This is a genomic window from Faecalimicrobium dakarense, from assembly GCF_000499525.1.
Lineage (GTDB): Bacteria > Bacillota > Clostridia > Peptostreptococcales > Peptostreptococcaceae > Faecalimicrobium > Faecalimicrobium dakarense.
The window spans coordinates 1-57,671 of sequence record NZ_HG529407.1; the positions used below are offsets into that span (position 1 = coordinate 1).

Here is a 57,671-nt window from a genome sequence, read left to right on the forward strand (position 1 = left end):
TTTTTTAATTTTATCCAATAGACCTATATAGGTTTTTTTTGATATAATTTATTTATTATATATTAAAATGGTAGGAGGATACTATTATGGCTAAAAAGAAAGTTGCTATAGTTTTTACTGGTGGTACTATATCTATGACTGTAGATGAAAAAGTGGGTGCTGCTATACCAACTCTATCTGGTGAGCAAATAATGTCTATGGTTACTAACATAGATAAAGTTGCAGATGTTGAAGTTCTTAATTTTGATGAAATACCTGGACCTCACATAACTCCAGAGAGAATGATGGAATTAAAAGATTATGTAAATAATTTACTTATAAGAGAAGATATATCTGGTGTAGTAATTACACATGGTACAGATAGTTTGGAAGAAACTGCTTACTTCCTAGACCTAACTATTACTAGTATAAAACCGGTTATAGTTACTGGTGCTATGAGAAGTAGTTCTGAACTTGGTTATGACGGTCCTAGTAACTTATCAGCTGCAGTTTGTACTGCTATATCTAAGGAAGCTGTTGGAAAAGGAGTTCTTATTGTTTTAAACAATGAAGTTATGCTTGCTTCTGAAGCTACTAAAACTAGCACTTTATCATTAAATACATTCCAATCTATTGGGTCTGGTCCTTTAGGTATAATCGATTGTAATGAGCTTGTTTTATATAAAAATGTATCTGATAGAACTATAATAGACACAGACAGTGTTGAATCTAAAGTTGCATTATTTAAATCTGGTGTAGGAATGGATGAAGAATTTATAAAATTTGCTACTGATAGTGGATATAAAGGAATTATAATCGAAGCTATGGGTAGAGGAAACATTCCTCCTAAAATGTACGAGGGCGTTAAATACGCTAGAGAAAATAACGTACCTGTTGTTATAGTATCTAGATGCCACTCTGGTAGAGTGTTTGATAGTTATGGATACTTAGGTTCTGGAAAAGACTTAAGAAATCTTGGATGCATATTCGGTGGAGATCTTCCAGGTCAAAAGGCTAGAATAAAGTTAATGTTAGCACTTGGAAAAACTAACGATTTAAATGAAATAAAAGACTTCTTCGAAAAAGGAATATATTACTAAAATTCAAAAGGCTTATCTTAAAATGTTTTTTAAGATAAGCCTTCTTCTATATTTTCCATATCATATTTTTAGTTAAGCATAGTTTGTAATCAAATGTTCTTTCTCCATCACTAAACTTTGCTTTAATAAGATTATTCTCTTTTTGTACTACCGTGCCTTCTTTAAATCTCTTGTGATAGATTTTATCTCCTATTGTTATATTATCCATCTCTTCTTTTGTTGGAGCCTTTATATCGTCAATAAATCTCGATTTTGATACTTTCTTTCCATACTTATTTACAGGTGAGCTTATATATAGATTTTCTTCTGCTCTTGTTATTGCTACATACATAAGTCTTCTCTCTTCTTCAATTTGCTCTGCTTTCTTTTTATCATCATCTAAGTCATACGATTTTTCATGAGGTATAGTTCCCTCATTAGCTCCTATTATATAAACATTTTTAAATTCTAGCCCTTTAGCACTATGCATCGTTGTAAATATAACACCATCCGTATTTTTATTATGCTTATTATCAACTAATTCACTTTTTACTCTTTCTATATGGTCTAGATATTCCTCTATAGTTTTAAAGTTTGTTGCAGAACTTTCTAATTCATTTAATATCTCTACTAATCCATTAGCTTTAATTTTCCTATTTGTACAGTAGTCTAATATATATCTATCATAATCTAAACTTGTCCTAATATAAGATATAGCATTTTTAGGATTTAAAGTTTTTAGATAGCTTAAATCAATTTCTAAATCATTTATCGTTTTTATTTGATTTGGCTTTAGTTCACATTTATTTATAAGTGAATTTATAAAGTCTTTCTCATCTTTTATCATATTTATACTGTCTCTTGATATATACCTAAATGGCTTGTTTATAATTCTAACCCAATCTTTATTAGAGTTAGGGTTTAGACCTATTCTTAAATAAGCTAGTATATCTTGAGATGCCCAGTGGTCATATATAGTGACTATTGCATCTTTTACAACAAAAGGTATTCTCATATCCATAAAAACATCTACCAATGCTCTTGATTGTATGTTAGTTCTATATATAACAGCAAAATCAGTATATTCAACATAATCTTTTTTTACTTCTTCTAATATATCTTTACCAATAAAAACAGCTTCTTCTTCTGAATCATCTGGCGAAATATAGTTTACTCTAGCTCCCAAACCTTGGTTGCATTTAATTACTTTTTCATATCTATTTTCATTTTTTTCTATAAGTCTATTAGCTACGTTTATAATTTCATCTTTTGATCTATAGTTTATATCTAAAAGTACCTTTTTTGTGTTTTTAAAATACTCTTCAAATTGTAGTAAGAAATCAGGTCTAGCTCCTCTAAATCCATATATACTTTGATCTTCATCCCCTACTACAAATATATTATCATTAGGATTTGATATTAATTTAAGTACTTCAAATTGAACTCTGTTTATGTCTTGAAACTCATCTACTAAAATATATCTATATACATTTCTTACCATATCTAGTGCAGATTTATTATTTTGTAGCAAATGATATGTTTTTATTAACATATCATCAAAATCTATTTTATTTATTTGATCTTTATGTTCTTCATATAAATTATAGGCTTTTATAAATTCATCACTACTTAGTAATTCTGATTTAAAATCTACTTTATCCATAAGTTCATTTTTTACATATGATATTTCATTTATAACTTGTCCTACAACTTCGTCATCTTCTCCATTTTCTACTTCTAAGCTTTTTAAAATTCCTTTTATAGCAAGCCTCTTCATTTTTTCATCAAGTATACTTTCAAGATTATATTTTTCAAAATATCTTAGTATCCTAAAAAATACTGAATGAAAAGTACCATATGTAACTTTATTCATTCTATAATCATTACTTAAGCTCAAAGCTCTATTTTTCATTTCTAAAGACGATGCCTTTGTAAAACTTATTGCCAATATACTTGTAGGCTTTATATTTTCATTTACAACCATATTAGCTATTCTATATGTTATTACTCTAGTCTTACCTGAGCCCGGTCCTGCAAGTACCATACAAGGCCCATCTATATGCTTAACAGCTTCTAGCTGATTTTCATTTAATTTATCTATACTAATCATATATTACCACCTTAAATTAGTTTCTTATCTTAGGTCACTAATTTATTATAATATATAAATCATAAAACTTATATAAAGTATCCTAAAATAAAAGCTCATATCTAATTGTAAACTAAAAAGTATACAGTGATACATAGGTATATAAGTTTTCCATAGATTTTAAAATCAACTACTATTTATCTTTATATAACTTACGTTCATATTCATCTACTAAATCTTCTAATTCCTTCAGTTCTCTTTCCATTTTCCTCTTATAGAAAAATGAACACCATGACCATGTCATATAAATTAGCGTTGGAATTGTCAATAGTGCAGTATATAGTAATTTTTCTGTCTCATTGTCTAGTATCCTTAAAACTAACCATCCTGCTGGTCCAATACATATAAGCGTTGTACATATAAGAACTATAATAGATAATTTCCTTTGTAATTTTATACTATCTTCAATAAGATTTTTGTTATATTCATCATTATGCAAAGACATCCCCCCCATTTCTCTACCTTTTTATATTTCTTTCTATTTCCAATTATTAACTAAATATAATTTTCTTAAATTTTCTATTCATATATATCATAAAAAGAGTATTAATTAAATATACAATGTATGAATGGTTAATTTTTTTGATTGAATGGTAAAAAAATAGCTAAAGATAATATTATCTTTAGCTATTTTTAGTTTTACTACTTCTAGATAGTTTTGATATATCTTCTAATACCTCTGATGATGCTGATTCATCTGTCATTACTACCATATAGTCACCAACATGTATTTTTGTATTACCTTTTGGCAGTATTTCTTTATTTCCTCTAGTAATAGATACGACTAGAGCATTTTTAGGCCAATTAATTTCTTTTATATATTTACCTTCTATAAAACTATCTAATTCTATTCCTATTTCTAATAGTGTTTTACTGCTTGTTGATATTTCTGTATTACCTTTCTCTTGCTTATGAAGTATTCTATCTAAAAGTTCTTCATATATTGGATTTGCATTTAATAAATCTGATGTTAACTGCGCTATTATTACTACCATAGCTAATGGTAATAAGTGTTCAAATGTTCCCGTCATTTCTGATATAAGTAATATTCCTGTTATTGGAGCCTTTACTGACGCTGCAAAATGACCTGCCATAGCAAGTACTACAAAGTTCATTAAGTATTCATTAGGAATTCCTAAGTAATTAACTCCAATTAATCCAACTATATTTCCTACTAACGCTCCTAATACTAGTAGTGGGAAAAATATACCTCCAGGAACTCCAGATCCAAAACTAATGAATGTAAAGATAAATTTTATAAATAAAAATATAAGCAATGTAGTTATAGTAAAATTCATTCCCTTTAAACTCATTATAAGTTCATGACCTCCACCTAATAAAATAGGTGATATAATTCCAATTAATCCTGCTAATAAAAATGGTATTATTATTTTATATTCTATTTTCATTTTACTATTTTTAAATATACTTTGAGTTTTTAAAATTCCTGTATTAAATATTACTCCACTTATACCTACCATAACCCCTAGAAAAATTAATACCCAATAATATTTTAGAGGCATGATAGCTAGTTTTGAAAATTCAAGAGATGGTATTATACCAAAAAATCCTTTTGATATAAAATCAGCGCTTAAAGATGCTACCATTGCAGAAAGTAAAACAAGCGGTGAAAAGTTCTTATGTGCTTCTTCTAATGCAAACATAACTCCTGATAATGGCGCGTTAAATGCTGCTGATAACCCTGCACTTGCTCCACTTGTTATTAAATATTTTTCCTCATAGTCAAGCTTATTTAGCTTACTAGATACGCCTTGACCTATACAAGCTCCCATTTGAACTGATGGACCTTCTCTACCTACAGATAGTCCTGCACCCAAACAAGCAACCCCACCAATAAATTTATATGTTAAAACTCTTAGCCAGTTCATATTCAATTTCCTAATAAGTGTTCCTTCAACTTGAGGAATACCACTACCACTTATCATTGGCTCTTTCTTTGATAACTTAGCTACAAAATATCCAAGTATCGCAAGTATTAAAAATACAAATGGTATACTGTATACATGAGATTTCGCAAATTTATATAAACTCATAAATAATTTCCCTAATTCACTTGCTAAAAATCTATTTAATACTATTACTAGTCCCACTAGTATTCCTACGATTAATGAATCTATAACTATTCTATATTTAAGATTTTTTACTTTATTTAGTATATTAAATGTACTATTTTTAATGTGTATCATTTTTAAATTCCCTCACTTGCTCTATAATTATATATATTTTTGCATGAAGAATTTGTTAAATTACAGAAAAAATATAGTTTTATTAATAAAAATCTATTTTTTATATAATTTAAATTTAACCTCTGAACAGAATACATATTATATAATTCCTATATATATTCTAATGGTATCTAATTCTTCTTATTGTTTGCTTACTCTTACCTCATTTAAATCCCTCCTAATATAATAATATGCTTATATTATACACTATATTAAAGATTAAATATATTGCTTACAAAAATGTTCGATATAGTCTCTTATAATTAAACCATTGTCACTGTTATAAATATTACGGATTTTTATTGAAATTTAATTCCAATCACATAAAAAAGACTATCCATAATAGATAGTCTTTACTGGCGGAGAAGGAGGGATTCGAACCCTCGCACCGGTTTAATCCAGCCTAATCCCTTAGCAGGGGATCCTCTTGAGCCGCTTGAGTACTTCTCCGTATTAACTTATAAATATATAATATAATATTTTTTTAATAAGGTCAACCTTATTTCATAAATTTGTATATTTTTATTTTATATATAAATTAAAACATAGAATATGATATAAGTTATTTATATCATATTCTATATTTAACATTACATATGTTTTTTTGCTTCTATTAACATCTCATTAGCTTTTTGCATATATTCTATAGCTTTTTCTATATGGCTAGCTGTTTCTTCTTTGCCTATTTCTCTAGCCTTTTCCACCCATTCTCTAAATCCTTCTTCATGAGTTTCATTATGGTTTACCCAGTGAAGTAATAGTATTTTTAAAGTTTTCTCATCTTTATTTTCAACCTCAGCTCCACGAGTATGAGTATGTTCATGGCAATGATCGTGATCATGGTCATGACCGTGGTGATATCTTACAACATCTTTACTAAACATTATTTTAATCCCCCATTATTTTATATTAAATTCCTTTTTTATAACCTTAACTGCATCTTTTATAAGTAAGGCTAATGGCTTATTTTCTAATCCTACTAATTCAATATTTTCAGGCATTATTGGAAGTAATATTTTTAAAGCTTCACTATCAACTATAGCTTCACTTATTTTACAAGTTACTTCTCCCATCATAGAATTTGGCATAGCCATAGATATTGGCGATACTACTATATTTGCCTTTTTTACAGATGTCACAATTGCATTTTCACCTGTTGCCCCTTTATTGGCATGAGCCTTCATCATTGCACTAGTTGCAATAGAATTTGTACCTAGTGCATATATATCTATATATGTAGGTAGTTCGTCTCTAAGATTGGATACTATCTGAGACCCTATTCCTCCACCCATTCCATCTATAACTGCTATTATCATATGTTTATCCCCTAATACCTCTTTTAGTTATTTTCTTTTATTATTATTTTATGGTCCATTAATCTTATTTCTTTTATTTCACCATCTATTATCTTTTGTTCCCCTAATAAATCTGTTAAATAAACTTTACCTTCATATGGATCTACACTTACTACATTATCCATTACTCTTTCTAACTTTTCATTTTTTAAAACATAAGCTGCTGATTCACACATATAAATCCCTCCCCAAAATGATTTCTTATTTAAACCAAAAAAGGTCTCTTCAGGTATTTCAATACACCGAAGAAACCTTCATGATTTCAAAATTTATATTATATTTTACTATATTTTACTATATTTTGAGTATAGCACTTTATTTTATATAAAGTCAATTAATTTTATCTCTTTTTATTGTGTTCATCTGATCTGTATTTTTCATACAACTTATCTGTTAAGCTGATTTCATATTCACTTAATTCTTCTTCTAAAAATTCTACATTTAAGTGAGTTCCCATAGCCTTTATTAAATTTTCTTCTAATTCGTTTATATCTACTTTTAATTTAGATTCATTTTCTATTCCACTAGCTTTTCTAGATGTAAATCTAATTAATCTCTCTTTTTTATCCTGATTTTCCATTTTTATTAATTCAAATAATTTATCTACATCAAAATCTAACACTATAGATCCATGTTGAAGTATTACACCATGTTTTCTACTTTGTGCACTTCCTACTACCTTTTTCTTATTCATTGTTATTTCGTAAGAAGCATGAGCATTAAAACATGCTGCTGATAAATTATCTCTTCCTATTCTTTCTCCCGTACTTAAATTATCAGTATGTATATTACATAGATTTAGACCTTTTACTAACCCTTCACTTATAAATTTATAAGATAAGTTTATACTTTTATCCATTAATGGATTGTCTTCACCCACAATAACACTATAAGTTAGTTCATCTTCATGAAGAACTGCTCTTCCACCAGTAATCCTTCTAACACAGTCTACATTTAATTTTTTACAAGCTTCTAAGTCTATTTCATCTTCAAGCTTTTGGAAATACCCTATAGTTAAACATGCTGGTTCCCAAGTATAAAATCTTAATGTAGGTTTTACTTTTCCCTCTTTATAAGCAATTGTAATAGCCTCATCAATTGCCATATTCATAGCACCATTATATGTTTTATTTCTTATTACTCTCCACTGATTCATAAAATTCTCCCCTAAGCTAAATTTAGTTCTTTTACAGCCAATTTTATCTCCTCTTCATTTAAACTTCTTGAGTAATTATAAATAGTACTTCCTGGTCTTTCATTATAATAAGGTCTATTGCAATTTTTACAACCTCTTATTTCAAAAGGATAGCCTTCGTTTATATCATCTTTTATAGCCTCATCTAATTCAATATGAGTTAAATATCCATTTTCAAACTTAAAACACTCATTACTATATCCTCTATCTATCATATAAGTCATAAGTTGAACCCTTCTGTAACTTTCAATATTTGGTTGGCTTATGCTTTCCATTTTAGTCCCTTTTACAGGTGTAAATGCAAATAAACTTACAGTTACTTTATTATCTCTTAAATATGTATATAGATCATGTATATCTTTATGAGTTTCACCTAATCCAACTATAATATGAGTGCTTATTTTGCCCTCATATTTTCTAGACATATTAGTTATCAATTCTAACTTTTCTTTATAGTTATTTCCTTTAATATTTTCATAAAGCTCTTTGTTACAAGCATCTATTGCTATTCCTATTTTATCTACTCCACATTTGAAGAACTTTTCTATATCTTTATCAGATTCAAGTTTTGCAGATAATGAGATTGGGAAGTTAATTTCATCTTTTATGAAAGATATAAATTCTTCAACTTCCATATGAGCTTCATCACTATACATTGACTGAATACATATCCTCTTTATATATTTTCCTTTATATGACTTTAAAGCACTTAGTATTTCTTCTTTTGAATACTCTGGCCAAATAACTCTTGATAATTTATCTTTTCTTGTACTACTTTCTGCCGATTGAGAACAAAATGCGCATTTATTACTGCACTTATCTCCAATCATTATATAAGCCGTTGTAGGAGGTATTAAACTAGCTTTATTCAATAATCCAAGCTCTATAGCACTACCTAAAGATAATCTAATCATAATACACAACACTCCTTACCCTCTAATATAGTCATATTAAGTTTAATTGCTTTATTTTTAGCCTCTCTTGATGGAAGAACTATTTTATTGACTCCACACATTAAGGCTAAGCTATCTAATTCTTTTCTATATATTCCTCTAGGTCTCATGCAACCTAAGTTTATCTGTGTATTTGGCATTTGAATTCTTGCCTCGCAAAGTACATCACAAACTTTATCTAAATTAGGAGGACTTACATTTTCATACTCTGTATTTTTTGTTGGTATTAAAACTATGAATGTTAATTTCTTTGGAGGGTTTTTAGCTAGATAATTTATGATTTCATATTCTCCTTTTACTATACCACCTTTTAATCCTATACATATATGTGGTGATACTTCAGCATTTTCTTTTATTATTTCATATGCATTTATATAATCTTTTTTATCTTTATCTATTTTATATACTTCTCTTATTGTATCTTTATCAAATACTAAGTCAAAAGAAACTACATCTAAGTATTTACATACATTTTCTATGCTTTCTTTGTCCATAAGGCCTAAATGGGCATTTAGTTTGTATCCTTCTTCTTTTAGCTTCTTTAATGTTTCTATATGATTATTTATAGGCACATCTCCTTCAAAGCTACATCCACCGCTTAATAAAAAGCTACTTACATTTTTACCTTTTAATTTAGTTTTATATTCATCTATAGGTGTCATATTCTTTAGATAATAACCATTGCAATGAGCACAACTTAGTTTACAGCTGTCATTAGTTGTACTAATAGCTAATGTTTCATTTGGATATGCAAATTCTATTTTATCTCCAAAGTTTTCTTTTTTTATATTAAATGCCTTATTCATTTTATCTGCTAAGTTCATAGTCTAATCCTCCAGTAATTTTTTAACTGTTGGGAATTGTTCTATATTCGTATGTGGTAAAAAACATGCTGAAATAAATTCATCCATGTATGTTGGATAAACACTTAATTCAACATAAGTCATTTCATCTCCTATATCACTTAGCTTTTTCTTTGCGTCTTTACTTATGAGTGCTAAATATGAACCTACTAAAGAACTATTTCCTATATATTCAAACTTCTCCCTTTCTATATCTGGAAGTAATCCTATAAGAATTGAATTTTCTATGTTTAAATTATTTCCTATTCCACCAGCTATATAGACTTTGTCTATTATACTAAAGTCCATGCCTAAACTTTCTATAAGAGTGGCTGCACCTGAATATATTGCACCTTTAGCTCTAACAAAGTTATCTATATCAACTTCAGTTACTGTTATATCATTTTCTAAATTGTATTCTCCTTTAAATGCTAATACATATTCTCCTATTTCGTGTTCATTAAATCTAATTCTATCATTATTTATATCTCTATGTATTTTACCTCTTCTATCAATAACACCTTTAAGTAGCATCTGGCAAATTAAATCTATTATGCCTGAACCACATATCCCGAAAGGCTCACATTCACCTATTATTGATAATGTTGGTTTTAACGTATTTTTATCTATACTAACTTTATCTATGGCACCATTTGATGCTCTCATTCCACAACTTATACCTCCACCTTCAAATGCAGGTCCAGCAGAACAAGCACAGCTCATCATATAATCTTTATTTCCAAATACTATTTCTCCATTAGTTCCTAAATCTATAAATAGTACATTTTCTTCACTTGACCATATCCCTGCTGATAATACACCCGCTGTAATATCTCCTCCAACATAACTAGCTACAGATGGAGCAAGATAAACATAAGCACTATGGTTTATGTTTAGACGTACATCTTCTCCCATAAGCCTTGGTGATTTTAAAAATGGTGGAATATATGGTTCTTGTCTTAAATAGTCTGTATATACCCCTAAGAACAAGCTAGACATAGTTGTATTTCCTGCTACTACAAGAGAAACTACATTATCCTTACTTATATTATTTTTTATGTATATAGATTCTAATAATGGATTTATAGTTTCATCTATTATAGCTTTATTTAATTCTTCTAATCCATTTTTCTTCGTTGAATATATTATTCTATTTATAACATCTGCTCCATATTTTATCTGAGCATTACCTGATGATGCTTTATCTACTACTTCCTTAGTATATAAATCAACTAAACAAACTACTACAGATGTTGTTCCTATATCAATTGCTACCCCATATAGTTGGTTTTGAGTATTGCCTTTTTCTATATTTATTACTGTTATTTTATTTTTCTTTTTAATGTAACTTATTGTTACCTTAAAATCACTTTCTCTAAATACTATCGGCATTTTTCTAAGTAAGTCTAACTTAAAATCTATTTCATTAAATCCTAAATGATTTCTAACATGTCTTTCTAATCTATCTACATCACTTATATTATCATCTAGATTTGGCTCTTCCATCTCTATATATGTTTTTTCTATATTAGTTTTAAAATCTAAATTATGAGTCTCTATTATATTCTTAGCTCTATCAAATATTTCTTTATCTTTCTTTTTATCACTACCTTCTATTTTCATACCATGCATAGATGATGATAATTTAGAAGGGACTTCTATTTCTATATCATCAATTACTTTAGTATTGCAAGCTAATATGTATCCTTGTTCCCATTCCTCATCTTTTATGTGTATTGTCTTTTCGCTATCAACATTCCCTTTTAATAACTTTACTTTACACTTTCCACAAGACACATTTCCCCCACATGGAGCATCTATAAATATATCAGCATTCCTTGCAACCTCTAATAAATTATCACCTTTATTACAATAAACTTCTTTATTATGTGATTTAAAAATTACTTTTATCATAACTCTCCCCCCAATGTGCTTATCTAATATAAGTTTAGCACACTTTAAGTATGAATATTGTATTCTAACTAGGTAAAAAATTAAGAATGCCGTTTTAATAAAATTTAATTAAAATGGCATTCTTAATCTTGAATCTATATTTTTTAGTTGTTAAAAATTTTCAACTCTTTAGCAAATCTTTTTAGTGGTAATATTGCTATTACTATGGTACTTAATAACCCTTCTATCCCTAAACTTGAAAAGTTATATACTAGAGAGTAAACAAATACATTCATACCTTCTGGCGCATATTCTGGAAAATATATACACCCAGAAAGTACACTTATAAATGTACTTAAAAATACTGCTAACAAACATCCCATTATTATTTTATATTTCTTATCACGTCCAAATATCCCTGCCGTACCTAATAGCATAGATGCTATCATGTAATCAAGTATAAATTGAGCTGGATGTATAACGTACGCTCCCTCTAATAATCTAAGTAGACCAAATATTAACCCTCCTGTAAGACCTATGGTTTTTCCATATAAAATTGAAAGTAACATAGTTGGTAACATTGAAAGTAAATTTATTCCTCCACCTTGAGGATATTTTATTAATTGTATCATACTAAGAATTAATGAAATCCCACTAAACAAGGCTATTGTAACTATCATTTTAGTAGTTAACTTTTCTTTTCTTAAATCGTTTATATACAGTGCAAAAAACACTATACTAGCTAATATTATTATTAAATGTATCATTTTCTGTCTCCTTTTTAATAATTAAAATTCGTTTAAGTTTAACGCTCAAAATAAAAAAAGCTATATTCCAACAAAGGAATATAGCTTCTTATAATCTACATATAAAAATACATCTACTTGTACTTTTATAAATATAAACATATTTATAAGCTTTCCTACGCTGGTATTATCCAGATCAGGTACAAGGGTTAATGAATAAAAATTCATCTCTCAGCCTTTAAGGCACCCCTAGCTGATATTCTATTTATACCCTAATTGTAACTTAAGTTAACCCATTATGGTACAAATTTTTTATTTAATACATAAAAAAAGTATGGTATATTTGCGTGCACTCAAGTATACCATACTTTTTTATACTATTCTATTTCACTTTCATAACTTTCAGCATCTAATAAACTATTAAGTTCATCAGTATCTGATATTTTTATTTTTACAATCCATGCATCATATGGATCTTCATTTATATATTCAGGTTCATCTTCTAATTTTTCATTTATCTCAACAACTTCTCCAGATAAAGGAGCTATTAAGTCTGATGCAACTTTAGAAGATTCTACTACTCCATAATCTTCAGCTTGAGTTAATTCATCTTCAACTTCTGGCATCTCAACAAATAAAACTTCTCCTAATTGGTCTTGTGCAAAATCTGTTATTCCTATATAAGCATATTCACCTTCAACTCTTATCCACTGATGCTTACTAGTGTATTTTAAACTTGGTATAACTTTCATACTATTCCTCCTAATATGATAATTTACATTACACATTCCATAGATAATGCCGGATGACCTTTTTCTTCTAAGAATGCTAATACACCCTCAGAATCACTAGCTATTGTTTCATCACAAATCATATCTGTAAAGTTTTCTATACCTGTCATTTCTTTTACTGTAGCATTTAATCTATCAGCTACATACTCTTTTAACTCTTTTGGCATCCAAACTATTCTTTCTGGTCCACCTTCAGCAAAAGCAAACTTTTTAGAAGATATGAAATGTCTTCCGTGCCCCATGAATCCTGGAGTTTGAACCCCTCCACCAGTCATAGAAGCAAGTTCACCAAATGTCATACCAACTGGAGTTATATCAGAGAATTCTCTGTTTACTATAACAAATCCATTAGCTTCTGGCATTATACCGCATATACACTCGAAACATCCACAAGAAGTCATTGGGTCTTCAAGTATAGAGTATAATGTAACACTTTCAACAGCCCCTTGAGATATCTCTCCTACTGTGTTATCTACTGATTGCCATTTACCTAATCTATCATCTAAACATTCACCTTTTACTATTGGTTGACATGGTCCTGTTGGATCTAATTCTTTAGTAGCCTTAGCATCTAACCAACTAACAGCTCCACAAAGTCCAAGTCTTTCAGGAGTAACAACACAAACATGAGCTGGTGCAAATGATTGACAAAGGTTACAAGAATAGAATTCTTCAACACTTTCATCAACTAATGAAGCTAATCTCTCATCTCTAGCATTATATCTTGCTTCAGCTTGAGGTTTTAATTCTGAAACCTTGTCAGCATCAGTTATTATAGTTATTTCACACTTATCAACAACAGATTCAAATTCATCTAACATCTTAGCATATAAAACTTCTCCAATATGTTCTAATCTAAATCCTTTATCAAAAGCATCTTTAGATATTCTTATCCAAGACATATCCCTTTGACCAACGTGCATTATACCTTCTATATAGTTTAGGAAGTAATGTAGACGTCTTTCAAGAACTGGCTCAAAGTCATCTTGCATTGCTTTACCAGCTATATTAACTATAACAGCAAGTGGTAATCTAACAACTCCATCTGTTTCTATTTCATCTATATTAGGACCTATAACTTCAATCTTATGGTCTTCAACTTCACTTAATTCTCTTTTTATAACAAGTTCCCAAGCTTCAGTTTTATTTCCACCAAACTCAGCAAACATGTCATTCTTTCTTATTCTTTCACCCTCAAATGCTGCTGCAAATGATACAGGTATTGGTATTTCAGTAATTTTTATCTTTATCCCTCTAGCTTCTAATGAAGTAGCTACTATCTTATCATAATCCTTTTGAGTTAATAGGTTCATTGGAACTTCAAGTACAGTTTGATCTGTTATAACTGGGAACCCTAAAGCTATTGCTCCTGCTCCAGCAGATACAACTAATTCACTAAGTGGTCCAAATGCATTAACAAATGCTGGAACCCTCTTAGCAGTGTACTCTAATAGACCATTTAAATCTCCTGGAGTTAAACCTCCAAATATTAATGCTGCTCTTATTGCCACAGAAACTACATGTATAACAGAAGTTACATCATATCCTAAAGGTATAACCCTTAATTCAAGACCCATCTTAACTCCAGCTTCTATAGCTTGATCTATAACCTTTCCAACTAAGAAAGTTAATAAACCTTTAGATTGGTAATCTTTTATAACTTTAGCAGCAGTATCTGCATCTGGGCATTCCCCAAGTACAACTGCAACACCTGGTATATCCCCTGTTACTAGTGGTACTCCAAGGGATCTGATTATTGGGTCAGTTATATGACCTGCACATGGCTCACTATATGGTGCATCCATAGTTGAATACTTTATGGCTTCAATTACTTCAGCAGCTAAAGCTGTAGCTAAACCAGAATTTAGCGCATGTTCTAGTAAATGAGTTCTATTTATTAAGCTCTCAACTATACCTAATGCTGCTTCTAAGTCAGCTAATGAGTTCATCTTTTGACCTGTTGCTGCATAAATACATGGTAGTGAGTATGCAGTATCAGGAAATGCAACTTTATGTTCTCTTCCATTTTTTTCTATAGCTTCTGCTAACATATCTTTAGCAACACTTAAAGCTTGCTCTGAACCTGTAAAAATTATATTATATAAATTCACTCTACTTCCCCCTTTTTAGCTTCTTATATATATTTTTATTTATCCGTTAAATGCAAATCCACCTTCACTTAATTCTAGATAAGAATCTGCATATAAAGAAGCTCCATTTATTATGTCACAAGACTTTATAGTTCTCATTAATTCTTCATCACATGGATTTATTATAGCTGAGCTAAATCCATTTGCCATAGCCATAGCTAAGAAGGCACTATCAAGTATTGGTCTTATATGTTTAGGGCATCCATTAGATACATTAGACAGTCCACCTGTAGTTAATAATCCCATCTCAGTCATCATTCTTATAGCTTCTAATACCTCTACTTGCTTTTCTTGCATCCCTTTTATAACTAAGCATAATGGGTCAAATAATATATCTGTTGGCTCCATCCCTAACATTAAACCTTTTTCTAATATTTCTTGGCAGTATCCCATACGTTCATCATTATCTCTCGGTATACCTTCTTTAGCACATAATCCTATAACCTTAGCCTCATATTCAGCTGCTAAATCTATTAATCCTATTCTAGATCCTGCATCTGCAGAATTTATTATTGGCTTTGCATGCTCTCTATTGTATACTTTAAGTCCTGCCTCTATAGCTTTTTGGTTAGCAGTATCTAATGCTATTGGAACATTATTAAATTCACTTTGAAGTAATTGAACACCCCAAGACATTAATTCTTCTCCATCTCTTTCTGCTGGACCTATGTTAAAATCTATATAATGAGCCCCTGCTTCTAATTGTTCTTTTGCTCTTTTTAATATTGGAGCAGGATCTTTTTCCGCTAAAGCTTTTCTTATTACTGGCGATATACAGTGTATTCTTTCACCTATAATCATAAATTTTTCCATTTAATTTATCCCCCTTAGTTTTAACTTTTAGGCATTTGCTAAAGTTTGATCATGCTTTTCTTTATATTCTCTTAAGAATTTAGGTAACTCCATAGATTCCTCTGTTCCTATAACTACATTCCATCCTGGTAAGCTATCTTCTATATCCCCTTTAAGAACAGCTACTTTACCTGGTATTATTAAATCTCTATTTTTAGTTTTATCAGCTACACCGCACTCATTTATAAATTTAGCTATAGAATTTCCTCCAAATTTACCTGCAGCCCATGCTGTAAGAACTGAGTATCCACCAGCATCTGGTATAACTAACCAAGTTGGTACTTTAGATCTTTCTATTTCTCCAGCTATTATGAAGTAAGTTAATGCAAAGTCAACAGTAACTAATACTGGTGAATTTTCATCTGGATTATTTATTGGATATATCTTAGTTTCAACTCTCATTGGTCTTTGTGGGTCAGTGAATATATTTTGTCTTAGAGCAAATAATGGTAATGCTTTTGAATAATTTATATCATCTAATACTATTATTGATCCGTATTTTATAGTAAACATTGATGATAAAGCAACTTCCATATTTGGATTTTTATCTGATAATTTATTTGCAAATACTATTGAAGGGTATCCAAATGTTCTATCTTGTTCTTTAAGTGCTATTCTTCTAACTTGAACTGCATTAGTAAATGTATCTTTTATGCTATCTCCAGTTACATCTAGTATTAATTCTTTATATCCTGCCTTTTGAACTGATTCAACTGTAGAATATAATTCTTCTAAGCTAGATGCTTTAACTCCTAGAGGTAATTTATCTCCTTTAACTACTTCTATCATTTCTTTGTAGTTATCTTTATTTGCACCATATAATACTGGCTTTTTATCCTTTAATATTTCAACAGCCTCTTTAGCTACAGCTGGATCTTCACAATTTATTATGTATGCTAATTCTAATCCACTATCTTTAACTTTGTTTATTAGCTTTAAGAATCCATCTTTATTTTCGAAGTATTCTAAAAGAGCCATTTCAACTTTCATTTCTTCGCCTATTCTTATATAGTTAACATTTCTTATATTGTTTATTTTTGCATCTATTTCTTCATCAGTCATGCATTCACAAAAATCTACTGCGAATCTATTTCTATTTACTAAAGTTTTTTCATGTCTAAATAATACAGTTTCTGCTCCTACTTCGTATTCAGCAGCTCCCGTTCCTATTTTTAAACCTTTCATTAAAGGTGCTGTTGCCTCTGATAATTGCGCTATAGCATCATCTGACATATGTGGACACTTGCTAACTTCTATCGCTCCTGAAGCAACCTTCATACTGAAGGCCATACAAGTTGGAAATCCACAATCCTTACAGTTTTTCTTTGGTGTTAATTTAAATATATCTAAAGCTTTTAGTGCCATTATTTTATCCCCCTAACCCTACAATTTATTAAGCTAACGCATTAACTAATTCTTTTACAGTTTCTATTGATTTTGGATGACGAAGTATAACCGCATTTGCTCCTCCAACTAGTGAACTTACAGCAGTTGAAATTTCCATATTTATACCTCTTTCTTCTACGCATCCCCAAGCTGGTTCATCTTCCTCGCTTGCTATAGACTCTTTAACATGCCATACTTCAGATGACACTGGAGTTATTATTGGCATTTGTAATGTTTTATCATTTTGACCAAATGCAGCAAGTCTAATTCTATCCATAGTAGATGCAACATATTCATACCCATAACCAACAGCAGAACATCCAACGTTCATAACTATACTTTCAGACTTAACGCCTAATTGAGTTAATAATACGTTTAATTGTTTAGCTAGGTTTATATCAACAGAAGATTCAGCTGAAACTTTATGGCTGTATGCCATAGCTGCTGCTGCACCTACTGCTTTATAGTTTTCTTCAGTAGCTGATAAGAACAGACAGTTATGTCCGTCTACTGCTTGAGCTACTTTTTCAAATAATTTTCCATCTTTATCGTGGTTTCCGCATCCTGATATAACTACAGGGATACTAACTGCTTCAACTACTTTTTTAGCATTTTCAGCACATTCTTCTACAGATTTATCTAATCCATTTGGATCTGCACTTTCTAATTTTAAACATATGAAGTCTGCCTCTGTATTTTCTTCTACATACTTAGCCCACTTAACAGGACAATCACAAACATCTTTATATATATCTTTAATTGAAGATATCCATGATTCTGGATAAGTATCAGATATTTCAATTCCTACTTTTTGAATATTTCCAGTATCTCCATCAAAACTATAAAATGGAAGAGTACTTTCTCCACCTATTTTTATTGCTTTTTCTCCTGTTCCTATTTCTACTTCTGATATCTTACCAGAATACTTTTGAACAGACATCTTGAATGCCATATGTTTTTCCCCCTTAAACCTATTTTAATTCTAACTTAGACATTATATCTCTTACTGCTGTTTTAGCTTCTGAATCTTCAGGTAACTGAACTAATGGTATTCCTGAAGAATCATATTCATATATTAAATTATCTAAAGGCACAACACCTATAAGATCTAATTTATGCTTTTCAATTTCTTCGCATACACCTTTATTTAGTACTCCATTTGGTACTTTGTTAACTATTAATAGTATTTCTCCTACGCTTAATTTAAGCTCTCTAGCTAGATCCCTAATTCTAGCTACTGCCTGAATACTACGTCTTGAACAATCACTAACTAATAGTAATTTATCTATATGTTTAGTTGTTTTTCTGCTTAAATGCTCCATTCCAGCTTCATTGTCTATAACTAAGTATTCGTATGCATCTGATAGTTTATCAGTTTGTTCTCTTAGTATTCCATTTACATAGCAGTAACATCCTTCACCTTCAGATCTTCCCATTACCATTAAGTCATATCCATCGCCTTCAGCTAAACAAGTATTTAATCTATATTGTAAATACTGAGCTTTAGTCATACCTCCAGGAAATGCATTACCTTGCTTTTCTCTTTGGCTTACTTCTTCTCTTATTTCACCTATAGTCGATTCTACCTCTATACCTAATACTTCATTTATGTTAGCATTAGCATCTGCATCTACAACTAATACTGTTCCCTTGTTATTCTTTGTAAGATTATTAATTAAAAGCCCTGTAAGACTTGTCTTACCAGTTCCACCTTTTCCTGCAACAGCTATATTATATCCCATATTAAGATTTCCCCCTTTGTTTAGTCAAAACAGAGCTTTCAAAATTCACTCTGCTTTTTTCTATGCTTTTGCTAATTTAGGAGCTGCATGAACACATTCCCCATGAACATCATGAAGAGCTTCCATTATGCCCTCAGATAATGTTGGGTGTGCATGTATTACATCTCCTACTTGTTCTACTGTTAATCCTAAGTGAACAGCAAGTGATAATTCTGTTAATAAATCTGTCGCATGAGGTCCAACTATTGAAGCCCCTATTATTTTGTCATTTTTGTCTGCTAATATTTTGATAAATCCTTGGAAATGTCCTATGGCTTGAGCCTTACCTAGTGCTCTAAAATCGAATTGTCCTACATGATACTCTTGTGCTTGAGCTTGAAGTTCTTTTTCTGTTTTACCTACTGCCGCCACTTCTGGTTCAGTATATACACATCTTGGTATAGCAGTATAGTTAACTGTTTTAGATTTACCTAAAGCATTTTCTACTGCCACTATCCCTTCTTTTGAAGCAACATGTGCTAAGAATGGAGTATTTATTAAATCTCCAATTGCATATATTCCTTCTATATTCGTTTCAAGATTTTCATTAACTATTATTTTGCCTCTTTCCATTTCTATTCCTAGTTCTTCTACCCCAGAATTTGAAAGGTTTGGTTTTCTACCAACAGCAACTAACCCATATTGAGCTTTAACTTGTTTTCCATTTGAAAGTGTTGCAACCACTGCATTGCCAACAACTTCACAAGCCTGAACACCAATACCTGTTAATACTTTAATTTTATCCTTTTTAAACTGTCTCTGCAACTGTTTTGCTACATCTTTATCTTCAAAAGGTAATAATTGTTCATTCATTTCAACTATTGTTACTTCAGTTCCTAGACTTCTTAAGAATTGGCCTATTTCACAGCCTATAACTCCTCCACCAACTATTAAAACTGACTCAGGAAGTTCTTTTAATCCTAGAACCTCATCACTAGTGATTACAACTTCGCCATCATATGGAAACATTGGTGGTACTATTGGAACTGAACCATTAGCTAAAATTATTTTATCAGCATTTATTATCTCTTTAGTTCCATCTTCTTTAGTAACTTCTATATTATTTTTATCTAATAATTTTCCAAATCCATTAACTAAGTTTATCCCTCTTTTTTCAAATAAGAATTCTATTCCAGTTATTAGTTGGTTAACTATCTTATCTTTTCTATTCATTATGGCTGAAAAATCAGCTTTAACTTCTCCATCTATATTTATTCCAAAATCTTTTGCTTCTTTTATATTCATTAACATTGAAGAAGATGCAAGTAGTGCTTTAGTTGGAATACATCCTACATTTAAGCAAGTACCTCCTACCCTTCTTTTTTCTATAACTGTTACATCAGCTCCAAGCATTGCTGCTTTTAAAGCTGCAACATATCCTCCTGGACCTCCACCAATAACTGCTATCTTCATTTAGTTTTCCCCCATATTAAATTAATCAGTAGAACTTAATTTTATAACTGTGCAGCATCTAATATTGATGGAACATTTTCTTCTGCTCCTATCGCCATTATATGTACACCATCACATAAATCCTCATCTATTAATTGTCTTATAAATTCTCCTGCCATCTTTATACCTTCAGATACCCAGTTTTCTTTTCCAGCTGCTCTTAATCTTTCTATTTGATCATCTGGAACAAATATACCCGGTACATTTGCAGTCATAAATTTAGCCATTCCTGGAGATTTTAAAGGAACTATACCAGCTAATACTTTACAATCCATATCTTTTGTTGCTTTTCTAAATGATCTCATTGTTTCTATATCATAAACTGCTTGAGTTTGGAAGAACTTAGCTCCAGCATTTATTTTCTTTTGCATTTTCATTAATTGTATTTCTATTGGAGCATATTCTGGAGTTACTGATGCTCCTAAATAAAAATCTGGTGATCCTTTTAATTCATTACCAACTAAATCTTTTCCTGACTTTAGTGTTTCAGCTGTTTGAAGTATTCCTATACAATCTAAATCAAATACACCTTTAGCTTGCGGATGGTCTCCTACAACTGTATGATCTCCTGTTAAAGCTAGCATATTATTTATTCCAAATACACCTGCTGATAACATTTCACCTTGTATTGCTATCCTATTTCTATCTCTACCAGTCATTTGTAAAACTGGCTCTAATCCAACATCTTGTAATAATTTACATGTAGCAAGAGAAGTTGTTCTCATTACTGCAGATTGGAAATCTGTTACATTTGCTGCATGTACCCTTCCTACTAATGGTTTAGCACACTCTAATAAATGAGAAAGATCTGTTCCCTTTGGAGGTGCCATTTCTGTAGTAACTGCAAATTTTCCACTTTCTAATGTTTGTTTTAGTAAGCTCATAAAAAAATCCCCCTTTTTAACCTTTTAAAAGCTCTTAAGCATTAGTTGCTGCTTCTTCTTTTTTCTTTAAACTTAAAGTTCTTGGATTATTTTGTTTAGAATAATCTTTCATAGGTCTTATTTCTAATAAATTTTCCAATTGGTCTATGTCATTTAATCTTTCATATATTTTTATCCAAGCACATTCATTTTCTGGACTTACTTCACATTTACCATTTTTAGCTCCACCACATGCACCATTTATTAATCCTTTAGCACACATAGTTACTGGACATATTCCTCCTGTCCATCCAAGTTCACATTCTCCACAAGCTTTACAAGCTTCTTCGAATTCTCCAACTCTCTTTGTTTCCCCGATAAACATAGTGTTGTTTCCTGGATATACAGGTGTTTTCTTTAAGTTTTTAACTATAGTTTGTGTTCCATCTCCACATGCTAAAGATAAAACAGCATCTGCTTCTTTTAATTCTTCTTTTAAAGCTTTTAGATCTTTTTTAGATTTTAATAGGTTACATGCTGGATCTAATATTGTATACCCTAAAACTGTTTTTCCTTCAGCTTCTAAATCTTCTTTCATCTTAACAACTTCTTCTTCTCCACCACTTTTACATGTAGCCGCACATTGATTACATCCAACTAAAACTACCTTTTCAGCATTTTTCAAAAATCCTAATACTTCTTCCATTGGTTTCTTTTCAGAAATTATCATCTCTATTCCCCCCCTATAGCATCTATTTATTTGTTATTTTGTAACTTACATGCTTTAACTACATGTTTTGCAAGTATTGATGTAGTTACAGAACCTACACCTGCAGGAACCGGAGTTATCATAGATGCTTTTTCAACTACTGCATTAGTATCAACATCACCACATAATTTACCATCTTCATCAACATTTATACCAACATCTATAACTACTGCACCTTGTTTTACAAAGTCAGCTTTTACCATTTTAGCTCTACCTACAGCTGCTACTAATACATCTGCTTCAGATGTTACATTTGCTAAATCTTTTGTTCTAGAGTGACATATAGTTACTGTAGCATTTTCATTTAGTAAAAGCATTGCAGCTGGCTTTCCTACTACCATACTTCTTCCTAAAACTGCTACCTTAGCTCCATTTAAATTAACATCATAATGCTTTAATATTTCAACTACTGCTGTTGGTGTACATGGAGGGAATCCTGTAGTATCTCCTTCCATAACCTTAGCAGTGTTTATTGGACTAAAGCTATCTACATCTTTCTCTGGAGATATAACATATTTTATTTCTTCTTCGTTTAATTGTTTAGGAAGAGGTCTAAAACATAGTATTCCGTGAACATTTTTATCATTATTTAATTTAGTTAATTCATTTATGTATTCTTCTTGAGTTATATCCTCTTTAAGCTCTAAAACTTCAGTTTGTATTCCTATAGTTTCACATCTCTTTAATGCTCCTCTTTCATAAGCTAAATCGTCTCCTCTAGATCCAACTCTAACTATAGTTAACTTAGGATTTATACCCTCTTTTACTAATTCATTAACTTCGTTTATTAAATTTTCACTTATTTTATCAGCCACTGGCTTACCTTTTATTATTTGACCGTTAGTTGCAACTACTTCCATATTCAATTGCCCCCCTGTATATATTTTTATTTTCTATTTATTTTCCTAGTGCTATTTCAACCTTAGCATATACTTCATCGCATATTCTAACGCCTTCTTTAACTAGTTCATCTACTTCATTTTTTACTTTATTAACATACTCTTCATCTTTTATAGAGTTTATATTGATAACTACATTTAATTGACCACTAAGTATAGCAGCTCTTAAACATTGAACTCCTACTCCTACATCACTTATAGCAAGTTTTGATCCTTTATCAACTAAATCTTCATGAAGTTTTATAGCTTTGAAACATACTCTAACTATGCTTATAGGTACTTCACAAGCTACTTTTAAAGCTTTTTCCATAGTTTCTTCTTTTATTTTTATTTCTTCCTCTGTGCTTTTAGGAAGTCCGTAAGCTTTTGAAAGAGGTAAGAAGCACTCTGCATCTTTATCTATCATTTCTAATAAATCTTTTTCTATTTTTCCTGCTTTATTTAATATTTCTTTTACGCTTTCTTCGTATTCAGCATACTTTTTCTTTCCTATAGTTAAGTTACATACCATGCTTCCTAGAGCCATTCCTATAGCACCTACTAGTGCCGCTGCTCCACCTCCACCTGGTACTGCTGATTTAGAAGCTAACACATCTACAAATTCTACACATGTTTTTTCTGCTATTTTCATTATTTTCCCCCTAGTTTATATAAGGTTAATTATGTATCAGATAGTGTGCAAAAACTGCACACTATCTGCTTATATTCTGTTTTTATATTTTTTATTTTCTAGAATAATCCTGCTATTACTCCATTTTCATCAACGTCTATTTTTTCAGCTGCTGGAACTTTTGGAAGCCCTGGCATCTTCATTATTTCTCCAGTAAGAGCAACTATAAATCCAGCACCTGCTGAAACTGTTGCCTGTCTTACAGTTATTCTAAATCCTGTTGGTCTTCCTAATTTAGTTTGATCGTCAGTTAAAGAATATTGAGTTTTAGCCATACAAATTGGCATATCTCCAAATCCTAATTGCTCTAACTTATCAATTTCTTTTGCTGCTTGAGGTGTAAAGTCTACACCATCAGCTCCATATATCTTAGTAGCTATAGCTTCTATTTTTTCTCTTATAGTTAAATCATCTTCATAACAGAATCTAAAGCTATTTTCTTCTTCATCTATTAATCTTATAACTTCTTTAGCTACTGCTATTCCACCTTCTCCACCCTTTGCCCAAACTTCAGAAAGTGCAACGTTAACTCCTAACTCCTTACACTTATCTTCAACAAGTTTAAGCTCAGCTTCTGTATCAAGTGGGAATCTATTTATAGCAACAACTGCGGGTAATCCAAATACTTTAGTTATGTTTTCAACATGCTTTAATAAGTTTGGAAGTCCTGCTTCTAAAGCTTCTAGGTTTTCTTCATTTAAATCATTCTTAGCTACTCCACCGTTGTATTTTAATGCTCTTACAGTAGCAACTATTATAACTGCATCTGGTTTTAAATCAGCCATTCTACATTTAATATCTAAGAATTTTTCAGCTCCTAAGTCAGCTCCAAATCCTCCTTCAGTTACTACGTAGTCAGCAAAATGCATTGCCATTCTTGTAGCTATTACAGAGTTACATCCATGAGCTATATTTGCAAATGGTCCACCATGAACGAATGATGGAGTTCCCTCTAATGTTTGAACTAAGTTTGGCTTTAATGCATCTTTAAGTAAAGCTGCCATAGCTCCATTAGCTTTAAGCTGAGCTGCTGTTACAGGCTCTCCTCTAAAGTTATATGCAACTATTATTCTACCTAATCTATTTTTTAAATCTGATATATCACTAGCTAAGCAAAATGCTGCCATTACTTCAGATGCAACTGTTATATCAAACCCATCTTCTCTTACAACACCATCTGCTCTTTTACCTAATCCATCAACGACATTTCTTAATTGTCTGTCGTTCATATCTACACATCTTCTCCACGTTACTTGTCTTGTATCTATTTGAAGTTCATTTCCTTGATGAATATGATTATCTAACATTGCTGCTAGTAAGTTATTTGCTGCACCTATTGCATGGAAGTCACCTGTAAAGTGTAAGTTTATATCTTCCATAGGAACAACCTGAGCATATCCTCCACCGGCTGCTCCACCTTTAACACCGAATACTGGTCCTAATGATGGCTCTCTTAAAGCAACTAATACATTTTTCCCTAGTTTTGCTAATCCATCTGCAACTCCTATTGTAGTAGTTGTTTTACCTTCTCCTGCTGGAGTTGGGTTTATAGCTGTAGTTAATATTAGCTTAGATTTTTTACCTCCATTATCTCTCTTTAATAGATTGTAATCTACCTTAGCCTTATATTTACCATATAGTTCTATATCATCTTCGCCTAAACCTAATTTTTTTGCTATCTCTCTTATATCTTTTGGTTTTGCCTCTTGAGCTATTTCTATATCAGATTTGAATCCCATAACTAAATCTCCTCCAAAAAAAATATTTTTGCAAAATTATGTATATCTAAAGTATTTTCCTAATAAAGAACATAGATATCTAATCTTGCAATAGCCTACATTATGCATTGCAAGTTTGCAGTTCCATTAACTTATCTTTTATTACTTTAACCTGCTTTCTTGTCTCTTCACTTACGTCATATGGAGATTGGTTTGATCTATCTGAATTTATAACATCTTGATTGTAATAGATAAATCCTAATGATTCTCCATCTTCTAAATTACTCATTATAAATTCTTCATCTTCTTTGTTTCTTATCTTATTACCCACAACAAATACCCTTTTGACACCTATGTCTTTTCCTAATTTCTTAACTTTTCTATAGGTTTGTAGACTTCTTTCTCCTGGTTCCACAACTACTACAAAAGCGTCTACACCTTGGGCAGTACCTCTTCCTAAGTGTTCTATTCCTGCTTCCATATCCATGATAACTACATCTTTATTTTGTAATATTAAATGAGAGCATAGTCTTTTTAGTAATACATGTTCTGGACAAACACATCCAGATCCTCCTGAATCTACTGTGCCTAAAGTAAGTAGCCTTACTCCATTATATTCCTTGCAGTAGTTTTCAGGTATATCATCTACCTTAGGATTTAATTTGAACATTTTGTTAAATGATCCAGTATCTGCAGATGTTCTATCAGAAATCAAATTCTTCATTTCAGAAATAGGAACTATTGAGTCATACGTGTCTTTAGGGAATCCTAATGCCAATGCTAAATTGGCATCTGGATCAGCATCCACAGCAACAACCCTATATCCGTCTTGGGAAAACATTCTAGACAACATTGAAGAAAAAGTTGTTTTACCTACTCCACCTTTACCTGTTATTGCTATTTTCATTATTATACCACCTTTTGTTATGTATAACTTAAAATTCAGTTATTTATTTTATTTTTTAATAGTTTTGTTTGTTAAATCTAAAACTTTTCCAAACATCTTAATTGAAATCGTTTGCTTTATTCTTAACTATAGTTTTATTTTTACATTAAAATAAAACTATAGCGAGTTCTTCTATTGAACTAATTAAATCTAATACTAACTTTTCAAAGTTGTATGCCTAGTTTTCTTATCTATATTAATTTTGTTTTAAGCTTCTGCTGGTACACTCATTTTTCCTTCTACTAATTTTTCAAAATGAACACGTTTCTTTTCTATATCTGATATTATTGTAGCTGCTAATTCTTGTGGGTTATCATTAACTGTGAATTTAGCTCCTACCATATCTTGTAATTCTCCACATAGTATCTCTACAGCTCTTGATGAACCTGTAACTGGAGGCATTATACCTAAGTATGTGTCTATACCAGATGCTACAACATAAGTTCCTATAGCTACCGCTTTTTCAGACATCCATTCTGGTGCTACCCCTGCTACTGGAAGATCAGACATATCCATGTCTAAGTATTTAGCAGTTCCACCTACTACTTCTAATATACGGCTACAGTCAACACAAGAACCTAAGTGTAGTACTGGTGGTATATCTACTAATTCACAAACTGTTGCAAGACCTTTACCTGCAAGTTTTCTAGCTTCCTTAGTCATTAAACCAAATTTAGCCGCTGCTGATGCACCACATCCTGTAGTAACTACAAGTATGTCATTTTTAATAAGTTCTTTCATTATTGTTACATGTGCTAAGTTTGAAACTCCTTTAGCATTATTACATCCAACTACTCCTACTGCTCCTCTTAATACCCCTGATTTTAAACAATCAGCTAAAGGTTTAAGTGTTCCTGCTGGATCTATGTGAGAGTTTACAACTCTATCTAATTGACCTAGTATCGCATCTGTACTAAATCCAACTGTTGCTTTTGATTTTAATTCTGGTATAAGTACTTTTGATTTATCTCTGTTTTTAAAGTTTAATACAGCTTCTTTAACTATTCTGTATCCATCTTCATATGCAGTTTCTTCTGAGAATTCCATATATGTTGAGTTTGCTATCTTAGCTTTTGGAGATGTTGTTATGAATTTTGTGTGATAGCAATCAGCTACTTTTGCTAATGCTGGGAATATACATTGAACGTCAACTATCATAGCTTCAACTGCACCTGTAACTATTGCAAGTTCTTGTTGGTGGAAGTCTCCAGCTGTTTTAACGCCATGTCTCATTGTAACTTCATTACCTGTACAGCACATACCTGCTAAGTTTATTCCATCTGCACCCATTTCTTTAGCTAATGCTACTAACTCTGGGTCTTCTGATGCTAAAACTATCATTTCTGATAATGAGGGCTCATGACCATGTAATATTATATTTACTTTATTTTCTTCTAAAACTCCTAAATTGGCTTCAGTTTCTCTTATTGTTGGTGTTCCAAATAAGATATCACTAAATCTAGTACCTATCATAGATCCAACCCATCCATCTGCTAATGCAGTTCTTAATGACATGTGGATTAAACTATCTATATCTCCAGTACATCCTATATGAGTTGAATGCATTATAGTTGCTATTTCTCTATCTATTGCTCTTGGTTCTATTCCAAGGTCTTTCCATATTTTTTGTCTTGGTTCTGGAGCATTTTTTAAGAATCTTGCTACTCCATGAGGCTTACCAAATTCCATTAATGCTATATCAGCAACTTCATGAGCTATATCATAGATATCTCTGCCTTCTGTTTCTACATCCCATTCCTTTGCTAATATTATTAATTTCTCTTCATCTTTAATTTTATAGTTACCATCTCTGCTTGTTAAAGCCATAGTATGAGCTATATCTCTAGCATGGTCTGAATGTGCAGCAGTTCCCCCAGCACACATTCTCGCAAAGTTTCTACCTACTATAACATGTTCATCAGCTCCACATAAACCTCTTGGTGTTTTTGGTGTTATTCTACATGGGCCCATACCACATATTCTACAGCAGTTTCCTTGAAGACCAAATCCACATTGAGCTTTCATTGCTAATTTTCTATCGTACATAGTCTCTACGCCATCTTTTTCAGCCTTATCTAGTAATACCTGGCTGTTTAGGTCAATGGTTAACATTTTTTTATCCATATCTCTATCCCCTTTTTTTGATTTTTTAATCCCAGGTGATAAAAAATTATGTCTATTGAAAAGTAAAAAATTATACAATCTCTACTTTGATTATATACTAAATTTTATTAATTTGGTGTTTTTTTAAATATATTTTTAACAAATTAATGTTACTATAAAATTATATATTAAATGTTAATATTCCTTTATATTTTTAGCTATTAAAGCTCCATACGCAATAGAATATAACTTTGATTCATGGTTATCTGCTCTTGATACTAATACTATTGGAGCTTTGGCTCCCATGACTATTCCTGCTGACTTTGCATTTGCCATATATGTAAATGACTTACCTATTCCATTTCCTACTTCAATAGTTGGAACTAGTAGTATATCTGCTTCTCCTGATACGTCACTATTTACCCCTTTTACTTCACTTGCTTCTTTAGAAACTGCAATGTCAAATGCTAATGGCCCTTCAACAATTACATTTTTTCCAAATACCCCTTCATTAGATGCTTTTACCAATAAATCTGCATCTATAGTTGCTTGCATTTTAGGATTTACTTTTTCTTTGGCTGCTAGACATGCTACTTTAATAGTTTCCATCCCTAGAGATTGAGCTGCTTGTACAGAATTTTTAAGTATTTTTTCCTTTTGGTTGTAATCTGGAGATATATTCATTCCTCCATCAGTTAACAATAGTAATTTGTGATAATTATTTAACTCATATATCATCACATGGCTTAATAAACTATCAGTCCTAAGACCATAGTCTTTATTTAAAACTGACTTTAAAAGTATTGAAGTGTCTAATAATCCTTTCATTATGAAGTCTGCTTCTTTATTAGATACTAACTGTACTGCAATTTTAGAACTTTCTTCTATATCATTGGAGTTTATTATTTTTATATCATCTAAATTAAAATCTATTTTATTAGATATATAATTTATTTTTTCCTCATCTCCAACTAATATAGGTTTTATTATACCTTTTTCAACTGCATCTTTTACTGCAATTAAAACTTCCTCGTCATGTGCTGCTGCAACAGAAAGTATAACTTTTTCACTGCCCTTAAGATTCTCTAATATGTCGTCTAGTTTTTTTATCATATTAAGCCCCCCTTATTTTAATACTTATTTAAATCATAGCACAAATATACCAAAAAAGACTTCCTTTAAGGAAGTCTTTTTTAAATTTATCTATACTTGTCTAATTCTCTTAAGCAAGCTACTGTTATTTCATCTTGTGGGTCTAATTCATACGCTCTTTCTATATAGTATATAGCATCATCTAATTCATTGTTATTTAAGTATGCCATACCTAAATTACATAATATCTCCGGGTCTTCTTTTATTTTAGCTGCTGTTTCAAAATGCTCTATTGCCTTTTCTATATTAAAAGTTTCAGCTTCGCAAAGACCTAATTCCACCATAGCATCTACTTGATGTGGTTTTATTAATAGTATTTTTTCAAAATACTTTTTAGCTTGTTCTATCTCATTCATATTTTTATAAGCTAAGCCTATCATAAATAGTAAATTCCACCAATCTGAATGGTCTTCTTCAAGAGGTAATAATTTTTCTAAGCCTTCTTCATTTTTTCCTTGGAATACTAAACTATATCCTTCTTCATATTGAACCTTAAAATCCATTTTACCTATATTTTCTTGTACTTCACTAACTAATTCTGGATCTAATCCTAATTTTAAAGATTCTTCCCATATTACCTTAGCTTTTACATATTGACCTTGGTTATAGTAATGATATCCTAGATGATAATATCCAAGTGAGAATCCTTCATCTAATTGAATTACACGTTCTAACTTAGACAGTGCTTCAAGTAAAAACATATTCATCGCATCATTTTCCATATCCTTTTGATACTTTTGAGCTACTTCTTGGCACACTATAGCATAGTGATATAAACCTTCTATATCTTCAGGGTACATAGTTATAAGAGTTTTTAAGTATATTAGAGAATCTGTGTATTCTCCAATATCAAAATATTTTCTAGACATATATCCCATATAAGCTCTTAAATCTAAATTTATTTTTTCCTTGAAAGCATTTAGGAACTTTACATATTCTTCATTATGCTTAAACTTGCTGTCTATACCCATTATAAATATCATTGCATCTGCTATAGACATTGCATTTATATTATCTTGTGCAGTTTTTTCTTTTATACCTTTTACTAATACCTCATTCTTTATAGGTACATCTAAACCACCCTTTGGTATATTATATCCTTCTACTTGAAATTCTCCATCATGTTTAATAGTTATAAATGCCAATTCTTCTGCTTTTTTTAATAAGTATTTTTCTATTTTAAAGTTCATGCTATTCTCCTTCTTATAAATCTATACTATATGCTTTTGATTTTTCAAATATCTTTTTATCATCATATACAAATAGTACTACATTATCCTTTTTCTCTATATTAGCTTTGATATCATTTTTTAATTTTAGAATATCAAAGTTAAAAGGTTCAAAGTGAACATATTTTATTATATGTTTTGCTGGTTTATTTTCAAACCTAGGTATATATTTTAATATATTTTCTTCATTTTGTAAGAATAAGTGACATCTATTTTTAAAGTCTTCTAACTCTAATTTATTAAAGAATTGTGGAATATTAGATGTCTTTCCTAGTGATATGTAGTCATACTTTAATATATCATTAAACATATCATTATTTATATTTATTTTATCATTATAAAAATCTAATAATATTTTATATAACTGATTTTTACCTTGTGCCATATCGAAGTATCCATTTTCATCAAAGTATGTAGCAAACTCTTCAAAGAATTTAAATGGACTCTCACTATAATAGTTAAAGATTATGTATCTCATAGATAATACAAAGTTTTTAGAGTTGTAGTATCTTTCTAATATTTCTTCTATATCTTTTAGCTTTAGTATTTGTGAGTAACTTATATAATCATTATATAAAACTTCATATGGGGGATAGTCTTTGTATCTATATCCGTGTTTTTCAGCTCGATCTCTTACACCTGTCCCTTTTATCATTTTTAAGAAACCTAATTGTAAATGTTCTATACCTAAATTAAATACATCATTAAACGATTTTTCAAAACTTGAATAATCTTCATATGGAAGTCCTGCTATTAAATCCAAGTGTTGATGTATGTTTCTATATGAAGCTACCTTTTGAACTACATACGATAACTTTTTAAAATCATCTCTTCTTCCTACTTCTTCTAAAACTTTTTCATTAGTAGTTTGGACACCTATTTCAAATTGGAAAAGACCTTCTTTACAATCTGCTAGGAAATCTAGTATATCATCGTCTAATAAATGTGCTGTAACTTCAAAGTGATATGTAGTATAGTCATTATCATTTTCCATAAGGAAGTTCATAATTTCTTTTGCAAATTCTTTATTTGCATTAAAAGTTCTATCTATAAACTTTATTTGAGATACTCTTGCATCTATTAAAGCTTTTAAATCTTTTTTTACTCTCTCTATACTGAAATATCTTAATCCCTTTAAAGTTGAAGATAAGCAGTATTGACAGTTAAACGGACATCCTCTTGATGTTTCATAATAAACAATTCTATTTTCATATTCAGTTGGGTCTAAATTTTCATAAGGGCTAGGTATTTCATCTAGATTTTCAAGTAATGCTTTAGGTCTATTAGTTATTATATTATTACCGTCTCTGTAAACTATCCCTTCAACATCACATATATCCATGTTTCCTTGTAAATACATTACCAAATCTCTAAATACAAGTTCGCCTTCTCCACATAGTATATAATCTACAAAAGGATAGTTTCTCATAGAACATTCACTATCATAAGTTACTTCCGGTCCACCTAAAGCTATTTTAGTATTTGGTTTAACTTTTTTTATGTTATCACAAAGTTTTACTATATCATTTACGTTCCATATATATGTAGAAAATAATATTATATCATAATCGTTCTTATGTATATCTTTTAAGATATAATCTAAATCATTATTTATTGTATATTCTTTTAAATCTACTTCTACTAAGTCTTTTACAAATTCTTTTAGATATCTTATAGCTAAATTTGTATGTATAAACTTAGAGTTAAGTGTTGTTAATAATATTTTCAATTATTTCACCTCTTTTTATATTGTTATATATTTTTGTATGCTTTTTAGGTTAAAATAGTATATGTAATATCTTATCAAATTATTTTTTAATAGAAGGTTTTTACATATTTTTTGTAGAATATTAGTATTAAGTATATATGATTAGAAAGGAAGTTTTTTATGGGATTAATTGACCAAGTGTCTATCAACGCTTTATCTAAAAGAGATTTATTACTTATTGTAAAGGCATTAGAATATACTAATGAAAACACAGGCCTTGAAGATTTTCTAGAGCTTAGAAATAGTATCGTAAAAGAACTATGTTTTTTAACTGATACTACTGAAGAAGAATTCGTAAATTATTTAGAATCTACTAACTAATAACTTAAGATTTTTTGAATTTTAACGAGTATATACCTGATTTAGATTTTACGTCTATCTTTAGTATATTGTTACTAAATTCTTTTGATATAACTGTTATTTGGTTAAGTATAGGATCTATTACTATATCTCCTTCATTAAGGCTGATTAAGTTGCGTGGATCTACATTTTTATCATACATTTTTTTATTGATTTTATAATTTCTCAATTTGCAAATGTACTCTGACATTGATAAAATAAAATCTATATTGTCTATATCATTATTTGTTTTTTCACCTAATATAGATAGTATAGATTTTTTTATACTTTTAATTCCATCGTTAGGCACTTCTCTATCTTCTATATAAATATCATATAATATGTTTAATAAACTACCTACTATCTTTTCATCATTATAGTTTTCAGCTTTTAAATCTATATACTTATCAATTTCTTGTATAATCTTAATTCTTTCCATTTGAAATTTAATAGTATTGACTTTATCTAATTCTATTGAGAATTCTATAATTCTTTCCTTCATAATTTGAAGTAATTCACTATATTCTATATTTTTATTTTCTATAATCTTTTGAACTATTATATTATATAAAACCGAACCCAATATATAATCAAATGCAAAGTCTTCTTTTTTAAGATATTTTATATACTTTTGAATTAAGCCAACTACCTCATCTTCACTTTTCTTTATATTTGTATTTGAAAGTATTACTGGTAGTAGTATATTTAATATATTATTATACTCTATTTTTTCTCCATAAAATCTAAAATAAATTAATTCATCTTTTAATCTTGTATTATCTATATAAACATATCTTTGCTTCTCATCATCAACTAAACATTTTGTATTTATTATAATTAAATCTTTTAAGCTTTTATCGCCCATATCAAATGCAAAAGTATAGGCATCTTTTATTATGTTATCTTTCATCAATATTACCTTCCTCGTGTAATACTCTATAATAATTATTTTTATCAACTACCATATTTAATATACTTGTATTTAAGTAGCTTGTCTATAATTATAACTCTTTTTAAAAAAAAGAGACAGCATTAAGCTGTCATTTATTCTGGGGAATAGTAGTGTACAAGATATCTGTTTTCTACTATATACTATCATTATACGATATTACATTTTTAGATGTAAAGTATCAGTTTTCGACATCCCCCATATTTTTTATATTATTACATTCTTTCTGGTGCATGCATTCCAAGTAACTTCAGACCATTTTCTAAAGATTGTCTAGTTGCTTCAACTAAAGCAAGTCTTGCTTTTCTTACTTCAACATCATCAACTAATATTGGATTGTCATGATAGAATTTATTGAATGCTTGAGCTAAATCTAATACAAATCTAGTTATTACATGCGGTTCATTTTTTCTAAGTCCTGCAAGTATACACTTATTGAAAGATGCTATAACTTTTAAAACTTCTGCGCTATCTACATCATTTAATAAGTCATAATTTATATCTGTTGTAACTTCTTCATTAGATTTTCTAAGTACTGCACAACATCTAGCATGAGTATATTGAACGTATGGACCTGTTTCTCCATCAAAGCTTAATGTTCTATCCCATGAGAATGTGTAATCTTTTATTCTACTATTAGATAATTCTTGGAACACTACTGCCCCAACACCTACTTGCTTAGCTATTGTATCAACATTTAAAGCATTTGGGTTTTTAGCAAGTATTGTTTCTTTAGTCTTATCTATCGCTTGATTTAATACATCTTCTAAGAAGACTACTCTACCTTTTCTTGTAGACATAGTTCCATTTTCAAGTGCAACCATACCAAATCCAACGTGAACTAAGTCTTTAGCCCATTCAAATCCCATAAGCTCTATAACTTTAAACCATTGTTCAAAGTGTAAGTTTTGTTGAGTACCAACTACATACACACACTTATCAAAGTTATAAGTTTCATGTCTATATATAGCAGCTGCTAAATCTCTTGTCATGTATAATGTTGAACCATCATTTTTAGTTATAAGTGCCGGTGGCATTTTATAATCTTCTAAGTCTACTATTCTAGCACCCTTAGATTCTTTTAAAAGATTTTTTTCTTCTAACATCTCTATTACTCTAGGCATTTTATCTGAATAGAAACTTTCACCTGCTAAAGAGTCAAATTCTATATCTAATAAATCATAAACTCTATTGAATTCTTTTAAACTCTCATCTCTGAACCATTGCCATAACTGAGTAGCTTCTTCATCACCATTTTCTAGTTTAGTGAACCATGCTCTTGCTTCATCTTCCATTTCTGGATGAGCTTCAGCTTCATCATGGAATTGTATGTATAATTTTAATAATTCTGGTATTGGATTTGACTCTACTACTTCTTTATTTCCCCATTTTTTGAAAGCAACTATAAGCTTACCAAATTGAGTACCATAATCACCTAGATGGTTTATTCTTGTTGTATTGTATCCTTGAGATTCATACATTTTGTATAGAGCATTTCCTATTACTGTAGTTCTTATATGTCCTATATGGAAAGGCTTAGCAATATTTGGAGATGAGAACTCAACTATAACATTTTCGTCTTTTCCTACTTCACTGCGCCCATAGTTTTCTTTTTGTGTTAATACATCTTTTATAACACTTTCTGCTAATTGAGATTTGTTAACGAAGAAATTAACATATCCGCCTAATGGTATTATCTTTGATATAGCACCTTGAGCGTCTAATGTTTCGCATAACTCAGCTGCTATCATATTAGGAGCTTTTCTAAATACTTTTGCTAATTTGAAACAAGGAAAAGCGTAGTCTCCCATATCTTTATTTGGTGGTATTTCTATTAATGCTATTATCTCTTCTACAGATAAATCTTCTATTTTCTCTTTTAGGCAATTTGCTATTGCTATTTTAAAATCTTGCATGTTATTTCTCCTCTCTTATTCTTATTATTTTATGGTAAATCAATTTCTGAGTTTTTTCAAGCTATTTGGCATTTTTCATAGTTATATTTTGAAATCTAAGTATATTAATTTAAATTACTTAATTATAAGCATGATAAAATCAAATTATAATTCTGTTTCACTAATTACTTTTATTCCGTTTTTTCTAAATAATGCTGTAGTAATTCCTACACCATTTATTTTTTTACCTGAAAAACTTCCATCATATATAAAATTACATCCACAAGACGGACTTCCTTCTTTTAATATAGCTTCCCTACATCCATATATTTTAGCTATTTTTAAAGACTCATTAGCGCCTTTTATAAATTCGCTACTTACATCTCTATTATTTTTATCAACTATTTTAGATTCATTATTTATTGCATTATACCCATCACCATTTATTATTTCTGCTGGATTTCTAGGAGTAGAAAGCCCTCCTAATTGTTCTGGGCAAATTAATACAAACTTTTTATTTTTTAAATAATTAACTACTTTTTCATTCTCATTATTATTACCGTTGTACTTACAATTTATTCCAAGTAAGCATGCTGATACTGCTATCATAGTAACAACCTCTTATATTTATTTTAATTTGACTATTGTAACACCGGCTCCACCTTCACCATATTCTCCGGCCCTTTGTGACTTAACATGTCTATTTCTTTTTAATACATCTTGAAGTCCTGATTTTAATACTCCTGTACCTATACCGTGTATAACAGTAACACTTTCAAGACCTGCTACATATGCATCATCTAGATACTTTTCAACTTCCATTCTAGCTTCTTCTAAATTTAATCCTCTTAAATCTACCTCACTTCTTACATTTCCTGATTTAGATTTAATTATTTTTCTCGTTTGTTTTGTAACAGTTGTTTTAGGGTCTTGTTTTGCTCTTTGTAGCGATTTAAATGGAAGAGTCATCTTCATTATTCCAATTTGAACTACTGCTTCTTTTTTATTATTATCAACAGATACAACACTACCTTGTTGGTTTAGAGTTATTACCTTTACTTCTTCGCCTTGTCTTAAATCTTTTATTTCTTTTGTAACAACTTTTGGTTCTATCATACTTTTAATAGTTGGTTGAAGGCTTCCCATAGAATTTGTTAATTCTTTTCGAAGTTCTTCTATTCTTTGGTTCTTTTCTTTTGAAGCTCTTTCTTCTTCTAGCTTTCTTAGTTCTTTTATTATATTATCAACATCTTCTTTTGCTTGTCTTGTAACTCTAAATGCTTCACTTCTTGCTTGTTCCATAAGCTTTTCTCTTTTAGCTGATAATTTTGAAAGCTTTTCTTCATATTCATTTTTAAGTCTTTCAATTTGAGATTTTAATTTTTCCGCTTCTTCTCTTTCTTTTACAGCCTTTATCCTATTCTTCTCAACATTTTGAAGAACATCTTCTATTGCTATGTTATCAGAATTTATAAATTCCTTAGCTCTAGTTATTACATGTGAATTAAGACCTAGCTTTGTTGATATTTCAAATGCATTTGATTTTCCTGGCACTCCTAATAAAAGTTTATATGTTGGACTTAATGTTTCTAAATCAAATTCTACTGCTGCATTTTCTACACCTTCTGTAGTTAATGCATAATTTTTAAGTTCACTGTAGTGAGTTGTAGCTATACAATTAGCTCCAGCCATATGTACATCTTCTAATATTGCTATTGCAAGGGCAGCTCCTTCTACTGGATCTGTTCCAGCACCTAGTTCATCAAATATTGCTAAAGAATTCTCACTTACTTCTTCTAATATAGAAACTATATTTGTCATATGAGATGAGAAAGTTGATAAACTTTGCTCTATACTTTGTTCATCTCCAATGTCAGCAAATACATTATCATATACACACATACTACTTCCAAAATCAGCTGGTATATGTAATCCACTTTGAGTCATAAGTGCAAATAGTCCTACTGTTTTGATAGTAACAGTTTTACCACCTGTATTTGGACCAGTTATAAGTAATGTATGGAATTCTCTACCTAAATAAACACTATTTGGTACAACTTTGTCTTTATCTAGTAATGGGTGTCTACCATTTCTTATATTTATATACTTATCTTCGTTTAATGTAGGCTCAACACCTCTCATCCCCACAGATAATTTTCCTTTTGCAAATGCAAAATCAAGCCTTCCTAAAATCTCTTGATTTGAAATTAAATCTTGTGATATTTCTCCAATCATAGCTGATAACTCAGCTAAAATTCTTTCTATCTCTTCTTTTTCTAAAAGTCTTAATTGTCTTAATTCATTATTCATATCAACTATACTCATAGGCTCTATAAATAAAGTGGCTCCTGATGATGATTGGTCATGCACTATACCTGATACTTGCGATCTATATTCTGCTTTTACAGGCACTACAAATCTATCTCCTCTTACAGATATAATTGCATCTTGAAGATATTTTTGATAAGTTGTAGAGCTTATTATTGAATTTAATTTAGATCTTATAGATTGATTTTTTTGTACTATTCTTCGTCTTAAATCCCTTAGTGTGCTTGATGCATTATCAGATATTTCTATTTCACTTATTATTGCATTATATATAGCATCTTCTATATCTCTATATGCATATAAAGAATTTGATAGAGATTGTATTATTGGATAGTTGAAATCTTCTTCATCACTACCAGAAAAATTATTTTTTAATGTTCTAGCTGCTCTTAAAGTATCTGCTATCATAATTAAGCTTCCTGGGTCCAGCGATGCCCCTATATCAGCTCTTTTAGCCTTATCTTCTATATCATGTATTCCTTGTAATCCAATACTTCCTCTTTTTATATATATCGCTTGTGCTTCGCTAGTTTCCTTAAGCATATACTTAACGTCTTCAAAATTAGAGCTTGGTGTTAAATTTTCTATATATTTTAAACCTAGAGAAGATGAAGCTTTTTCTTTCAATATGTCGATTACTTTATTGAATTCTAAAACTCTTAGTGCTTTCTCGTTCATACTTCCTCCTTAATGTATATATTTATTTTAATGTGTATTTTATGTAAGTTTGTATTATACTATTTATATATTATACATAATCATAGTTTATTTGTACTATAAAAATCTAGTTTAAGTGATTTAAATTAGGTTTTTGGGTATATTATTTACTTAATATGTGTATATTAATCTAGTTTGTATTAGAATTTATTTAAAATAAAGCATTTACTAGATACTTTGTTCATGTAACTTGCACGATCGCACAAGTACAGACGGCAGAAATTATATTAAAGGGAGTGTTATTTATGGAAAACGTATTAAAAGGTTTACAACCAGAAATTGTGTTTAATTATTTTGAAGAAATATCTCAAATTCCTCGTGGTTCTGGAAATGAAAAAGCTATAAGTGACTATCTTAAAAGTTTTGGTGAAAAATTAGGTCTTGAAACTATACAAGATAATGCACTAAACATAATAATAAGAAAGCCTGCTACAAAAAGTTTTGAAAACTGTCCTGGTGTAATACTTCAAGGACATATGGATATGGTATGTGAAAAAAATAAAGATACAGATCATGATTTCACAAAAGATCCTATAAAATTAAGAACTGAAGATGATTTTATATATGCAACTGGAACTACTTTAGGAGCAGATAATGGTATAGCTGTTGCTATGGGTATGGCAGTATTAGCATCTAATGATTTAGAGCATCCTGCAATTGAATTATTAGTTACTTCTGATGAAGAGGCTGGTATGACTGGTGCTATGGCACTTGATGGTAGCTTACTTAAAGGAAAATACATAATAAACCTTGACTCTGAAGAAGAAGGACATTTATTAGTTAGTTGTGCTGGTGGTACTACAGCTACATCAAAACTTCCTTTAACTTTTGAAAACGTTGACTCTAACAAGCAAGCTTTATTAGTTGAAATCAAAGGTTTACTTGGTGGTCACTCTGGTATGGATATAATAAAACAAAGAGCAAACTCTAATAAATTGATGGGGAGATTATTAAACTTACTAAATGTAAATTATGATTTAGCTAAAGTTGAGGGTGGTTCTAAGAATAATGCAATACCTCGTGAATCTGACTGTGTGATAGTTGTTGATAAAAATGAAGTTGAAAACGTTAAGTCACAAATAAGTGAAATAACTAATATATTAAAAAATGAATTTGCTACATCAGATCCAGGATTAGCTATAGAATGTTCTGATACTAATGTAGATAAAGTATTCTCATGTGATTCTAAAGATAAAGTTATAAAATTAATGAATGTAATACCTAACGGAATCCAAACTATGAGTATGGATATAGAAGGATTAGTTGAAAGTTCAACTAATTTAGGTGTTGTTAGAACTTTAGAAAATGAAATTACATTTGAATGTGCTGTTAGAAGTTCTGTTAAAACATTAAAAGAAGATATAACTAAGAGAATGGATTTATTAGCTAATGCTTTAGGCGGTAAATTAGAATTAGATAGTGATTATCCAGCTTGGGAATATACTAAAGGGTCTAAATTAGAAGAAATATGTTTTAATACTTATAAAGAATTAACAGGTAAAGAACCTATAATAATGGCTTTACATGCTGGCCTTGAGTGCGGATTATTACTTGATAAAATGCCACATGCTGAAGCAATATCTCTAGGACCTAACATGTTTGAAGTTCATACTCCTAATGAACATTTAAGTATATCTTCGACTAAAAATACTTGGGATTATTTAGTTGCAATACTTAAATCTATGAATGTTCAATAATAATAATAAAGGTAAAGTTTTTAACTTTACCTTTTTTATTTAATCTTATCCTTACATTGTTATATCTAAATATGTTATCAGTAGCCATCCATCATCTTTAAATTATATAATAGTTTTCAATTATCCATACTTATTTTATATACTTTAACTTATTTATTTTACTAGTTTTAAAATTATTTATTAATCTTTGAATTTATAATTAATTTTTTAAATTTTTACTCTTTTATATTTATTTTTTATATTATTTTTATATAAATTTCTTAAACTCTCAATCGTTTTATTTTCCATATCTTTTTTTCTTATTAAAGCTGCTTGGTCAATATTGAAGTAATTAATAAAATAATTTTTAGTTTCGAATACTTTATAAAATTGATCATACTTAATTTTACTCTCACCTTCAATTACTGTACTCTTTGCAGTTAAAAAACTTTCATAAAAATCTAGTATTCCTTGTGAGTTGAATGTGCCTAATTTATCAGTTTTAATTCTTTGCTTAATTTTCACTTCAATCTTAAATATAATAGTTAATATGAATACTATGATTAATATAATAAAATAAATAAAAAAATCTTTTATATAAAATTCATTTTCACTATAAGCAAGAAGTGTAGATAAAAAAGCTATAAATAAAATCATAACTGGAATTTTTATTTTATTTTTTAAAAATATTGCTATATATAGAAAGTTACGATAATCTTTCTTTTCCATAGATGTTCTTACTGTAAATAGTTTATTGTCATTCATTTTTCTACCACCTTAAATTAATAGTAATATACATTCTACTTATTGTACTATACCTTGAGTTTAAATTATTTTAACTTATGTTCTCTAATAATTCCTGTAATAGAATAACATTTAATACTATTTAATTCTATATATTAGGCTTGAATAGTCATTATTTGGGTTTAAATGGATATATAATAAAATTTATTTTTTCTCTAATTTAATTTTTTAATAAAAAAATACACTTAATAATAAATTAAGTGCATTTAAGGTATTAGTTATTTATTTAATATATTGTAATAATTTATTATATGTTTTTTCTGTATCTTCTCTATTTTTTTCGTTATAATAAATAATTTTATCATTTTTAAGTTTAATTTTTATATAAGGTTTTTTCCCCTTATAAAGGTATACTGTTGCTTCTTCACCCTCAACATTATATGCACCTCTAGAATAAATAAAAGTACCAGATCCAGTTATTTTACTTGTAATATTTATATCTTCTAAAAGTTCAATATTTTTAATATCTCCCATCTTAAAAGACGTCATTTGCATCCTAACTTTATCATCTTTTATGGTTAATTCATGCCCACCTGTTACATCAACAGTAGCTAAAATTATACATGGTATAAGACATACTAACATAATAAAAGAAAATACTATTCTTTCATATTTTTTAGTAGACGAATTTTTTTCAACATTAGTATCATTTTTATACTTTTTATATATATGGTTATAGCAAAGAATTAAAGCAATAACTCCTGGTAAACCAAGTATACCTATGATGATATATCCAATATCCCCAAATAAAAGTTCTAATGGTATACATAAAAGAAATGATAATCCATATACTATCCACATTATGCCATTTGCTCTATTATAAGATTTTATATCTCTAATTTCTTCTGGCTTTACTACAGTTCCAGCCCAAAAATGCATTGGAGTTTTTCTTTTTAAAGAATAAATTCCCATACCTATGAAAATTATAACTACTGGCATTATTGATATGAAAGTCACTACATTCTCTCCCATAATGTATCTCCTGCTTTTATTTTATAAAGAATCCATCTATCTCCATATTTTCATTGTAAACTACCTCAAATTGAATTTTTCCCTTTTTAAACTTTGTAATCTCTATAACTTTCGCATAACCTTCAATTCCAACTACACCTTCTTTACTTATCTCTTCGAATTCTCCTAATTTACCTTTTAAAGAGTCCCATGAAACCTTTAAATCTTCAGGCTTAAATTCCGCCTTCATCTTATCGCTCATTGTCTCTATCATTTTATCAAATTCTTCATTTAAAAATAAGTTTACAACTTCTTGACCCCTTGATTTTAAAGTAGCTTCATCGAATGCATCACTTAATTTTGAACTACTACACCCTACTAATATAACCCCTGTTAAAAGTGCTACTAATAATAATTTTACTCTCTTCATAATTTTTCTCCCTCACTTATAATCTTTTTAGATAAACTATCTTGTTTATATAATCTTTTAGAATATACTGCAAACCCTGCTAATACTAATCCACATATGAATATATAACTCTCAACTCCAACTATTCCAACGCCAAAAACTTGTGGAAGTATAACCAGCGGTGCATTTACTAATGTATGAACTAGTATTGCAATAAACAAGTATAAAATCTTTTTATTCCTAACTCCATAAAGAACAATCATAGATAAACCTATATGAATTGCCATAGCACTAATTCTTTCAAATCCTGATGCAAGTGCTAATCCAGGAGTTAAACTTATACATTGGTTGTAAAGTAAACTTAAAGCTTCACTTGAGTCTGCATTTATTGTTCCATTATTTATCATAATACAAACTATCAATGTAGATAAACAAGATACTCCAGTTAAAAGTATTGCCTCTATTCCTCCATGTCCAAATCCATAAGATATACCATCATCAAACTCATGATTATTTTTTAATAAGTATTTGAAGGCTATATACCTTCCTACTTCTTCAAATATTCCAGCAGTTAATCCTAAGAATATTCCATATAAATAAGGATTTGTCTGCATTTTTATAAACCACATCATATTAGGAAGTACATAAGTTAATATCGGTACCCGAATTAACATCTGTGATATAAAAAATATTAACATCCCAACAAGAAAGCTCTTGGGTATTTTTTTATGCTTTTTTGCAAAATATATAAAACTTATTATTGGTATTAAAAAACATACTAAAGTGCTTACAGCTAAGCTTACTATAACACTACTTTCAATCATACTTATCCCACCTTTACATTGGTATTATAATATTTACTTTGAACTCACTTTCATCAAAGTTTATTAGCATAGTTCCATCATATTTTTTTAATGATTTTTTTATATTTTCAATTCCAAGGCCTTGGTGGTTTTCTTTAGTCGATTTAAACTTTTTATTCTTCTGCATTGGTTTAGTAGTTATAGAATTTGATATATTTATTACTAATAATTCATTAAATTTATTTATATCTAAATTTATATAACCTTTATCTTTAGTTGCTTCAATAGCATTATCTAATAAGTTCGCAAATATAGTAGTTATATCTATATCTCTTATAAATTCTAAATTTACATCACCTATTCTACATTCTATATTTATATCTTTATCTTTGGTATAGTTAAACTTTTCGTTCAATATTATGTTTAATACTCTGTTACTTGTATAGTATTTTTGATTTAATTCATTTAACATCTTATGTATATCATCTGTATAATGCTTAGCAGTTTCTGTATCATTAATCTTATGAAGTTCTTCAATGGTATTTAAATGATTTCTTATATCATGAGCTAATTTTCTTGAATCTTGATATTTTCTTTCTAAATTATCGTAGTATTTATATTGAAGCTTAGATTGTTGCTGATACAAATTAATTTCATTTTGTAGTACATTATTTTTAGATATATTTTCAAACATGTATGTTACATATATATTTACTATAAATATCATGATTGCATTTATAATGAATAATACAATTTCTTCTATACCTGCATATATCTTCATATAGCTTAAAAGTGTGAACATATAAACTATACTGAATATTGGAATAATCATAAATCCAATAAATTGTGTAAACTTTAATCCACTTATTTTTCTTCTGTTCATAAATCCTATTGCAAACCTTGCATAAATAAATTCCATAAGTCTTATTGATATTACAAGTACTATTGGATAATATGCCGTATTTCCAATATATACACTAGTAGTTTGAATTATTAAACTTGTTAGTATAGCTGCTAATCCATCACATAGAAAAAATCCAGCTGAAAATATTAAATAATATAATTTACATGACTTCGAATCATTGTATCCGAAATGTCCTATTAAAATCATTCCTATAGTCATGACTAATATATTAAGAAACCCATTTCCCATTAAAGATACCATTGTTACTATAATTGAGTAAATTAAATATATTGATATATAAAATATCTTACTTTTATAAATATTTCTCTCTAACTTATTCATAACATAAAAGTAAATATAAGTTACAAAGAAATTTCCTAAGATCGGTAATAAAATAAACGCAAATATGTTTATATGATTTTCGATTATACTCTACCCCCTTCTATTTCTTTCAATTTTATTACTAAGGTAAATATTTAAACTTTGCCTAAATTGGGTAGATTTTTTTTGTGATAAAGGTATAATACTACCATCCATCATATGAATATCATACCCTTTTACAGATTTTACGTTATATAAATTTATTGAAAAACTTTTATGGGGCATTACAAAACCATACTTCTCCATTTTACTTCCTATATCTGAAATTTTTTCTTTAATAATATAAGAATAGTCTTTAGCTTTCATAATTACCTTTCTTAACTTATATTCAAAATAATAAATATCTTTTATGTCAATTCTTACAATACCTTCTGTCGTATTAAATTCTAAAATTTCACTTATTTCTTCATTCATATACGAAAGAGCTTCATCTAATTGATGATGTATATCTTTTTCGCAAACAGGCTTTACTATATATCCAAATGCATGAACACTAAATGCAGATGATGTATAATCTGTGTAGTTTGTTACGTATATTATTTTTACAAGCTTATCTTTTTCCCTTATTCTTTTTGCTGTCTCTATTCCGTTTATGCCTTTCATATCAATATCTAAAAATACAATATCAAAGTTAATATAGTCTTTTATTAACTCTTCACCACTTAAGTACGTGTGTATTTGAGCTTTCGATTGTAAGTAATCTTCTACTATTGCTTTAGTTTTATTTAATATATTTATTTCATCATCGCAAATAGCTATTTTTAACATAATACCCCTTCCCTTTAATGTTTTTAGTATAAAAAGATAATAAACTATTTAACATATTGTTTGCAATAAATTTACTCAAGTTACAGTAAATTATACCTAATGTACAGTTACATAAATAATCTGATTTTAAAATAAAAAAATATCTCAAAAACTATAATTTTGTAGAAAAACCTGATAATATAATAAATATATTATACTTTAAAATAAAGTTCTTAAATATCAAATAAAAAGGAGGGATATGAGTGAAAAATATAAAAATATTTAATTTACTTGAAAAAAGTTTTATATCATTAAGACATACTAACAAAAAAATCTGGATAATAGGGATTATAATAGCTATATTGTCAGGTGGTCTTAATATCTATGATAGTAGTAATGATTATTTTTCTGGAGACTCTGATTATGATTATTCATACACAAATGATGAAAACAATATAGGCTTAGAAGATGAAATTTATCAAGAGAATGGGTACATAACTGGCGAAGAATTTACCAATGTTGTAGATGATATATTTACATTTGGATTAGGAGCTATAATAATGTTTGTAATTGTAATACTTGCTCTTGTTTTAATAATAGCAATTATATTAGGATTATTAATTAGTGTAGCTAATTATTACTTACAACACAGTATTTGTGAGATATTGTCTAAAGAAAAAATAGAAAGGGCACCTTTAGGATTAGTTATTAAGGTTAATTTTATAGTCCTTTTAAAAGTTACATTCGGTCTTATATTATTTGTAATTCCAGGGGTTATAATTGGTCTAAAATATGCACCAGTAAACTACATAATGTGTAAAAATCCAGAACTTTCATATAAAGAAGTTTTAAAAAATGCTAAAGAGCTTAGTAAAGGATTTAAGTGGAAGATGTTTGTATCTAATTTATTAATAGGTACTATTGCAGTAGTTGTTATATTATTATGTTCATTAAGTGTATTTGCACCAGGATATATATTAATTGATTTCGCAGAAATGATTTTAACGCTTGCTTTATCTACATTTGCAACTGTTTTTAGTGGATTATATAATATACATTTATTCAATGCTATTAATGATTTTAAAAATCCAGTAAACTTAGAATTTTAGAAAATTTTATTTTAAATTACATGTAAAGTATAATGTGTAGTCATTAAAATAACCTCCTTTAAAATCATACATATAGTATGTTAAAAGGAGGTTATTTTGTTATGCAAAATATTATTTTCTATTTTTAAAGTTTATTTTAGTTACATTATCTTTTTTAGCATTCTTTGGTGATATCATCCCACCTTTTAAAGCTAGTAAGCTTTCTATTTCTTCTGGATATATACTTAATCCACAGTTTCCTAAGTTATCCACTAAAGTTTGTCCATTCATTATCTTATTATCTATTAACATTTCCACAGATTTTTTCAATAATTGTGGACTTGTAGCTTTTATATTTTCATCTAATGGTTCTGTTTTTAACCATCCCTTTTTATCCATTTCATTCATTAAGTACATATACTTTTTATAATTTATAGCTCCTAAAGTATACGCTCTTAAAATCATTGCAGATATTGGAACTATCCACTTTTTCTTTAATCCTACGTAATCTTCTAATTCATTAACATTATCTAAATCAGCCCAAAAAGTTTCTTTTGGTAATAAAAATGCACATGCAAATTCATCTTTTGAGAATTTTTTAGATGGTATGTTGGCTTCTGTTGATACTATATATGCTAGTTCATAAGCTAAATCAAAATTTCTTATTGTTGCTGATTTTCTATCATTTCCTAGAGATACTAAATATCTACTTACCTTATCTATACTTTGCTTTTGAGTAAATGACATAGATCCTTTTTTATCCACATTTATAGATGATATTGCTATTCCATTTACTTCTAGTAATGTAGTCATATTCCCTATAGGTCCATCTCCTAATCCCCAATATCTTCTAACCTTAGTAGCTAATTCTTCTATATCATCATACTTACTTAAGTTGTCTGCTAATTTCATTTCTGGGAATTTTATATATCCTTCTATAAAAGATATAATTTTATGAGTCATTACTAATTTTTCTTTATAAGATATTTCTTCTACTCTTGGTATTGGTGATTCTGGTCTAATGTGAGTACTTTCAACTAATACCTTTATACTATCTTTTTGGAAGAAGTACTCTCTTGGGAACTTTAGTGCATTTGATATTTTCATTTCATTTTCAACAACTGGCTTGTACTTTTCTTCTTCAAAAGCTATTAGGTCTTTCTTATTTATTTTAGTTTCACTAGCTAATTGATCTATTGTTTTACCTCTATACATTCTTGCAACTTTTAATCTTTTTCCGTTAAATATCTTTTTTTTGCTCATATTTTATCTCACTTTCATAATTTATGATATCCGTCATCTTAAAATTTAAAATGCTCTGGATAAAAGTAATACCCAGAGCATTATTCAAATAATATTATGTCGATAATATTATCATATTTATTATATATAGTCAATTATAAGCCTAATTTGTCACTTATTCCCTGCATAGCTTCTAAAGATATTTTTGCAAATTCATTGAATGGTATGCCTATTTCTTCAATGCTTCTCATTGCTTCTCTACTTGCGCCCGCCGCAAATTTTAATTCTTTCATACGTTTAGTAATTGATTTTACTTTTACGCTAGATATTTTTTTATCTGGATATATAAGTGCTATCGCTGTAATAAATCCTGTTATAGGATCTGCCGCATATATTGCCTTATCCATAGTGCTTATTCTTTCAACTTCATTATCATAGTTATGAGCCTTTATAGCTTGATATATGTATTCATTTCCAAACTTTTCTTTTTGAAGAAGTTCTACTGCTTTTATACCATGTAATTTTGATTCATCAGGATTATTTTTATAGTCTAACATATCTGAATCCAAATCATGTAAAAGTCCTGCTATCGCCCATTCTTCTTCTTTTTCTGGCTCTAATTTTTTACCTAGTTCCCTCATAACTGCTTCAACTGCATATGAATGTTTAAGCAAATGTTCACTATCTAGATATTTATTAAGTATTTCTACTGCTTGTTCTCTCATTTCCCTTTACCCTCCTAAACCTTTATACTTTATTTTATTATTATTCTACACCTCTATAATAATGGCCTGCACATACCCCTGCATCATCTAATTCATTATAAAGTTTTGTAGCTTTTAAACCAAGTTTGTAGTCATTATTTAATACTTCTTGATAAGCTTGTATTACTTTTCTAACAGTTTCTCCATCTTCTAATGTAAAATCTAATCTAAGTATATTTATTCCGATTTCATTTAGTTCTTCTAAATTATCTAACATACAAGTTACCTTTGAATTGTATATAGTACTTCTACAGAATATATCTTGAGATACTCTATATTTTTCATCTTTAAAGTCTTTTAAAGCATAAGTACTTTCCTTACATTTAGCAACTCTCTTATCTTTTTTACAGTCTCTTACAACTACGCCCATTGGACAATACTCTGTTATCATAAGTGGAGTATATCCATATACAACTCCTTCAATATCCATGTCTGTATATTTTAAAGTTTCTTTTATCTCATAAATATTTAATTCTTGAGATAAACATAATGTATTTGCTCCAACTTCTTTAAAGTAATTTACAGTTTCACTATTAAATGCATTTAAGTAATAGTCTATATTTAATTCTTTATCTTTAAAATAATCTAGCGGACCCCAGCTACCAATTTGTACAGAAGTTATTCCTGATTCTTTTACTTTATTTAGTTGTGAGTATTCTTTATATCTTATTATTCTAGGTGTAGAGTAAACTAATTTAGTATTATATTTATGTGACATTACTACGGCTTCATCTAAAGTTTTTACATCTTCATAATAAATTTTTCCAATGCCACATTCTAAAGCTTCTTTTAATTGTTCTAAATTCTTAACTTTTACAGATAAGCTTTCTTTATTATCTCTTTTTACTTTAGCCGGGTTATATTTTACTACTTTATTTTTATAACTTCTATTTTTTATCTTAACTCTTTCTTCGTCTAAAGCTTCAATACAATCTCTTCTCATTTGATTTAGTATACTTATTGGTAAACTTATATTATCATCTAAATCTATTTCTAAATTTCTTAATAAATATGGAGTATTACCCATTTTTTGCAATTGAGTTTCTACCTTTTCTTTACTTAAAGCCACTTTCATCGCTTTTTCTACTATTTTATCTCCAACTATTTTTGCACTATTTCCTTTAGTATCACTTATAGTTAATACTGGATTTTCACCTAATTTTATGCTAATTTTAGCATCTACATCATTTTTTATAAGCTCTTTATCTTGTTTAAATGTAGCTTGTACTCTATCTATTAATTCACTATCTGAAGTTTTAAATACTACTTGTCCTCTTTTAGCTTCACCAACAAAGTCTAGTTCTATTAAATCGCCTTTATAACCTATTGTAGTTATTTCTCCATTTTTAATAATTCTACCTATTGTTCCACCACCTAGGTTTATTCCATCACCTTTTTTAAGAGTATTTTCTAGTATCATTTTTAATCTCTTAGTCTTTTTATTACAATCTAGTACCTTTCCTATATATAAACCTTGGTTATTAGGTATTTCAGAGTTCATTACTTCTTCTCCTACTTCTCCTAATATTAAACCTTTAGTAAACTTTCTATTAAATATAACGTGTAAGTCATTTATAGTTTCATTTGATACTTCTAGTTTTTTAGTAGTCTGATATTGCTTTATTGCATCATTATAGCTACCTATAACCGTTGCTACATATTCTGATTTTTTCATTCTTCCTTCTATCTTTAAAGAATATACCCCAGCATCCATTATTTTATCTATTTCTTCTATTGTACTTAAATCTCTTTGACTTAATAAATAATCTCCATTACTATTTATTACTTCTCCAGTATGAACATCTATAAGCTCATATTTTTGTCTACATGGTTGTGCACATCTTCCTCTATTTCCTGATCTATTACCTATCATTGAACTCATTAAACATTGGCCTGAGTAACATACACATAATGCTCCATGAACAAATACTTCTATATCAGCTTTACAGTTATCACATATATATTTTATTTCATCTACGCTTACTTCTCTTGCTAAAACTACTCTATCAAACCCAACTGATTCAAGATATTTTACATCTTCTAGTGAATGTGCAACCATTTGAGTACTTGCATGAAGTTCAAAATCTGGCAACATATTCTTTATAAGCCTTGCCATGCCTATATCTTGAAGTATTATTGCATCTACATCTATATCGTATAAAAACTTTGCATATTCCACAAAGTCATATATTTCATTTTGTTTTATTAAAGTGTTTGCAGTTACAAAAACTTGTACACCTCTTATATGTGCATATCTAACAGCTTCTTTTAATTCATTTCTATCAAAATTATTTGCTGATGCCCTTGCACTAAAATCTTTACCGCCAAGGTATACAGCATTAGCTCCATTTTGTACTGCTGCCTTTAAAGCTTCAAATGACCCAACTGGTGCTAATAGTTCTACGTCTCTCATATTATCCTCCTTAAAATTCGCTTCGCTCATATCGTCAACGATACATCTTTAAGCGACGTGTCGCGAATCATTTCGCTCTCGCTTTAGATGCATCCGTTACTTAAAATTCGCTTCGTTAAAAATATTATATCTTTATAATATCCTTAATTATAAAAATTAAAACCTTCAGGTTAACTCCTGAAGGCTTAATTTCTTATGCTATCTTCTTGCTCTCATGAATTTTACTTCATTTTCAAGCTCTGTTTTTTCTAATTGTACTTTATATGCTTTATTTTGGAACTCTGATGCTAAACTTTCTGCAATTTTTGCTCTTTCATTTGCTTCATCTACAGAAGTCTTTAAATCTTCTATTTGAGTTTTATAAGACTCTAATTCTTCCTTTGAAGATTCAGTTTTATTTCCTAATGCAGAAATCTCTTGTTTTTGAGATTCTATTACTTTATTTAATTCTTCTATCTTTGCTTCATACTTAGCATGTTCTTTTTCTTTGCCTTGTAATTCTAGATGTAATTTTCTAATCTCTAGTTTAAGTTCTTCGTCTGATGAACCAACTTTTTTCTTTAATTCTTCATTTTCCTTAGCTAATTCGTCATTTGACTCTGAACATTCAAATAATATATCTGTAATGTTTACTGCTGTTACTATAGCTGAAACAACAGTACTTAGTTTCGGATTTGCACTTATAACCTTACTCATCTCTTTATCAACATATGATGCAACAGCTATCATATGTTGTTCCGACTTATCTCCAACCATCGGATATTCAGCCCCATTGATCTTTACCATCACCTTATTCATACTAACACGCCCCTTAAGTTAGTTAGTTTGATCTTAAGTTTGCATTTAGTTTCTCACTTAGCTCACTTAATATCTTATCATGTACTTTTGCTACATCTTCATCTGTTAAAGTTTTTTCACTACTTCTATATGTTAAAGAGTATGCTATTGATTTATATCCATCTTCTATTTGAGATCCTTTGTAAACGTCAAATAATTTATAACTTTCAACTAATCCACCTGAATTAGCCTTTATTATATCTTCTATTTGTTTTACAAATACTTCATCTTTAACTATTAATGCTATATCTCTAGATGTTGATGGATATTTTGGTAATGGAGTGTATATTTTAGTTCCATTACAATTATCAAATACTAAATCAGTATTTATTTCAGCTACATAAACTCTTTGTCCTAAGTTATAGTTTTCATCTACATTTGGATGTAATTCTCCAAAAGTACCTATACATATATTATTATACACTACTTTTGCACATCTTCCAGGATGGAATGTAGGATTTGTCGTTTCTGGTTCTATTTCGTAACCTTTTAATCCAACATTATTTAATATAGTTTCTACAATTCCTTTTAGATTAAAGAAGTCTACTTCTTTACCGTACATTCCTACACATAATTTCTTAGTTTCAACTGGTAAACCGTCTTGTGGAGTAAATGTATTTCCGCATTCAAATGCTGATACTGATTCTACTTTGTGAGATATATTTGTAGATATTACATCTAACATATTAGGTATTAATGTAGTTCTCATAACAGAAGTCTCTTCACCTAATGGATTTATTATCTTAACAAAATCTCTCTTTAAATCATCTTGAGATAAGTTTATTTTATCTACACCTCTTGGGCTTACAAATGAATATGTTAATATTTCATTTAATCCCGTTGCTATAGCATTATTTTTTATATTGTCCATAAACTTTTGTTTATCAGTTTTTACACCTGCTGTAGCATTTCCTTCTAAATCAGCTGCTGGAATATTTTCGTAACCATATATTCTAGCTACTTCTTCTAATATATCCGCATCTTCAACTATATCTAGTCTGAAGCTTGGAACTTCTAATTCTAATTTATCAGAACTTATTAAGTTACACTTAAACTCTAAGCTTTCTAATATACTTAAGAATTGATCCATTGCTACGTTAACACCTAATAATTTATTTATTCTTTGAGGATTAACTACTACTTTTTGTATTTCTTGCTTTCTTGGGTAGTTGTCTATCATTCCCTTAAGTACTGTACCACATCCTAATTCTTCTATTAATTGAGATGCTCTATTTATAGCTTCTTCAGCTAAATTCATATCTATACCTTTTTCAAACTTAGATGATGCTTCTGTTCTAAGTCCTAGTTTCTTAGATGTAGCTCTTACGCTTTCTTTTGCAAAGTTTGCACCTTCAAGGAATATTGATGTTGTAGTTTCTTTTATTTCAGAATTTTCTCCACCCATTATTCCAGCTAAGTCTAATGTTTTTTCTCCATTACCTACAACTATCATATCAGAAGTTAATGTTCTTTCAACTCCATCTAATGTAGTGAATTTTTCACCTTCTTTAGCACATTTAACTACCATTTTGTTAGTTTTAACATCATCTAAGTCAAATGCATGAAGTGGTTGACCTAATTCAATCATAACATAGTTTGTTATATCAACTATATTATTTACTGGTCTCATTCCAGCTTCTATAAGTCTTCTTTGCATCCAATATGGAGAAGGTCCTACTTTAACGTCTTTTATAACTCTTCCACAATATCTATTACATAATTCTGTCTCGATCTCTACCTTAAAGTCTATTTCTTCATTAGATTCATTTACTTTAATTTCTGGATAATTAAACTTTTCTCCTAAAGTAACTGCAGCTTCTCTTGCTATACCTATTATTGATCTACAATCAGGTCTATTTGAAGTTATCTCGAATTCTATTAAAGCATCATTTATTCCTAAAGCTTCTCTTACATCCATTCCTAACTCAAATGAATCTTGGTGGTCTAATATATATATTCCGTCCTTCTTGTGTTCTTCAACATATTGAGATGGTATAGTTAATTCTTCAGCACCACAGAACATTCCTTCTGATAATACGCCTCTTAACTTACCTTTTTTTATTTTAAAGTCTCCAGGAAGTACTGCACCTATTCTAGCAACAGGAACATAATCTCCAACTTTTATATTTTTAGCATTAGTTACTATTTGAAGTATTTCTCCATTTGCTACTTCAACCTTTGTAACTGTTAATCTTTCTGCATCTGGATGCTGTTCTATTTCAAGTATTTTACATACCTCAACACCATTTGTTTCTCTTCCAAAGAATTCTACTTTCTCAACTTTTGACCCTGTCATAGTCATCATATCAGCAAATTCTTGAGTATCTTTATCTATATTAACGTAGTCTCTAAGCCATTTTAAAGGTACTAACATATTAAATCCCTCCTAATTAAAATTGATTTAAAAATCTCATATCATTTTCGAATAATAATCTTATATCATCTATTTCATACTTAAGCATTGTAATTCTATCTACACCCATACCGAATGCAAATCCACTATAAACTTCTGGATCTATTCCACAGTTTCTAAGTACATTTGGATGTACCATTCCTGCTCCTAATATTTCTATCCATCCTTCACCTTTACACATAGGGCATCCTGCACCGTCACACTTAAAGCATGTAACATCTACTTCTGCACTAGGTTCTGTGAATGGGAAGTTATGTGGTCTAAACTTAGTTTTTGTTTCTTCTCCAAATAGCTTTTTAACGAACATATTTAATGTTCCTTTTAGTTGCGCCATTGTAACATCTTTACCAACTACAAGACCTTCTATTTGATGGAACATTGGTGAATGTGTAGCATCTGGAGAGTCAAATCTAAAACATCTTCCTGGAGATACTATCTTTATAGGTAATTCTTGGCTTTTCATAGTTCTAACTTGAACTGGAGAAGTTTGAGTTCTAAGTAATAATTCACTATTTATATAGAATGTATCACTCATATCCCTTGATGGATGGTCTTTAGGTGCATTTAATGCATCAAAGTTATTTGCTACAGTTTCAACTTCTGGACCTTCTGCTATTGAGAATCCCATTCCCATAAATATTTCACTTACTTCATCTATTATTTGAGATATTGGATGTTTCTTTCCTACTAAAACGTCTTTAGCTGGCATAGTAACATCTATAACTTCTTCAGCTAATTTCTTTTGTCGCTCTATAGCTTTTAATTCTTCTTTTTTAGAAGATATACTTCCTTCTATTGATTCTCTTACCTTATTAGCAACTTGACCTATAACTGGTCTTTCTTCTGCTGATAACTTACCCATTTCTTTAAGGATAGCAGTTATTTCACCCTTTTTACCTAAGTACTTAACTCTTAAGCTTTCAACTTGTTCTATACTAGTAGCATCTTTAATATCATTTAAAGCTACTTCTTGCAAATTAAGTAATTTTTCTTGCACTATTATCACCCTTTCACGTCTTTTTTGTATTAAAAAAAGCCCTTCATCCCTATCTAGGGACGAAAGACTATAATTTCGCGGTACCACCCTAGTAGTTTATTAAATAAATTAATAAACCACCTCTAATAAACTTAACGCGTTTTAACGTTAAAGCCTACTTCAAATTTCAGCTTTAATACTCCAGAGGGAACTTCTTTTGAATTCTTAGAAAGTACTTTCAGCCTTGGTACTTATCTCTGAACTAAGTTGATTCAAAATACTTTTCTCTTTCATTGTATTTTAAATATACTTTTACATACAATTATATCATAAAATTTATACTGCTTTCAATATGCTAAACTAAGTATTTCTTTATCTCATACATTAGTATGGCTGAACTTATCGCAGCATTTAATGATTCTGCCTTCCCATATATAGGTATTTTAACCAATACATCAGAATTAGATACTAATTCATCATTTATTCCATTAGCTTCATTTCCTATAACTAAAGCGACTTTATAATTATATTCTATTTCATTATAGAAATTATTTGTATCTAAATAGCTAGATACTATATCAAAGTTCTTTAATTTAAGTAATCTTACCGCTTCTTCCTGAGTTGCATGAATTATGTTCATATCAAATATAGATCCCATTGTTGATCTTATAACCTTTGGGTTATATATATCTACACAACCTTTCAACGCTATTATAGCATCAACTCCAGCTGCATCTGCTGTTCTTATTATAGTTCCCATATTACCTGGATCTTGTATTCTATCTAATATTAATACAAATCTATGTTCATCTTTTAAGCTAGTTTCTATATCTTTAGGTTTGAATTTAACAACACCTAATATACCTTGAGTACTTTCTGTATCTACTAACTCATTAAATATTTTATTTGTAGTCTTATATGTTTTTATATTTTTATCTTTAAGTATATTTAAAAACTTTACATGTTCTTCTTTATTTTCAAAATCTTCATTTATAAATACGTAGTCTAAATCAGCACTGCACTCTATAGCTAAAGTCAGTATCCTATATCCTTCTATTATAAATTTTGACTCTTTATTTCTATTCTTTGATTTTAATAACGATTTAGTGTATTTAACTTTATCATTATCTTTTGCAGTTATCATTATAGCCATGGCTATTTTCTCCTAATTAAATCATTATTTTCTGATGCTATGCTGCTTATTTTATTATTTTGTCCAATTACAACTAAAATACTTCCTAATCTAAGCTCTTCATCTGGTGAAGGAGTCACATTTATATTTTTTCCACATTTTATAGCAAGTACAGTTATTTCATATCTAGCTCTTAATTCTAATTCTATTAAAGTTTTTCCTACCCAACTAGTTGGTGTAACAATTTCAACTATTGAGTATTCTGGATCTAATTCTATATGATCTAATATATTATCTGATACTAAATTATGTGCAACTCTTACTCCCATATCTCTTTCTGGGAATACTACTCTATCTGCACCTATCTTATATAAAACTTTAGCTTGTAATTCATCTTTAGCTTTACATACAATTTGAGATACGCCCATTTCTTTAGCTATAAGAGTTGCCATTATAGATGCTCTTATATCCGACCCTATTGCCACTATTGCCACATCAAAGTTTCCAAGTCCTAATGATCTTAGTGATTGCTCATCTGTAACATCCACTATAGCTGCATGAGTAACCTTATCTGCTATGTTTTGAATTACTTCTTCACTTTTATCTATAGCCATAACTTGATGACCTAGTAAGTGCATAGTTGTAGCAACTGAAGCACCAAATCTTCCACAACCAATAACTATATATTGTTTCATAATACTCTTCCTCTCAGTACAAAATTAATTATATTAATATATTTTAATAAAATAGTATCATAGTTTAACCTACTATTATTTTTCCTTCTGGGTATCTAATAGGAGCACTTTTTCTTGGTCCCCTTGAAATTATTGCCATGAATATAGTTAGAGAACCAACCCTTCCCATAAACATAAATAACATTATTAAAATCTTTCCTATCTCACTTAATCTCGGACTTCCACCTATACTTAATCCAACT

The 57,671-nt window shown here is 29.4% G+C and carries 51 protein-coding genes, 1 tRNA gene, 1 riboswitch and 1 other annotated feature (1 of these 54 running past the window's edge); of the genes, 4 read left to right on the plus strand and 48 right to left on the minus strand.

What is annotated here, in order from left to right:
• Positions 1-83: 83 nt before the first annotated feature.
• Positions 84-1,079, plus strand: coding sequence for an asparaginase (locus BN899_RS14620; RefSeq protein WP_147568584.1), 996 nt, complete (start codon positions 84-86; stop codon positions 1,077-1,079).
• Between the two features lie 46 nt (positions 1,080-1,125).
• Here BN899_RS14620 and BN899_RS14625 read toward each other — a convergent pair whose 3' ends face one another.
• From BN899_RS14625 to BN899_RS14765, 29 genes are all read right to left on the minus strand, one after another.
• Positions 1,126-3,168 (minus strand): ATP-dependent helicase, encoded by a 2,043-nt coding sequence (locus tag BN899_RS14625; protein WP_052356871.1) that lies wholly within the window; start codon positions 3,166-3,168, stop codon positions 1,126-1,128.
• 172 nt (positions 3,169-3,340) lie between these two features.
• Positions 3,341-3,646: a hypothetical protein gene (locus BN899_RS14630; RefSeq protein ID WP_042276903.1), complete on the minus strand. Its 306-nt coding sequence runs from the start codon at positions 3,644-3,646 to the stop codon at positions 3,341-3,343.
• A 184-nt stretch (positions 3,647-3,830) separates the two neighbouring features.
• Positions 3,831-5,414: a ClC family H(+)/Cl(-) exchange transporter gene (locus BN899_RS14635; RefSeq protein WP_042276906.1), complete on the minus strand. Its 1,584-nt coding sequence runs from the start codon at positions 5,412-5,414 to the stop codon at positions 3,831-3,833.
• 396 nt (positions 5,415-5,810) lie between these two features.
• Positions 5,811-5,903, minus strand: a tRNA-Ser gene (locus BN899_RS14640).
• 140 nt (positions 5,904-6,043) lie between these two features.
• On the minus strand, positions 6,044-6,337 hold the full coding sequence (locus BN899_RS14645) for a hypothetical protein (protein ID WP_330362569.1): 294 nt from the start codon (positions 6,335-6,337) through the stop codon (positions 6,044-6,046).
• A gap of 15 nt (positions 6,338-6,352) precedes the next feature.
• Positions 6,353-6,769, minus strand: a complete 417-nt coding sequence (locus tag BN899_RS14650) for a DUF3842 family protein (RefSeq protein WP_042276909.1) — start codon at positions 6,767-6,769, stop codon at positions 6,353-6,355.
• A 23-nt stretch (positions 6,770-6,792) separates the two neighbouring features.
• Positions 6,793-6,984 (minus strand): CooT family nickel-binding protein, encoded by a 192-nt coding sequence (locus BN899_RS14655; RefSeq protein ID WP_042276911.1) that lies wholly within the window; start codon positions 6,982-6,984, stop codon positions 6,793-6,795.
• 164 nt (positions 6,985-7,148) lie between these two features.
• Positions 7,149-7,964 carry a lipoate--protein ligase family protein gene (locus BN899_RS14660; RefSeq protein ID WP_042276914.1) on the minus strand — a complete coding sequence of 272 codons (816 nt, stop codon included), beginning with the start codon at positions 7,962-7,964 and terminating at the stop codon, positions 7,149-7,151.
• Between the two features lie 11 nt (positions 7,965-7,975).
• Positions 7,976-8,917 carry a radical SAM protein gene (locus BN899_RS14665; RefSeq protein ID WP_042276915.1) on the minus strand — a complete coding sequence of 314 codons (942 nt, stop codon included), beginning with the start codon at positions 8,915-8,917 and terminating at the stop codon, positions 7,976-7,978.
• Entirely contained in the window at positions 8,914-9,780 is an 867-nt protein-coding gene (locus BN899_RS14670; protein ID WP_042276918.1) for a radical SAM protein, read from the minus strand. The genes BN899_RS14665 and BN899_RS14670 overlap by 4 nt, the downstream gene beginning before the upstream one ends.
• A 3-nt stretch (positions 9,781-9,783) precedes the next feature.
• Positions 9,784-11,712 carry a corrinoid activation/regeneration protein AcsV gene (gene acsV / locus BN899_RS14675; RefSeq protein ID WP_042276920.1) on the minus strand — a complete coding sequence of 643 codons (1,929 nt, stop codon included), beginning with the start codon at positions 11,710-11,712 and terminating at the stop codon, positions 9,784-9,786.
• A gap of 143 nt (positions 11,713-11,855) precedes the next feature.
• Positions 11,856-12,458, minus strand: coding sequence for an energy-coupled thiamine transporter ThiT (gene thiT, locus BN899_RS14680; RefSeq protein ID WP_042276923.1), 603 nt, complete (start codon positions 12,456-12,458; stop codon positions 11,856-11,858).
• A gap of 135 nt (positions 12,459-12,593) precedes the next feature.
• Positions 12,594-12,698: riboswitch (TPP riboswitch) on the minus strand.
• A gap of 116 nt (positions 12,699-12,814) precedes the next feature.
• On the minus strand, positions 12,815-13,189 hold the full coding sequence (gene gcvH, locus BN899_RS14685; RefSeq protein ID WP_042276926.1) for a glycine cleavage system protein GcvH: 375 nt from the start codon (positions 13,187-13,189) through the stop codon (positions 12,815-12,817).
• Positions 13,190-13,212: 23 nt separating this feature from the next.
• Positions 13,213-15,339 carry an acetyl-CoA decarbonylase/synthase complex subunit alpha/beta gene (acsB, locus tag BN899_RS14690; RefSeq protein WP_042276928.1) on the minus strand — a complete coding sequence of 709 codons (2,127 nt, stop codon included), beginning with the start codon at positions 15,337-15,339 and terminating at the stop codon, positions 13,213-13,215.
• Positions 15,340-15,378: 39 nt separating this feature from the next.
• Complete coding sequence (acsE, locus tag BN899_RS14695; RefSeq protein WP_042276930.1) at positions 15,379-16,191, minus strand: carbon monoxide dehydrogenase/acetyl-CoA synthase methytransferase subunit; 813 nt, start codon at positions 16,189-16,191, stop codon at positions 15,379-15,381.
• Between the two features lie 27 nt (positions 16,192-16,218).
• On the minus strand, positions 16,219-17,595 hold the full coding sequence (gene acsC / locus BN899_RS14700; protein ID WP_042276933.1) for an acetyl-CoA decarbonylase/synthase complex subunit gamma: 1,377 nt from the start codon (positions 17,593-17,595) through the stop codon (positions 16,219-16,221).
• Between the two features lie 28 nt (positions 17,596-17,623).
• Positions 17,624-18,568, minus strand: coding sequence for an acetyl-CoA decarbonylase/synthase complex subunit delta (gene acsD, locus BN899_RS14705; protein WP_042276935.1), 945 nt, complete (start codon positions 18,566-18,568; stop codon positions 17,624-17,626).
• A gap of 19 nt (positions 18,569-18,587) precedes the next feature.
• Positions 18,588-19,358, minus strand: a complete 771-nt coding sequence (locus BN899_RS14710; protein ID WP_042276939.1) for an ATP-binding protein — start codon at positions 19,356-19,358, stop codon at positions 18,588-18,590.
• Between the two features lie 60 nt (positions 19,359-19,418).
• A complete protein-coding gene (lpdA, locus tag BN899_RS14715) occupies positions 19,419-20,810 on the minus strand; it encodes a dihydrolipoyl dehydrogenase (protein WP_042276941.1) in 1,392 nt (463 codons plus the stop codon).
• Between the two features lie 41 nt (positions 20,811-20,851).
• On the minus strand, positions 20,852-21,733 hold the full coding sequence (locus BN899_RS14720) for a methylenetetrahydrofolate reductase (protein ID WP_042276944.1): 882 nt from the start codon (positions 21,731-21,733) through the stop codon (positions 20,852-20,854).
• Positions 21,734-21,767: 34 nt separating this feature from the next.
• A complete protein-coding gene (locus BN899_RS14725) occupies positions 21,768-22,442 on the minus strand; it encodes a methylenetetrahydrofolate reductase C-terminal domain-containing protein (protein ID WP_042276947.1) in 675 nt (224 codons plus the stop codon).
• 26 nt (positions 22,443-22,468) lie between these two features.
• Entirely contained in the window at positions 22,469-23,341 is an 873-nt protein-coding gene (locus tag BN899_RS14730) for a bifunctional 5,10-methylenetetrahydrofolate dehydrogenase/5,10-methenyltetrahydrofolate cyclohydrolase (protein ID WP_042276949.1), read from the minus strand.
• Positions 23,342-23,378: 37 nt separating this feature from the next.
• Complete coding sequence (locus tag BN899_RS14735; RefSeq protein ID WP_042276952.1) at positions 23,379-24,011, minus strand: cyclodeaminase/cyclohydrolase family protein; 633 nt, start codon at positions 24,009-24,011, stop codon at positions 23,379-23,381.
• A 98-nt stretch (positions 24,012-24,109) separates the two neighbouring features.
• Positions 24,110-25,789: a formate--tetrahydrofolate ligase gene (locus BN899_RS14740; RefSeq protein WP_042276955.1), complete on the minus strand. Its 1,680-nt coding sequence runs from the start codon at positions 25,787-25,789 to the stop codon at positions 24,110-24,112.
• A gap of 100 nt (positions 25,790-25,889) precedes the next feature.
• The gene (locus BN899_RS14745; RefSeq protein WP_081712285.1) at positions 25,890-26,675 is read right to left on the minus strand and encodes an ATP-binding protein; all 786 of its coding nucleotides are present in this window, start codon (positions 26,673-26,675) and stop codon (positions 25,890-25,892) included.
• Between the two features lie 246 nt (positions 26,676-26,921).
• Positions 26,922-28,838 (minus strand): anaerobic carbon-monoxide dehydrogenase catalytic subunit, encoded by a 1,917-nt coding sequence (gene cooS, locus BN899_RS14750; protein WP_042276960.1) that lies wholly within the window; start codon positions 28,836-28,838, stop codon positions 26,922-26,924.
• A 174-nt stretch (positions 28,839-29,012) separates the two neighbouring features.
• The gene (locus tag BN899_RS14755; RefSeq protein WP_042276962.1) at positions 29,013-29,930 is read right to left on the minus strand and encodes a bifunctional enoyl-CoA hydratase/phosphate acetyltransferase; all 918 of its coding nucleotides are present in this window, start codon (positions 29,928-29,930) and stop codon (positions 29,013-29,015) included.
• Positions 29,931-30,016: 86 nt separating this feature from the next.
• The gene (locus BN899_RS14760; protein ID WP_042276964.1) at positions 30,017-31,159 is read right to left on the minus strand and encodes a tetratricopeptide repeat protein; all 1,143 of its coding nucleotides are present in this window, start codon (positions 31,157-31,159) and stop codon (positions 30,017-30,019) included.
• Between the two features lie 13 nt (positions 31,160-31,172).
• On the minus strand, positions 31,173-32,927 hold the full coding sequence (locus BN899_RS14765; protein ID WP_042276966.1) for a B12-binding domain-containing radical SAM protein: 1,755 nt from the start codon (positions 32,925-32,927) through the stop codon (positions 31,173-31,175).
• 159 nt (positions 32,928-33,086) lie between these two features.
• On the opposite strand from BN899_RS14765, the gene BN899_RS14770 reads away from it, so the two are divergent.
• Positions 33,087-33,287, plus strand: a complete 201-nt coding sequence (locus BN899_RS14770) for a hypothetical protein (RefSeq protein ID WP_042276969.1) — start codon at positions 33,087-33,089, stop codon at positions 33,285-33,287.
• A 4-nt stretch (positions 33,288-33,291) separates the two neighbouring features.
• On the opposite strand, the gene BN899_RS14775 is transcribed toward BN899_RS14770, so the two are convergent.
• The 4 genes from BN899_RS14775 to BN899_RS14790 form a co-directional block, all read right to left on the minus strand.
• A complete protein-coding gene (locus BN899_RS14775) occupies positions 33,292-34,215 on the minus strand; it encodes a hypothetical protein (protein WP_042276972.1) in 924 nt (307 codons plus the stop codon).
• A gap of 254 nt (positions 34,216-34,469) precedes the next feature.
• A complete protein-coding gene (gene argS / locus BN899_RS14780) occupies positions 34,470-36,170 on the minus strand; it encodes an arginine--tRNA ligase (protein WP_042276976.1) in 1,701 nt (566 codons plus the stop codon).
• A gap of 144 nt (positions 36,171-36,314) precedes the next feature.
• Complete coding sequence (locus BN899_RS14785) at positions 36,315-36,758, minus strand: DUF523 domain-containing protein (RefSeq protein WP_042276979.1); 444 nt, start codon at positions 36,756-36,758, stop codon at positions 36,315-36,317.
• Between the two features lie 18 nt (positions 36,759-36,776).
• On the minus strand, positions 36,777-39,155 hold the full coding sequence (locus tag BN899_RS14790; RefSeq protein WP_042276981.1) for an endonuclease MutS2: 2,379 nt from the start codon (positions 39,153-39,155) through the stop codon (positions 36,777-36,779).
• A 284-nt stretch (positions 39,156-39,439) separates the two neighbouring features.
• On the opposite strand from BN899_RS14790, the gene BN899_RS14795 reads away from it, so the two are divergent.
• Complete coding sequence (locus BN899_RS14795; RefSeq protein WP_042276982.1) at positions 39,440-40,891, plus strand: aminoacyl-histidine dipeptidase; 1,452 nt, start codon at positions 39,440-39,442, stop codon at positions 40,889-40,891.
• Positions 40,892-41,098: 207 nt separating this feature from the next.
• On the opposite strand, the gene BN899_RS14800 is transcribed toward BN899_RS14795, so the two are convergent.
• The 6 genes from BN899_RS14800 to BN899_RS14825 form a co-directional block, all read right to left on the minus strand.
• Positions 41,099-41,635, minus strand: a complete 537-nt coding sequence (locus BN899_RS14800) for a YcxB family protein (RefSeq protein WP_042276984.1) — start codon at positions 41,633-41,635, stop codon at positions 41,099-41,101.
• Between the two features lie 261 nt (positions 41,636-41,896).
• A complete protein-coding gene (locus BN899_RS19360) occupies positions 41,897-42,646 on the minus strand; it encodes a hypothetical protein (RefSeq protein WP_071162454.1) in 750 nt (249 codons plus the stop codon).
• A 16-nt stretch (positions 42,647-42,662) separates the two neighbouring features.
• Positions 42,663-43,055, minus strand: coding sequence for a DUF3887 domain-containing protein (locus tag BN899_RS14810; protein WP_042276986.1), 393 nt, complete (start codon positions 43,053-43,055; stop codon positions 42,663-42,665).
• Positions 43,052-43,858: a YhfC family intramembrane metalloprotease gene (locus BN899_RS14815; RefSeq protein WP_052356872.1), complete on the minus strand. Its 807-nt coding sequence runs from the start codon at positions 43,856-43,858 to the stop codon at positions 43,052-43,054. Before BN899_RS14815 ends, BN899_RS14810 begins: the two co-directional genes overlap by 4 nt.
• Positions 43,859-43,871: 13 nt before the next feature.
• The gene (locus BN899_RS14820; RefSeq protein WP_052356873.1) at positions 43,872-45,083 is read right to left on the minus strand and encodes a sensor histidine kinase; all 1,212 of its coding nucleotides are present in this window, start codon (positions 45,081-45,083) and stop codon (positions 43,872-43,874) included.
• A gap of 90 nt (positions 45,084-45,173) precedes the next feature.
• Positions 45,174-45,890 carry a LytR/AlgR family response regulator transcription factor gene (locus BN899_RS14825; RefSeq protein ID WP_042276991.1) on the minus strand — a complete coding sequence of 239 codons (717 nt, stop codon included), beginning with the start codon at positions 45,888-45,890 and terminating at the stop codon, positions 45,174-45,176.
• A gap of 242 nt (positions 45,891-46,132) precedes the next feature.
• Here BN899_RS14825 and BN899_RS14830 point away from each other — a divergent pair, with 242 nt between their 5' ends.
• A complete protein-coding gene (locus BN899_RS14830) occupies positions 46,133-46,978 on the plus strand; it encodes a DUF975 family protein (RefSeq protein ID WP_052356874.1) in 846 nt (281 codons plus the stop codon).
• 111 nt (positions 46,979-47,089) lie between these two features.
• Here the strand turns inward: BN899_RS14830 and BN899_RS14835 are convergent, their stop codons facing one another.
• From BN899_RS14835 to BN899_RS14875, 9 genes are all read right to left on the minus strand, one after another.
• Entirely contained in the window at positions 47,090-48,220 is a 1,131-nt protein-coding gene (locus BN899_RS14835) for an XRE family transcriptional regulator (protein WP_042276993.1), read from the minus strand.
• A gap of 134 nt (positions 48,221-48,354) precedes the next feature.
• A complete protein-coding gene (locus BN899_RS14840) occupies positions 48,355-48,924 on the minus strand; it encodes an HD domain-containing protein (protein WP_042276996.1) in 570 nt (189 codons plus the stop codon).
• 40 nt (positions 48,925-48,964) lie between these two features.
• Positions 48,965-51,376: a DUF3656 domain-containing U32 family peptidase gene (locus tag BN899_RS14845; RefSeq protein WP_042276998.1), complete on the minus strand. Its 2,412-nt coding sequence runs from the start codon at positions 51,374-51,376 to the stop codon at positions 48,965-48,967.
• A gap of 198 nt (positions 51,377-51,574) precedes the next feature.
• Positions 51,575-52,174: a cell division protein ZapA gene (zapA, locus tag BN899_RS14850; RefSeq protein WP_042277001.1), complete on the minus strand. Its 600-nt coding sequence runs from the start codon at positions 52,172-52,174 to the stop codon at positions 51,575-51,577.
• A 22-nt stretch (positions 52,175-52,196) separates the two neighbouring features.
• Positions 52,197-54,587, minus strand: coding sequence for a phenylalanine--tRNA ligase subunit beta (gene pheT / locus BN899_RS14855; RefSeq protein WP_042277004.1), 2,391 nt, complete (start codon positions 54,585-54,587; stop codon positions 52,197-52,199).
• A 16-nt stretch (positions 54,588-54,603) separates the two neighbouring features.
• The gene (pheS, locus tag BN899_RS14860; protein ID WP_042277006.1) at positions 54,604-55,623 is read right to left on the minus strand and encodes a phenylalanine--tRNA ligase subunit alpha; all 1,020 of its coding nucleotides are present in this window, start codon (positions 55,621-55,623) and stop codon (positions 54,604-54,606) included.
• Positions 55,624-55,675: 52 nt separating this feature from the next.
• Positions 55,676-55,905: a binding site (T-box leader), on the minus strand.
• 52 nt (positions 55,906-55,957) lie between these two features.
• Complete coding sequence (locus BN899_RS14865) at positions 55,958-56,755, minus strand: TrmH family RNA methyltransferase (RefSeq protein WP_081712286.1); 798 nt, start codon at positions 56,753-56,755, stop codon at positions 55,958-55,960.
• 2 nt (positions 56,756-56,757) lie between these two features.
• Positions 56,758-57,429 (minus strand): potassium channel family protein, encoded by a 672-nt coding sequence (locus tag BN899_RS14870; RefSeq protein ID WP_042277009.1) that lies wholly within the window; start codon positions 57,427-57,429, stop codon positions 56,758-56,760.
• A 64-nt stretch (positions 57,430-57,493) separates the two neighbouring features.
• Positions 57,494-57,671, minus strand: partial view of a TrkH family potassium uptake protein gene (locus tag BN899_RS14875; RefSeq protein WP_242824210.1) — the final stretch only. The gene runs 1,199 nt beyond the window's last position; 178 of the gene's 1,377 nt are visible here — the last part of the coding sequence; the start codon falls outside the window, past its right edge; the stop codon is at positions 57,494-57,496.

Bases quoted from the DNA above. Each gene is read 5' to 3' on its own strand.
- BN899_RS14645 (WP_330362569.1), bottom strand. From the start codon at position 6,337: ATGTTTAGTAAAGATGTTGTAAGATATCACCACGGTCATGACCATGAT.
- BN899_RS14655 (WP_042276911.1), bottom strand. From the start codon at position 6,984: ATGTGTGAATCAGCAGCTTATGTTTTAAAAAATGAAAAGTTAGAAAGA.
- BN899_RS14825 (WP_042276991.1), bottom strand. From the start codon at position 45,890: ATGTTAAAAATAGCTATTTGCGATGATGAAATAAATATATTAAATAAA.
- BN899_RS14735 (WP_042276952.1), bottom strand. From the start codon at position 24,011: ATGAAAATAGCAGAAAAAACATGTGTAGAATTTGTAGATGTGTTAGCT.
- BN899_RS14785 (WP_042276979.1), bottom strand. From the start codon at position 36,758: ATGATAGCAGTATCAGCATGCTTACTTGGAATAAATTGTAAGTACAAC.
- BN899_RS19360 (WP_071162454.1), bottom strand. From the start codon at position 42,646: ATGGGAGAGAATGTAGTGACTTTCATATCAATAATGCCAGTAGTTATA.
- BN899_RS14845 (WP_042276998.1), bottom strand. From the start codon at position 51,376: ATGAGAGACGTAGAACTATTAGCACCAGTTGGGTCATTTGAAGCTTTA.
- BN899_RS14820 (WP_052356873.1), bottom strand. From the start codon at position 45,083: ATGAATAAGTTAGAGAGAAATATTTATAAAAGTAAGATATTTTATATA.
- BN899_RS14865 (WP_081712286.1), bottom strand. From the start codon at position 56,755: ATGGCTATAATGATAACTGCAAAAGATAATGATAAAGTTAAATACACT.
- BN899_RS14800 (WP_042276984.1), bottom strand. From the start codon at position 41,635: ATGAATGACAATAAACTATTTACAGTAAGAACATCTATGGAAAAGAAA.
- BN899_RS14835 (WP_042276993.1), bottom strand. From the start codon at position 48,220: ATGAGCAAAAAAAAGATATTTAACGGAAAAAGATTAAAAGTTGCAAGA.
- acsC (WP_042276933.1), bottom strand. From the start codon at position 17,595: ATGGCACTAAAAGCTTTAGATATATTTAAATTAACACCAAAGAAAAAC.
- gcvH (WP_042276926.1), bottom strand. From the start codon at position 13,189: ATGAAAGTTATACCAAGTTTAAAATACACTAGTAAGCATCAGTGGATA.
- BN899_RS14670 (WP_042276918.1), bottom strand. From the start codon at position 9,780: ATGAACTTAGCAGATAAAATGAATAAGGCATTTAATATAAAAAAAGAA.
- BN899_RS14665 (WP_042276915.1), bottom strand. From the start codon at position 8,917: ATGATTAGATTATCTTTAGGTAGTGCTATAGAGCTTGGATTATTGAAT.
- BN899_RS14770 (WP_042276969.1), top strand. From the start codon at position 33,087: ATGGGATTAATTGACCAAGTGTCTATCAACGCTTTATCTAAAAGAGAT.
- BN899_RS14650 (WP_042276909.1), bottom strand. From the start codon at position 6,769: ATGATAATAGCAGTTATAGATGGAATGGGTGGAGGAATAGGGTCTCAG.
- BN899_RS14755 (WP_042276962.1), bottom strand. From the start codon at position 29,930: ATGATAAAAAAACTAGACGACATATTAGAGAATCTTAAGGGCAGTGAA.
- BN899_RS14730 (WP_042276949.1), bottom strand. From the start codon at position 23,341: ATGGAAGTAGTTGCAACTAACGGTCAAATAATAAAAGGTAAGCCAGTG.
- BN899_RS14815 (WP_052356872.1), bottom strand. From the start codon at position 43,858: ATGATTGAAAGTAGTGTTATAGTAAGCTTAGCTGTAAGCACTTTAGTA.
- BN899_RS14810 (WP_042276986.1), bottom strand. From the start codon at position 43,055: ATGAAGAGAGTAAAATTATTATTAGTAGCACTTTTAACAGGGGTTATA.
- BN899_RS14775 (WP_042276972.1), bottom strand. From the start codon at position 34,215: ATGAAAGATAACATAATAAAAGATGCCTATACTTTTGCATTTGATATG.
- BN899_RS14745 (WP_081712285.1), bottom strand. From the start codon at position 26,675: ATGAAAATAGCAATAACAGGTAAAGGTGGAGTAGGTAAAACAACTTTT.
- acsV (WP_042276920.1), bottom strand. From the start codon at position 11,712: ATGATAAAAGTAATTTTTAAATCACATAATAAAGAAGTTTATTGTAAT.
- BN899_RS14660 (WP_042276914.1), bottom strand. From the start codon at position 7,964: ATGAATCAGTGGAGAGTAATAAGAAATAAAACATATAATGGTGCTATG.
- BN899_RS14790 (WP_042276981.1), bottom strand. From the start codon at position 39,155: ATGAACGAGAAAGCACTAAGAGTTTTAGAATTCAATAAAGTAATCGAC.
- acsD (WP_042276935.1), bottom strand. From the start codon at position 18,568: ATGGCATTCAAGATGTCTGTTCAAAAGTATTCTGGTAAGATATCAGAA.
- BN899_RS14795 (WP_042276982.1), top strand. From the start codon at position 39,440: ATGGAAAACGTATTAAAAGGTTTACAACCAGAAATTGTGTTTAATTAT.
- BN899_RS14725 (WP_042276947.1), bottom strand. From the start codon at position 22,442: ATGATAATTTCTGAAAAGAAACCAATGGAAGAAGTATTAGGATTTTTG.
- argS (WP_042276976.1), bottom strand. From the start codon at position 36,170: ATGCAAGATTTTAAAATAGCAATAGCAAATTGCCTAAAAGAGAAAATA.
- zapA (WP_042277001.1), bottom strand. From the start codon at position 52,174: ATGAATAAGGTGATGGTAAAGATCAATGGGGCTGAATATCCGATGGTT.
- BN899_RS14710 (WP_042276939.1), bottom strand. From the start codon at position 19,358: ATGGGATATAATATAGCTGTTGCAGGAAAAGGTGGAACTGGTAAGACA.
- lpdA (WP_042276941.1), bottom strand. From the start codon at position 20,810: ATGAAGATAGCAGTTATTGGTGGAGGTCCAGGAGGATATGTTGCAGCT.
- BN899_RS14760 (WP_042276964.1), bottom strand. From the start codon at position 31,159: ATGAACTTTAAAATAGAAAAATACTTATTAAAAAAAGCAGAAGAATTG.
- BN899_RS14635 (WP_042276906.1), bottom strand. From the start codon at position 5,414: ATGATACACATTAAAAATAGTACATTTAATATACTAAATAAAGTAAAA.
- pheT (WP_042277004.1), bottom strand. From the start codon at position 54,587: ATGTTAGTACCTTTAAAATGGCTTAGAGACTACGTTAATATAGATAAA.
- BN899_RS14720 (WP_042276944.1), bottom strand. From the start codon at position 21,733: ATGAGCTTACTAAAACAAACATTAGAAAGTGGAAAATTTGCAGTTACT.
- BN899_RS14870 (WP_042277009.1), bottom strand. From the start codon at position 57,429: ATGAAACAATATATAGTTATTGGTTGTGGAAGATTTGGTGCTTCAGTT.
- thiT (WP_042276923.1), bottom strand. From the start codon at position 12,458: ATGATACATTTAATAATAATATTAGCTAGTATAGTGTTTTTTGCACTG.
- cooS (WP_042276960.1), bottom strand. From the start codon at position 28,838: ATGGATAAAAAAATGTTAACCATTGACCTAAACAGCCAGGTATTACTA.
- acsE (WP_042276930.1), bottom strand. From the start codon at position 16,191: ATGGAAAAATTTATGATTATAGGTGAAAGAATACACTGTATATCGCCA.
- BN899_RS14625 (WP_052356871.1), bottom strand. From the start codon at position 3,168: ATGATTAGTATAGATAAATTAAATGAAAATCAGCTAGAAGCTGTTAAG.
- BN899_RS14840 (WP_042276996.1), bottom strand. From the start codon at position 48,924: ATGAGAGAACAAGCAGTAGAAATACTTAATAAATATCTAGATAGTGAA.
- BN899_RS14740 (WP_042276955.1), bottom strand. From the start codon at position 25,789: ATGGGATTCAAATCTGATATAGAAATAGCTCAAGAGGCAAAACCAAAA.